Raw genomic sequence first — 57,671 nt, 5'->3', positions numbered from 1 at the left:
GGTTGGTGTTTCAATTTCCTGAGCGGCATTTTTGCGGCTCCACCGTGCTCGAAGAGTTGCGGCTGGGCCACCCGGAAATTAGTTCAGAGCAAATTCACGAGGCTCTGGCCGCTGTGGGGTTGGAACAGTTAGCCCTGAATATTTCGCCCTACACCCTCAGCGGTGGCCAGCAACGGCGCTTGGCTCTGGCAGTGCAACTGATTCGCCAACCCAGCATTTTGCTGTTGGACGAACCCACCGCCGGGTTGGATTGGTCCATGCGGCAACAGTTAGCCGGTTTGCTGTCGCGATTGAAGGCTCACTGGACTTTGTTGGTGGTCACCCATGATCCCAGTGATCTTTTGGATGTGGCCGATCGCTGTTGGCAGCTTCAGCAAGGGCAACTCACGCCCACCCCTGCGGCGTAGCCTCTGCCGATCGCCCCAAAGCTCAGACCCACTCAGACATCCTCTCCGGTTCTCGATCGAGCCTTTCGCCCGGCCTTCAACAGGGCAAAGTGAGCGTGAATGTGCTGCCTTCGCCCACTTGGGATTGCAAATCGATCGTCCCGCCATGGGTTTCCACCACAATTTGATGGGCAATGGCCAACCCTAAGCCGGTTCCTTTGCCCACTTCTTTGGTGGTGAACATATAGTCAAAAATTCGCCGCTGCACCTCAGGGGGCATCCCCGGCCCATCATCCGCAATCGTAATTTGAATTCCCGACTCGATCGCCCTTGTGCTGATCGTAATTTGGTGCGGCGATTGGGCTAGTTCTTGAAAACTTTTGCCTTCGCTCAATTCATCGATCGCGTCGATCGCGTTGGCCAAAATATTCATGAAAACCTGGTTGAGTTGCCCCGGAAAACAGTTAATTTCCGGCAGTTGGTCATAGTGGGTCACCACTTCAATTTTCGGTCGTTGCTCATTGGCTTTGAGCCGATGTCGCAAGATCAAAACCGTACTATCAAGCCCATCACACACATTAAAGAGTTGCTTTTCAGCCCCATCTGTTCGCGAAAATGTTCTCAGACTCTGGCTAATGGCGGCAATTCGATCGCCTGAATCCTTAATGGCTTGCATCACATCCGGCACATCTTGCCGCAAATAGTCCAGGTCGATCGCATCTAATTGCTGTTCAATGGTGATGCCCGGCTCAGGGAAATTCGCTTGATAGAGATCCAAGGTTTCCATCAAGTCGATGACGTAATTCTGCATAACGCTAACATTGCCCACAATGCACCCGATCGGGTTATTAATTTCGTGGGCTACCCCTGCCACCAAGTTTCCCAAAACCGACATTTTTTCAATTTGCACCAGTTGCAATTGTGTCTTTTGCAGTTGCAAGAGTGCCTGTTCCAGTTCTGCAGATTTTTGGCGAATGGCCGCCTCCACGGCCTTTCGATCGCTAATATCCCGAACGATCGCCTGCAAAATTGCCTGATCATCTATTTCCATTCGGCAGAGCTGCACTTCGGCAATAAATTCCGAGCCATCCCAGCGGCAATGTTGCCACTCAAAACGGTCATAGCCCCGGGTGAGTGCCGTCACAATATGATCAGTCGCAGCCTCGCTCGATAAGCGCCCGTTGGGTTGATATTCCGGAGAAATTTGCGAAGGATGCTTACCACAAAATTCTGATTTTGCTGGGCACTTAAAGATAGCCAATGTTGCCGAATTACAATCCACAAAGCACTTTTCGCTCAGGAGCATAATCGCATCATTATTAGACTCATACACGGCACGCAAACGAGATTCATTGCGTTGCACGGTTTGGTAAAGCCTTGCATGATCTAGGGCGATCGCGGCTTGGTTCGCCAAGCAATCCAAAACCATGAGCCGATCGTCCGTAAAGAGTCCCTGAGCCGATCGATGTTCCAGATATAAAATGCCCAACAGAGTCTCTTGGTTCAGCAATGGCAAGCAAAGCAAACTTTGAGGGCGATGAATTTTTAAATAATTGCCAATTACAGGCAAATCAGTGCAAAGGTTTTCAATGGCAATTGGTTTTAGGTGCGTTTCTGCGTATTGAATGAGCTTACTGGGCACATCTTGGCTATATGCAAGAGGCAGCGTTGTTAGCTGCACCCCTCGAGAATCTGCCAAGGCTCGCAGTTCCCACTCGCCGTCTTGCAATAGAAGCAGGGCGCATTTTTCTGCTCCTGAATATTCCAGAACATGGCTGGATAACACTTGTAGCAGCTCGTTGATTTCAATGGTACGAGCGATCGCCTGGGAAACTCGAAAAAGCGTTGACAGATGAATCATGGTTAGGGGCTTGATTCTGTCGGTAGGGGCTTAAACAATCAACGTCCGTAGCCAATTCACTTCAACAGGCAGCAAAAATTTGTCAGTCAATATCCAAAACGAGAAGAGATGCAGATCACAAACTGCACATAGAAACATACTCAATATACAAGAATACACGGACAATGTATAAAAATCGACCTTCTTGCACAAAAAGCGAAGCAATAAAAATCTACAAGAAAATTTTTAAAATATTTATCTCGAATTAAACCTAGGCTAATCATTTTGGCAATCATTAGAGGATATTTGAAAAGTATCTTTTGACCCGTACCAAACACCAATAGTTGTGGGGGCAAGGGGCTTAAGCCCCTTGTTTCCATCGATCACTGGAGCGTACGGAGTAGCAATTTTGGCTTTTCAGACATTCTCTTAGAATTGCTGTTGTTAATGATTTGAATTCTGGGTTCAAATTATTTTTTGGCAACGATAACTTGAGTGATCATTCAGCAGCCAGCCAGGGCTGTGATCGAAAGCTACCTTGGGTTTCTTGGTTGTTCATCAGCTAGCATGAGAATTCAGGATGATCCGTGGCGATTGATCCGTGAGTTGCTGATCTGTGAATGGTTGATCAGTCAATTTTGGGCTGATCTGGTCAAGAGGATAAGCGCGATCGGGCAGTTGAAAAGGCTGATTAGTGAACGGTCAAGTCATTGTCAGTGCAGATGTTTTTGAGTGCCGATTAAAACTTCAACATAGAGTTTTAATGAGGTCTGAGAAGTATAGGGAATTGCGACCGCTTGGGATATTGATCGAGATCACTAGGAATTGTGACCTTATCGATTGGGATTTAACCCCTTCCTGAGGAGCAAACCAACTGAATCCGAAATGTGGATTGAATGATCGCCCGATCGGGATGAGACCAGCGGGTGATGGGGCTGGGGCGGCCCGATCGCACCAAATCTGCGACAAAATAGGGAAATCCTGACCGTTGTGGCCCTGCCTTTGGATCGGTGGATCCAGTGGATTAACGTGGATTAACCTTGATGACCCTCGCTTTTGACGAACAGACGAATCAGCGTCTGGCTGAAACCATTGACCTGGCCCAACACATTGACCATGCGCTGTTGCACCCGGCGGCGGGGCCGCAGCATGTGGAGCAGTGGTGCGCAGAGGCCGATCGCTTCGGTTTTGCGGGCGTTTGTGTGATGCCCACCCACGTGCGCCAGGCGGTGTCGTTGTTGCACAATCGGCGACCGGTGGTGATTTGCCCGATCGGGTTTCCATCCGGAGCCACCACCACCCGAACCAAATGCACAGAGGCGGAAGAAGCCCTGGAGCAGGGGGCGCGGGAGTTGGAGGTGATGCTGAATTTGGGTTGGCTGAAGGCCGGTGCGGCCGACGCGGTGCATCGGGAAATTGCGGAAATTGTGGAGATGGCCAGCGCCAGCGCGTTGGTGAAGGTAATTTTGGAGTGGTCGCTGCTGGAGTCGGCAGAGCGACAATTGGCGGTGGAAATTGCCATGGATGCGGGGGCGGCATTCCTGAAAACCCACACGGGCTGGAATGGGGGCGTGTCGATCGAGGATGTGCGGTTGCTGAAGGATTGGACCCGGGGCCGGATTGGGATCAAGGCGGCCGGCGGCATCCACACCACGGATCAGGCGATCGCCCTGATTGAAGCCGGGGCCACTCGTTTGGGCACATCACGCGGGGTGGAGTTCTTGCGACGCGATCGCTCGGCCGGTTGGGCTGCTGAAACGGAGGAGCCGCCCACCGCATGAACCATTCCCGCACCTACCAGGCGACGGGCATTAACCTCAAGGGCGTGCCTTTGGGGGAGTCGGATCTGTTGCTCACAATTTTGACCTTGGAATTTGGGTTAATTCGGGCGGTGGCCCCCGGCGCACGCAAGCCAAAATCGAAAATTGGGGGCCGCAGTAATTTGTTTGTGGTGAATGAGCTGTTGGTGGGCCGAGGGCGCAATCTCGATCGCATTACCCAGGCCCAATCGATCACGGCCTATGCGGGCCTAACAAGGGATTTGGGGAAGCTGATGACGGCTCAATATTGGGCCGAGTTGGCCTTGGCTCAGGCATTGGATGGCCATCCCCAACCGGATCTGTTCACCACCCTGAATGAGGATCTTCATGCATTGGAGGCGCTGCCTTTACCGAGCGATCGGGTGGTGGCCTTGGGTCAGTTGTTGCCAATCCTCTGCGCCGGGATTGGTCGCCTGTTGGCGGTGGCGGGGGTGGCTCCGCAGTTGGGTCAATGCAATCTAACGGAACGCCCGATCGCCCCCGATTGGACAGATCCCCATTGGCGGGTGGGATTCAGTGCCGCTGCGGGCGGGGCGATCGACCTGGCAGCCCTGGACAATCCCGAGGCGATGGCCTGGTTGGCGGCGCGGCAACCCACACGAGTGCTGCCCAGTTCGGGAGTCTCGGTCAAGTTTTCGCCCTTGCGCTTAACGGCCACCGAGTGGCAAAGCCTGAATGATTTATTTGCAGCGTCACCACCGGGCGATCGGGTAACCTTGGCCGATCCCCTGCGCCATTGGCAGCGGCTGGAGCGTCTGTTACGGCACTATGCCCAATATCATTTTGGACAGGGGATTCGATCGGCCAAATCCCTGGAAACCTACCTGAACACGGCCCTGGCCCCGCCTGCTTTGGTGTAACTCTCCACAAACCACCGGTTTAGGGCCCGTTGCCGACTCGATTCCATCGCTTGCCATCTTTTCCCCGATCGCCCATGTCCCCCACTTCGTCCCAACCCGACACGCCCCCAGCGGAACTGCACAAGAGCCAGCCGGCCCCCCAACCGTTGCCCCTGAAAAAACGGCTTACGGAAGAGGTGGACGAGTTGGCTGAACTGGTGCTGCATGGGGCGGGCCATGACCAGGCAGCGATCGAGGCAGCTCGCCTGGCCAAGGAAAAAGGACTCGAACCCGCCCCCGCCGATCCCGAAGAAACGGGATTCTTGCCGGTGCTGAAAAACCGCAACTTCCTGGCCCTGTGGAGTGGGCAGGTGTTTTCGCAACTGGCGGATAAGGTTTATCTGATCATGGCGATCGCGATCGTGGCTGCCCGGTTCCAAGAACCCGGCCAAACCATCAGCGGCTGGGTTTCCGCCATCACGATCGCCTTCACCATTCCGGCGGTGTTGTTCGGTTCCCTGGCGGGAATTTATGTCGATCGATGGCAAAAACAAACCGTGCTGGTGGTCACCAATGTGGTGCGCGGGCTGTTGGTGTTGGCCTTGCCGGTGGTGTTGGCCCTGACGGCTGACGGCCCGGAGGTGATGGGCATCCCGATCGGCTTTGGGGCCCTGTTGGCCATGACCTTTTGCGTTTCCACCCTCACCCAATACTTTGCCCCCGCCGAGCAAGCCACCATTCCCCTGATCGTGCCGCCGCAACACCTGCTGTCGGCCAACTCCCTCTACACCACCACCATGATGGCCTCCACGATCGTCGGGTTTGCCGTGGGGGAACCGCTGCTGGCTCTGGCCAATCATCTGGTTGCCCGTTGGGGGCTGGGGGAAAACCTAGGCCAAGAACTGTTGATCGGTGGCAGCTACGCGATCGCGGGCGCTCTGCTGCTGTGGATGAAAACCGGCGAAGCTCCCGAAGACCACACGATCGAACGTCCCCACGTCCTGGAAGATTTGCGCGACGGGTTTCGCTATCTGCTCGATCGCCCCGTGATCCGCAACGCCCTGATTCAACTCACGATCCTGTTTTCGATCTTCGCGGCCCTGGCGGTTTTGGCCGTGCGGATGGCGGAAGTGATCCCCAACATCAAAGCCTCCCAATTTGGGTTGCTGTTGGCGGCTGGGAGTGCGGGCTTGGGGGTGGGAGCCTTGCTGCTGGGTCAATTTGGCAGCCGCTGGCCCTACACCCGATCGGCCCTCTTTGGTTCCTTTGGCATGGGAGCGGCCCTCGTGGCCCTCGCCAGCACCACCACCCACCTCTGGGGCGCAGTGACCGCGATCGTCTGTTTGGGAGCCGCCGCCGCCTTCGTGGGCATCCCCATGCAAACCACCATCCAGCACGAAACCCCCGAAGAAATGCGCGGCAAAGTCTTTGGCTTACAAAACAACGCCGTGAACGTGGCCCTCAGTTTGCCCCTAGCCCTCTCCAGCGTGGCCGAAGCCTATTGGGGGTTGCCTGCGGTGCTGCTGTTGTTGGCCGTTTTGGCAATCGCAGGCGGCGTAGCAACCTGGTATATTTCCGTTACGAGTTTGCCGCGATCGACCTAAGCATTCTCCCGGTATGCATCTTGTTTTTGAATTTGTGTTGCTGAGTTTGTGTTGCTGAGTTTGTGTTGCTGAGTTTGTGTTGCTGAGTTTGTGTTGCTGAGTTTGCGTTGTTAAATTTCCGTTGCTGAATTTCTGCTGCCGAGTTTGTGTTGTTGAACTTGTGTTACTGAATTCTTGTTGTTGAATTCTTGTTTTTAAATCTCTGCTGTTAAATTTCCGTTGTTGAGTTCCTCTTGATTGGGTGAATTCACCAATTCATTAGCCCAATCATTCTCGCTAATTCAGGTTTTCGGATTCCATGCACGTCGCTTGGTTGGGTAAACGATCTCCATTTTGCGGCAACGTCACCTACAGCCGAGAGATCACGAACGCATTACGCGATCGGGGCCATGAGGTGAGCTTTTTACACTTTGCCCAAGAAGAAGAAACCGAAGACGAAGCGCAGCGGGATGTGAAAGAAGTCCCGCTTCCCTATCTCTATAAATCCCAAATTTATACGTTGCCCACCTTTGGGGCCAGCAAAGTTTTGACGCAATCTCTCAGCCGGTTGCGTCCCCATTTGCTCCATGCATCCTTGACCCTTTCGCCGTTGGATTTTGTGTTGCCAGAAATTTGCGACGAATTACAGTTGCCGCTAATTTCCACCTTTCATCCTGCTTTCGATCAAAAACTGCGTAATTTCACCTCCGGCACTCAGCAATTAACCTATCAACTCTATGCACCCTTTTTAGCCAGTTATGACTGCACGATCGTTTTCTCCCAAATTCAGCGCGACATGCTGATTAAGCTGGGGGTTGAGGGCGATCGAGTGGCGGTGATTCCCAACGGGGTTGATGTGCTCAAATATGCCCCCGGACCCTCGCCTGTGAAACGGGAATTGGGGTGCGATCGCCTGTTTGTTTATGTGGGCCGTCTGGCGCAAGAGAAAAACGTTGAACCCCTGCTGAAGGCTTGGAAAAAAGCGAAAATGCCCAGCCATTGCAAACTGGCGATCGTTGGCAGCGGCCCCCTGAAAGCCTCCCTCCAAACGTTCTACGGCCCCGAGCATGGGGTGGAATGGATGGGCTATGTGGCTAACGAAAGTCGCCGGATCGACATCTTGCGGGCCGCCGATGTGTTTGTGCTGCCCTCGTTAGTGGAAGGGTTGTCCCTCTCGTTGTTGGAGGCGATGGCCTGCGGGGTTGCTTGCCTGGCCACGGAGGTGGGGGCCGATGGCGAGGCGATCGAACAGGGAGCCGGAATTCGCCTCAATCCGCAAAAAGTCTATGGACAATTGCGAACCTTGCTGCCCATGCTGGCAGAACATGAGGAAATCACCGCCTTGCTGGGCCAGCGGGCCCGGGAGCGTGTTTTGGAACGCTACACCCTCGATCGCAACCTCAACCAACTCGAAGCCCTCTATGGGGAAATTTTGAAACGGAAGCGATCGCCTTTGGTGCGTTAGTTAACAAGCGAAGAACACAAGGTAAAAAGTAAAAAGCAAAGGGTAAAAGGTAAAAAGCAAAAGGCAAGCAGTTGGCAGAAACGAAAAGTTAGAAGTTCAATTCAGTTCAATTCAACAGTCCACACACTGGGAACCTTGCCCATGTTCCAGTTACCCCGAAAATCCCTGAACGATCGCCAATGGGCCCTGCTCACGCCCTATCTATTCCTGCTGCCGGCCTTGGTCGTCTTGACCATCACCACCTTCTACCCGGCCCTGCAAGCCTTTTACCTCAGCTTCACGCGCTATGACTACGACCTGACCGAAGCGCCGCGCTGGGTGGGCGGGGCCAACTTCCTGCGCCTGTGGGGCGATCGGCTGTTTTGGAAAACCCTGGGCCAAACGATCGTTTACCTATTAACCGTCGTCCCCATCCTGACGATCGCCCCCTTGGGTTTGGCGATTTTGGTGAACCAAAAACTAGCGGGGATCCGTTGGTTTCGCGCCGCCTATTATGTGCCCGTGATTGTGTCGAGCGTGGTGGCCGGCATTGCCTGGAATTGGATGTATGCGGAAAATGGCCTGCTGAACCAACTGCTCACCGGACTTGGCCTTGTTTCTCGTCCCATTCCCTGGCTGACCAGTCCCCAATGGGCCCTTTGGAGCGTGATGGCCGTCACGGTCTGGAAAGGCCTCGGCTATTACATGGTGGTTTATTTAGCCGGACTGCAAGCCATTCCCGCCGACCTTTACGAAGCTGCCGCCCTCGATGGCTCCGATGGTTGGCGCAAACATTGGGATATTACGGTTCCGTTGATGCGCCCTTACTGGCTGTTGGTGGCCACCATTTCCGCCATTTCCGCCACCAAGGTCTTTGAAGAAGTGTTCATCATGACCCAAGGCGGCCCCCGCAGCAGCTCCAAAACCGTGGTCTATTACCTCTATGAACAGGCCTTTGAAAACCTAGAAATGAGCTATGCCTGCGCGATCGGGCTAGTGTTATTCCTGCTGGTTTTGGGCTTTTCAACCCTGCGGCTGTTGATTCCGAACCAAGCACCCACCAACCCCTGAGCCAGTCCCCCTCACTCTGGGATTAACCATGATTGCCTGGCTGACCGACCATCCCTTCATTCGCAAATATGGGCGCGGCATGATCGCGCTTATCCTGCTCAGTGTGCTGCTGGGGGGGTTGCAGTTCAGCTATTTCACGCTGGCCGGGGAAACCATCCCGATCGCCGTGGTGGCCAAAGAACGCTTACTGAAGCGGTATCGCACCTCGAAGCAGGAAACCGTTGAAGAAAACGGCAAAACCGTGAAGCGATCGCGCCGGGTGACTGAATACCGATATCGATATCGGGTGACGATCGAGACGGGCGAAAAGCTTTGGGTTGAGGGGCCCAAGCGTGGGGATTGGCTACCGCTCGAAACCCCGTTCGATCGGCTGAAGGTGGGCAATCGCTATCGGGTGTTGGTGGCTCCCAAGTGGCGCTGGTTCAGGCGATCGATCCACCGCATCGAAGCAGAACTACCCACAACCCAGAAACCCACGGGTTCGCCGTCTCCATCCCCCAAGTTGGATAAAAATTTGCGCACCGGCTCTTAGGTTCCTTGTTCTCGCGATCGTGTCAGGGTGGAATCAGGATTTCAAACTATCCGACGATCGGTTCTAGTCCGGTAATTGGTATTGCTCCACAATTTTTTGGGCATAGGCGGGCACATGCTCCGCTAGCTTTTCAGGGTAGTGGCGCTTGACATAGAGATAGTTGCGCGTGAAGTGGGAGTCGATCGAGAAACGAGCATATTCCAGACCCTTGGGCCCCACCCGCTCGATCACCAAACCCATCAACTTAGCCGCCCACATGGGAATCGTGACCCCTTTGTCGTAGGCGGGAATGCTGTTTTGGACGGCGGCTCGACGCTCCCCTTGGGACATCACCGGTTGGGTTTCGATTTGGTCGCGCACCATTTCCAACAGTTCGCGGCCCGTTTCATTGCGCACCACCAGCCACTGCCAACCAAAGGGCGCACCCATATAGCCCACCACCAAATCCGCGAGGGAGTTGACGTAATCAAAACAGGTCATGCAGGAGGGGGCAAACACGTCCTTTAATTGATCGGTTTTCAGGCCAAAAAAGGGCACTGTTTCCGTGGAACCGTCTTCGTGCTTGAAATGCACCCGGAAATCCTGCATGAACTCGTAATAGACCACGGTGTCGGGCGATCGGCTGGTGGTGTCGAGGAATTTTTGCAGGCCGGCCCGGGTCACGTTGTCCACGCAGGGCGTGCCGAGCACATAGAGCTTTTCGAGGCCTAGCTTGTCTTGGACAGCTCGCAGGGCTTGGATTTGGCAGCCCACCCCAATCACCAACAACCGCTTCATGCCCGATTGTTCAATCTGTTCCAAAACAGACAGGTTGGGCGAAAGGGTGGGTTTGTTCACCCGGGCAGCCAAGATTTCTTCGGGGGTGGTGGCAATCACCGGTTGGGGTTGGAAGCGGTCTTCCGGGGTGTTTTGCACACAGACGACCCCTTCCACTTTGCCGCTGGTGAGCATGGCGATCGCGATCGAGCTAACGATGCCGGTCCATTGGGCCCCCTCGATCGGCTCGGTTTTGCGCGCGGCCATCATTTCCTGATGCACGCCGAAGTAGATGTCATCTTCGACTTCCAGATTGCGGCTGCGGCCGTGGGCCTGGGTTTCCAGCTCGGCAATCTGTTGATTAATGAAGGCGCAGGCCTCTTTGACGTAATGCACATAGTAGGTGTCGCACAGACCGCATTCACTGCACAAATCCTTGGCGGGGCGACGGCTACCGGGCTTGAGGGCGCGAGCTTTTTTGTGGCCGAGGGGTGCTTGACCGGATTCGGAGGGTGATGAGGCGAGGGTCATGGCAACAGGCGGGCGTTGAGCATTGACGTGCGGTTTTTATTGTTTCATGGGCGATCGCTCCCGGTAACGGAAAATCAACAACCCGCAATGTTCGGCAACGAAGCAGCAAGGGAGTCGTGATCCCATCGCTGATTGATCGCTAGTCCAAACAAAATCCAGGCAAGGACGATCACGGCGAAATCACGGCGAAATCACGGCGAAATCACGGCAGCATCGGGCATTAGGGCCACGGCTTCCGCTCGGTGTTTTTTCAGGGTGGCGGCAGGCAAGGGCCCATGGAGATGTTCCCAGGGCAGCACTTCCCCTAAATCCCAGTTGCGAAACACATAATGATCCAGCGGGGGCACTCGATCGCGCAGTTCCTTGAAGGCTCGCCGGTAACTGCCCAGGGATACCCGATCGGGGTTGTCCGTGTCGCCCGCCCCATAGGCTCGCACCAGTTCCAACAGGGGGGTTAACCGGCGATCGCCCCGGGAAATCAGCGTCTGAATAATTGACCAGTTATAGCTCTCGGGGCGGAAGTCAATGCCATTGGAACGCAGGCGCTTTTGCAGCAATTTCAATCGCTTTTCCGCATCCCGATTCACCCCAAACCACTGAAAGGGAGTGTGGGCTTTGGGCACAAAGGTACTGCAACCAAGGGTTAATTTCAGGCCCGGGGCAGCTTTTTTGAGCCGCAGCATCATGGCCGCGGTGGCTTCGATGTCGTCGGGGGTTTCTCCGGGAATGCCGGCCATGCCATAAAGCTTGAGGGCGCTGAGGCCGCCCGCTTTGGCGTTCACGGCGGCCTGTTCGATCGCTTCGGTGGCCAACTTTTTGTTGATGATTTGTCGCACCGTTTCCGAACCGCTTTCCACGGCCACGGTGATCGATTTGCAATCGCGGCTGGCCAAAACGCGGGCCAGCTTTTCCGTGACCGTGTTGGTGCGCACCGAAGCCACACTGAGCCGCACCTGTTCGTAGGCGGTTCCGGCCAGGCGATCGAGCAGACTGTCAAATTCAGGATGTTGGGTCACCGAAGCGCCGAGCAGGCCGATTCGGTTAGTGGCTTGCAGTCCCCGATCGATGGCCGGCAGCAAGGAGCCTTCCAAGTCCGCCGTCCGAAAGGGCAGGGTGAGATAGCTGGCTAAGCAAAACCGGCACAGTTCCGGGCAACTGCGCACCGTTTCCACCATGAAGATGTTTTCCCAGGCGGCGCGCGGAGTCACCACCGTGGACACCGAAAGGGCGTTGCCACGATAGGTTTGCTTGCTGACGGTGGCGGGAATCCGATCGCTCAGGGGGCGAATGGCGGCGATCGGGCCCGTGGGGTCGTGATACTCCACGGCGTACAGTTGCGGCACATACAGACCCGGCACTTGGGCCAGGGCTTCCAATCGATCGGCCCGGGGGCGATCGCGCTGTTCTAGCAGCTTATTCACCAGGGCATCGATCAAAATTTCCCCATCACCCAACAGCACCACGTCAAAATAGGCCGCGAAGGGTTCGGGATTCGCCGTCAGCACCGGCCCGCCCCCAAACACGATCGGGTGCTCGTCGGTGCGATCGACCGCATGGAGCGGCAAGTCCAAATCCTCCAGCAACGCCATCACATTGACGTAATCCAGTTCCCAGGACATGGAAAACCCCACCAGGGCGGGCGATCGGGGCAATGGCTCCCGTGCATCCGTAAACAACCGTGCCACGGCCAACTCCGGCCGCGCCGCCAACATCGCCCAGACCACCTGATAGCCCAAGCTGGTGATGCCGACGGAATAGGTGTTCGGAAAGGCAAACACCGTGGGCAGGGCCTGGGGCAACGGTTCAGCGGGTTCAAACAGCAGGGTTTCGTCAGCAAAAGGAGCCATGCAACAACTGGCAAAGACCAGAGAAAAACCAGAAAACAACTGGAAAGCAACCGGAAAATAACCAAAAACTAGCGGCAGTTAAGGAGCAGCTAGGAATAGCTCAAGATCGCACTGAAGTTTCCGCCGGGGCAAAGCGTTCCTTAAACAGCTTGATGTAAAGGTGCTTGAAGGTAGAACGAATCACCCGAGGCAACCCAAAATCGATCGGCATCAGGAAGCTGGATAAGCGCCAATCTTCGATCGCCAAGTCCGCCGGCCGCTGCAAAGGATAGGTCACCTGTTCCGGGGCCGGACAAACGCCCAAGGCTCCCGCCGCCGCCAAGGTGGGCACAGTTGCCGGATCCACCTGCAAGATGTCCGCCAAGGATCGATCAAGCGCAAACACATTAGCTGATGCACCCAACACCCCCAACAGGCGCGGTTCACCGTTGCTGGGGCCGTCGCCCTCATGGCCAATAATTCCATCCACGATCGTCAAGTCGGGGTCGATCGTCCGCGCCGTTTCCACCAACATGCGCCCAAACCGAGCCACGTCTTTTCCCGCGTCCAAATGCCACCAGGCCTTCAGCTTGCCCGGCACGCAGCCAAACAGATTCTTCACCCCCAGCGTAATCGTCAATTGGCAGTGGGATTTCACCTTGGGCAAATTAATCACCACATCTGCATCCATCGCTTCCTTGCTCAAGCGCAAGTGACCAAATTCGCCGCTGAGGCTGTCGTAGCGCTGGCCCCGAAATTCCACGATCGGGATGTTCAAGCGTTGGGCGATCGGGGCCAGGCCATTGGCCTTGGCCACGCCGGCCGCGCTGCCAAAGGCGGGACTGTCGCCCAAAAAGGGTTGCCCACCGGCCGCCAACACCAACTCCGCCACCACCTGCACCAGCTCGGGGCGGGTCGTGCATTCCTTGGCGGGTCGCGATCCGGTCAGGAGGTTGGGTTTCAACAGCACCCGATCGCCCGGCTGTACAAAGGCCGCCATTCCGCCCAAGGGTTCCAACAGGGCCACAACTTTTTCGCGCAACAGATCCAAATCATAGCTAGTGGCACTGAGCAAGCTAACGGGAACCATCGGCGTTTCTCCTGGTGTTTTGGGGGGCAATGGTCGAAAGGAGGGATCGAAATGATCGAAATTAAGGGTCGAAATGGGGTTAGAAAATAATCGAGGGCGGAGCAATCGCCTGATTTAAATCATAGGTTGGTTGATTTGAATCCTGGGTTGATTGACTGAAATCATGGGGCTTGGGTAAAGATTGCCCCGGAAAACGCCCTAGGATGGCTGACCAAGCTGCCACCACATCCTCCGTTTGATTAGCCAAAGAATAGGTGTTGCGAATATAGGCCGATGCTTGTTTGACCTTGGCGATCGTGGCTTCGGGACGGTTAACCCAATCATCGATCGCCTGTTCAACCGCCTGGACAAATCCTAAAATATCGCCCCGCTCGATCGGGTAAGAAAACTCCGGCTTGAAAAATTCCCGCCCGCCGCGGCCGTGATAACCCACCGTGAGACAGCCCGCCGCCATCGCTTCCGCCGCCGGTAAGCCAAACCCTTCTGGATCACCAAAACTCATAAAAATTGCCGAATTTCGCATCATTTCTGCTAATTTCGCCTGCGGCAAATCCAACACTCGCACCAATTGAAATCCCTGGAGCCGATCGCGATGGCGCAAGATTTGGCAAACTTGCTGAACATCCATGAAATTTTTGCGCGCCAGGAAGCAAATTTGATTGGTCTTTCGCTCAGGAAAATAAAACAGCTCCGGATCAACGCTACACCGAACCCGGTGAACCTTAACTTGCGGGAAGGCCGTTTGAATATAGTTTTTGCTGTCTTCAGAAACAACAATCACGCCTAATAAATTCGGATCAGCATAGGGCAAATATTCTTCTTCAAAATTCACTGAGAATTTATCAAATGTGTAATAGACATTTTGATTAAAAATCACAAAGGGAATATCTTTGGGCAGCTTGGCATATTCCGCCTGTTCATAGACCTCGGGCACAACCACAATGCTGCGATCGGGGTTAATGGTCAAAATTCCCCCGAGGATGCGTGTTTTGTTGGGAAACCACTGACAACGAAATTCCGCTTCTCTGTGCAAAACTGCTGCGGAAAATCCCGACTGATTCAACAAATCCACCTGGCGATAGATCATCTGTACGCCGCCGGTTGGTTTTGTAAATTGTCGGCAGGGAAAATAAATCTCGATCGCCTTTGGATCCACGGTTAATCTACCTAATTTTAGAAACTAGAAGTATGACTCAAGACCTACATTGATCACCGAGGTTGATCACCGGAATCACCAGAATTTGTCAATCAGGGCCGAGGTAACTTAGCCTTAGTAATCATCCAGGATAATCATCTAAACGGCTCGATCGCACCGTTAGCAACTTCGCTCAAAACTGGGCTGCCAACTGCACCACCCAAAGCACAATTAGCACAATTCGGGCGATCGAGCCGTTCAAACCCTAGGCCGTTGGATTCGGCATTTGGCTCATGGTTTCCAAATCCAATACTTCTGCCAACTGGGCCTCATCCATCAGCCCTTTTTCCAAAACCAATTGGCGCAGAAATTTACCCGTTTCTAGGGATTCTTTGGCGATCGCAGCGGCATTCAAATAGCCAATGTGCGTATTCAGCGCCGTCACCAGGGCCAAGCTCCCCTCGGCATAGTGCAAACAGCGATCGGGATTGGCTTCAATGCCCACCAAACAGCGATCGCTCAAGGCGGCGATCGTGTTGCCCAAAATCTCAATACTTTGAATCAGATTGTAGGCAATCAACGGCATCATCACATTCAATTCCAGTTGCCCCGCCTGGGCTGCCAGGGCGATCGCCTGGTCATAGCCCATCACTTGGAAACAAACCATTGAAGTCATCTCCGCCATCACCGGATTATATTTACCCGGCATGATTGACGATCCTGGCTGCACAGGCGGCAATTGAATTTCCTTAAATCCGGTTTTGGGCCCCGAATCCATCAAGCGCAAATCATGGGAAATCTTGGCCAAATCCTGAGCCAAATTCCGAATCGAACCGGACACATTCACAAAAGGAGCCATACTTTGCATGGCCGCCATCAAATGGGGAGCCGATCGCAAGGGTTGCCCAATCAATTCTGAGAGTAATTCAGTGACTCGGAAGCGATATTGCGGATGGGTGTTCATCCCGGTTCCCGCAGCGCTGCCGCCCAATCCCAAGACACGCAAATCTTCCGCCGCTGTGGTAATTCGCCGCTCATGATCGCGCAAAATATAAGCCCAAGCCCGGAAGCTTTCGCCCAATCGCACGGGCACTGCGTCCTGCAAGTGAGTGCGACCAGATTTAACAATTTCTTGGAAAGCGATCGCCTTGGCTTCCATGGCAGCGATCGCCTTTTTGAGGGCTGGAAACAAGGTGCGATCGAGCGCCAACAGCCCCCCAATCCGAATGGCTGTTGGAATCACATCATTGGTTGACTGTCCATAATTCACGTGATCATTAGGACTGACGCGGCCATAGTTGCCCTTGCGATCGCCCAACAGTTCCAAGGCTCGATTAGCCAAAACTTCATTCACATTCATGTGATGGGAAGTGCCGGCCCCCGCTTGGTAAACATCCACCACAAATTGATCGCGCAATTGACCTTGCAAAATTTCATCGGCCGCTTGCACGATCGCTTGGCCTAATTCTTCCGAAATACAGCCCAACTCTGCATTGGCGATCGCGGTGGCTTTTTTGATCAGCAAACAGGCATCAACATAGGTGGGTAACGGTTTAAGGCCGCTAATGGGGAAATTCTCGATCGCCCGGCAAGTTTGAATCCCGTAATAGACCGTATCGGGGATTTGCCATTCCCCCATCGAATCCTTCTCAATCCGAAAGTTGTCAGCGTTGCTCATGGTTTTGGGTTGTTGATTGTCAGTGTTAATTTTACTGAGATTGATGACTAGAGTGAATGATTGATTGAAATGGATACTTTTCAGCAATTTCTCAGAATTGCTGTTCTCAACCGTTCCTCTTAATCACTCTTCTTGATCACTCTTTTTGATTATTTGGATTTTTTATTTTGCTCATCATTCATCGCTTGCATTCCACTGGCCAACATCCAAAGCCCACCCAAAACAATTCCACCGGCCAAAGCACCCAACAGCCAATCCAAATTCATGCCACTTTCCATAAAAATCTTCTCAATGAGATCAGTGTTTTTGTCCGTCTAATCGATGCATCAGTTTCTTAACTGGAAGGGCGATCAATTCGGTCATAGAGCCACAGGGAAATCACCATGCCCATAAAGTTGGCAGAAATTCCCGCCAAATTAGCTACCACCACAAACACATCCAAGGGCCGGACAATTTTAGTGGGGTCGGTAATGGCTACCCCGGCCGGCTGGGATACTGCCTTCGAGACCAAAACATAGACTGCCACACCGGAGCCAATCAGGGTTAAAACCACCCCGATCATGCCCGCATAAATGCCCATTCTCAACAATTGAACGGTTTCGGTTTTGCGGGGTTGCGGTTCGTTGGTTTTATGAATTAATCCCTTGGCAATTCGGGTATATCGAAAGGATAAAACCGTGTTGAATGCCGCCACAATTACGCCGCAGGTGGCCCAAAAAATGCCGATGCTGACCCCTTGGGCCGCCCCTTGGCCCGCCAGCCCCGGCACGGCAATCAGCAACAACAAAATGGCGGCTAACCCGAGGGCTAATTGCACCCAAAACCCAATCCAACCGCCCAGTTGCAGGGTGGCGGCAATGCGCTGGAGGGATGGCCGCGGCCCCCCATTTTTCTTTTTAAATGGTGGGGGTGGGGGCGTGGGGTTGGAATCGGGACGGCTCAACATGGCAACAAGGGCAGGGTTGTGAAGATGCGGAGTTTGATAAAACGATCGGCAAGGCGGGCAATGGCACAAAAACAGCAAGGCCCAGCATCGAGGTCACGGGTTGGGCTTGCCCCTAAAGCGTGGCATATTGCCGAGCCTCTCGCGCCGTTGAGGATGGATCACAGAGGGATGAATTTTGCGATCGATTCCCCCCTTTTTTGACATAGATCGGGGACATCTATCGAGCGTGAGAACACGAGCGATCGCCCCTGGCGCACACCATCCTAATATTGGGAGGAATCTGCTCAACGCCACAGCAGCCCCCACAGTAACCCACCCGCAGCCATTCAAAATAACAGCCATCCACCGCAACGGGCCATTCCAAAATCAATGAGTTTCAAAGAAATGAGTTTCAAAGAAATGGGTTTAGAAACCGTGAAAGCAATTACTCTTCTGGGTTCCACCGGCTCGATTGGAACCCAAACCCTGGATATTGTGTCCCAATATCCCGATCGATTCCGGGTGGTGGGTCTGGCGGCGGGCAGCAATGTGACCCTATTGGCGGAACAGGTGCGACAGTTTCGGCCCGAAATTGTGGCGTTGCGGGATGGGAGCAAGTTGGCGGAACTGCAAGGGGCGATCGCGGATTTAGATCCCCAACCCCAACTGGTGACCGGAGAAGCGGGCATCGTGGAGGTGGCAGGCTACGGGGATTCGGAGGTGGTGGTCACGGGGATTGTGGGCTGTGCCGGGCTGTTGCCCACGATCGCGGCGATCGAAGCGGGGAAAGATATCGCCTTGGCGAATAAGGAAACCCTGATTGCGGGTGGCCCGGTGGTGTTGCCCCTGGTGCAAAAGCACGGGGTGAAGTTGTTGCCGGCCGATTCTGAGCATTCCGCCATTTTCCAATGCCTGCAAGGCGTACCTCAGGGGGGCCTCCGTCGCATTTTGCTGACGGCTTCGGGTGGGGCCTTCCGGGATTGGCCGGTGGAGCGGCTGGCGCAAGTGACGGTGGCCGATGCGCTGAAGCATCCCAACTGGTCGATGGGCCGCAAGATCACGGTGGATTCAGCCACCCTGATGAACAAGGGCTTGGAGGTGATTGAGGCCCATTTCCTGTTTGGGATGGACTATGACGGCATTGATATCGTGATTCATCCCCAAAGCATTATTCACTCGCTGATTGAGCTGCAAGATACATCGGTGTTGGCTCAGTTGGGTTGGCCAGATATGCGGCTGCCGTTGCTCTATGCCTTGTCCTACCCGGAGCGGATTTATACGAATTGGGAAACGTTGGATTTGGTGAAGGCGGGCGATTTAACGTTCCGTGCGCCCGATCGCGCGAAATATCCCTGCATGGATTTGGCCTATGCGGCGGGTCGAGCCGGGGGATCCATGCCAGCGGTGTTGAATGCGGCCAATGAGCAGGCGGTGGCCCTGTTCCTGGAGGAAAAGGTGCATTTCCTGGATATTCCGAAGCTGATTGAAAAGGCTTGCGATCGCCACCGGGCGGACAATCGAACCCAGCCGACCTTGGAAGACATCCTGGAGGCCGATCGCTGGGCCCGCCAAACGGTGTTGGATTTGCAAACGGCGGCGATCGCCTAACCCGCTTTTTTCGGTAATGACTTTCGGTAATGACTTGGGGCGTAATTGGGACGTAACCGGAGGGCGCAAGGCGGTGCGCCCACACCCGGATTGCGATTTGGCATGGAGGATGCACGATTGTGCGCCCAGGATGCCGTGCGTCTAGGGGCGATAGAGCCAGAGGGGAACACCGTTCGTGGCCAGCTCAAAGTCCAGGGTGCTGAGGGCCCGATCGACCTGAGGCCCCGTCCAAGGGCCGATCGGCCCCTGGGCCCGGCCATCGGAATTCAGCAACCGGGCTAAGGGGGGTTTGCGCTCCTCGATCGTTTGCACCGCCACCTTCTCCGGATCCAGCTTGGTCAAGTCTGCCAACCAGCGGCGGGCATCCTCTTCCGTGCCCAGGCGATCAATTAAGCCCAATTCCTTCGCCTGCTCTCCGGTAAAAATTCGCCCATCGGCAAAGCTGCGCACCGTTTCCGGCGGCAAATTTCGCGATTGGGCCACGGTCTGCACAAACTGGTGATAGCTGCTGTCAATCAGGGATTGCAGGATTTGGCGTTCTTCGTCGCTCATGGGGCGATCGAACGCCAGGATGTCCTTATAGGGCCCGGACTTAATCACCTTGAAGGAAACCCCCACCTTATCCAGCAAGGATTCAATGTTGTTGCCTCGGATAATTACGCCGATGCTGCCGGTGATAGTGCCGGGGTTCGCCACAATCTGGTGCGCCCCCATGCCGATGTAGACCCCACCGGACGCGGAAATATTGCCAAAACTGGCCACAATCTTGGTGGTTTCGCCCAATTCTTTCAGAGCGCTGTAGATTTCCTGAGAATCTCCCACCGTACCGCCAGGGCTATCGATTCGCAGCAGCAAACCGGGATATTTGCGCTCTTTCACCACCTTCAGAGCCTTCAGCACCCGTTGACGAGTGCCCCCGGCGATCGCCCCGGAGATTTCAATGCGCGCGAGTTGTTTACGAGTATTGGGCTTGAAAGGCCACATGGGAATTGCCGTCTCGACACCAAAGGAGTGGATACAATTCTAGGGTTTAGTTAATATTTCTTAAAGTTATTGATCAAGTGATTGATCCCAGCCATGACCGCCCAACCCGTCAATCCCCAATCATCGCTGCAATCCTGGTGGGGGTGGCTGCTGCTGATTTCGCCCTTTTTCTTTTGGGGCACAGCCATGGTGGCCATGAAAGGCACCCTTGACCACACCACACCCTTCTTCCTGGCGGGGTTGCGGCTGGTACCAGCGGGGTTGTTGATTTTGGGGGTGGCGGCCCTGACCGATCGCCTCAAGCCGATCAGTTGGGTCGGGTGGGCCTGGGTGACGGCCTTTGCCCTGGTGGATGGGGCCCTGTTCCAAGGCTTTTTGGCCCAAGGGCTGGCCCGCACGGGAGCTGGGCTAGGCTCCGTGACCATTGACTCACAGCCCCTGGCGGTGGCCCTAATGGCCCGCTGGCTCTATCGGGAGCAGATCGGGCCCCTCGGTTGGTTGGGACTGCTGTTGGGGGTGGTGGGCATTGCCGGTGTGGGGCTGCCCGATGAATGGATTTTGCAGTTGTTGAACGGCACGGCCTGGCAAGCGCTCTGGCAAAACGGGGCGATCGGCTGGGATTCCGGGGCGATCGGGCAGGGGCTAGCGGCCTTGCTGAATAACCTCTGGGGCAGTGGCTTTTGGTGGATGCTGTTGGCGGCCCTGTCCATGGCGATCGGGACGGTGATGGTGCGGCCGATGAGCCAGTATGTGGATCCGGTGGTGGCCACGGGTTGGCACATGGTCTTTGGCGGAATGCCCCTGTTTGGGCTGTCGGCAGCATTTGAGGTGAACCAATGGCAAGGCTTGACCCTGGCCGATTGGGGGTCGATCAGCTATTCCACCCTCTTTGGCAGCGCGGTTTCCTATGGGGTCTTTTTCTTTTTTGCCTCCAAGGGCAACCTCACCAGCCTCAGCGCTTTGACCTTTCTCACGCCGGTGTTTGCCCTCCTGTTTGGCAATTGGTTTTTGGGGGAAGTGCTCAGCACGGTGCAAACGGCGAGTGTTTTGCTGACGCTGGTTAGCATTTACCTGGTGAATCAGCGGGCGGTGATTGCCCAGAAGTTGCGATCGATTCATCCCAAGTTGGCTCCCATCCCGATCGAGGTGTCGTCCAAAGAGTCCCCTTGATCGCCTCGATCCTCCAACAAGAATCAAAAAGAGAATCAACAACACGAATGAGTAGGGAATAGCAAGCCACCGGAACCGCCGACCGTTCCTTGAAGTCGGTTGCTATGGTGGAAACGGGTTTCAGAGTCGTGCCCATCCCCGCCGTTGAGATCGAAATCTCGCGCCCTGACTTCAAATCATTCCAATCAAAATTTCACACCAGGAAAAACACCATGGCTCGATCGCGCTGGCAAGGACGTGCGCTGGGATTGTTGATGGCGATCGCGCCGATCACCGCTCCCGCCGCCTGGGCAAACACCCCCACCGCCCCAGAGAGCACCGGCTCCGCTCGCTCGGAAATGACGCTGCAAACACAAATTGCCCCACCGCAAATCACCCTGCTAGAAACGGGTCAGGGCGATCGGCAGTCCTTGCGGTTGCGCCTTCAACAGGGCGATCAGCAGCGATCGTTATTGGTGATGAAAAGCCAAATGCAACTGACCCTGGCGGGCCAACAGCCGATGCCGATGCCCGTGCCGGAAATGCGCCTGCTGACGGAAATCACCATCAATCAGGCGGCCAGCGATGGCCAAGTGAGCTACACCCTGCGCTATCCCAAGATCGAAATGATTGCACCGCCGGAAATGTCCTTCGTGCAGCCGGCCATGGATAGCACCGCCCGAGAACTGGAGCGAATTCAAATTCAGGTGGAGGGGGACGATCGGGGGAAACTGTCGAAGGTGAATGTGCTGGCGGACGGTGAGCTTTCGGCCCCTTTGCAGGCCAGCCTTGGCCAAATGACCGAATCGATTCGCAACAGCAACATCGAATTTCCCGCCGAACCGATCGGGGTGGGAGGGCGCTGGCAAAGTGTCACGGAAATTGAATCCGGGGGGCTGCGAATTCAGCAGCGAGCGGTTTATCAGGTGGTGGAAATCACGCCCGATCGGGTGGTGTTGAACGTGACCGCTGAGCAGACGGCTCCACCCCAAAAACTCACCATTCCCGGCCTGGCCCCGGAGCAAGCCCCTTCCCTACGGTCGTATCAGGCCAATGGTTCGGGTCAAATTCAGATGAACTTCAACCGTGTGGTTCCCACCCAATCGAATCTGTCCCTGAAGGTGCGATCGGAAATGGAAGGGTTACCCGGCGTGGGCACGGCCCTGATGACCGGTAACTTAGAAATGACCCTGGAGCCGCAACCCTAGCGCACTTGCCTATAATTGGGGGCCCTCTCTGGTCGCGATCGGGCGATGCGCAGTCATGGAGTTGAAAGTTGCCCTGTCGGCGCGGCGGGTGCTGGGTTGGTTGTTGGTCGCGGTGGTGCTGTTGACCCTGGCGGGAACGGCGGTGCAGGTGGCGAAATATGCCTTTGGCTATCGCGAAGGCTGGACAAGGCTGTTTAACCTCGATCGGGAATACAACCTGCCCTCGTTGTTTTCCACGGGTTTGTTAGGGGGCTGTGCCCTGTTGCTCCGGGCGATCGGCCAGCGAGCGGCCGCCTTGGGCGATCGCTGGGCCCCCTCCTGGCGGCTGTTGGGTGGCATTTTCACCTTTTTGGCCCTGGATGAGTGGTTCAGCATCCATGAAATTTTGATCTTGCCCGATTTGGCGAAATGGGCAGGGTTACCGGGCTTTTTGAAGCAAATTTGGGTGATTCCGGCGGCGATTGCCGTGGGTTGGGGGGCTTGGCGATTTTGGCCCTTTTGGCGACAGCTCCCCCCCAAGTTACGCGGTCGATCGCTGTTGGCGGGCTGTTTGTATGTTTCGGGGGCGTTGCTGATGGAGATGGTGGGCGGAGCCTATTCCGCCGATCAGGGGCAACAAAACCTGACCTATGCCCTACTGACGGTGGTGGAAGAGGTGGCGGAAATGCTGGGAACCACCCTGTTTTTGTGGGCGTTGTTGGTGCATTTGGGATCCTGGTCGGGGAAATTTTCCTTGGTGCTCGATTTGGGCGATCGAACTCTGGGCGATCAAAACTTGGGCGATCGAAACTTGAGCGATCGACGGGATCCCCAGGATCCTCAGCAGCCATGATTGGCAAATGGCGCGGCCCGCAAGGCTCCTCAACCAGGCTCGGGGCGATCGGGCAGGTTGCTTTTTGGCGATCAGGTTGGGCCGTCCTGGGATGGACATTGCTGGGGGCCCTGGTGCGGTTTTGGAATTTGGGGGGCAAACCGCCATCCAGCATTGAAGTGGCCTCGATCGGGTTCGGGCTGGGCAACGGGTTTGATCATTTGCCGCTCGATCGGCTGGTCAGCTTGGCGGAACTCTTGGAACCATTACGAGTGCAGCCCACCGTGGGGCTGGATGAAACGATCGCCCGTTTAGCGGCCCAAAGCACCCATCCGCCCCTCTTTTTTGGGTTGATGCATGGCTGGCTGAGGGCGCTCACCCCGGCAGGTGGGTTGGTGGACTTGGCCACGGCGCGATCGCTCAGTGCCCTGTTGGGTTGTTTGGCAATTCCCGCCGGATTCTGGCTTGCCCAATGGCTGGCAGGTCACCTGGCTCCCCCCCAAGATGGCGCAGCAACCCCAAAGCCCACCGATCGGCCTGTGTCGGCCCTTTGGATGGCCCACGGGGTGGCGGCCCTGTTGGCCCTGTCGCCCTATGGAGTGGCCATGGCCCAAGAAGCCCGGCACTACACCCTAGCGATTCTGTGGGCGATCGGCACTTGGGCCGCCACCTTCGGAGCCGTTCATCGGTTGCAGCAGGGGCGATCGCCCGGTTGGGGCTTGGGAATTGCCTGGGTGCTGGGGAATGGCCTCAGCCTGGCCACTCACTATTTTTGTCTGTTGGGGATTGCGGCCCAGGGGCTGGCGATCGGCTGGTTAGCTTGGAGCCAAGGGCGATCACAGGGGTGGTCAATCCTTCAGGGGCGGCCCTGGCGGGTGATGGGGGTGATTGCGCTGGCCCAAATCGCCCTGGCGGCCGCTTGGTTGCCGGCCATGGCGGGAGCCTCCGAAAGTGAACTCACCGCTTGGATTCGGGAGGATCTGAGTCCGGCGGAATGGTTCTTGCCGCCCCTGCGGTTGCTGGCTTGGTTGGCAACCATGGTGGTATTACTGCCAGTGGAACAGCAGCCCCTGCCGGTAATCCTGGGCAGCGCGATCGCCCTGTTGGCCGTTTTGGGATTGCTGCTGCGGATGATTGGGCCCGTTTGGCGATCGGGTTTGGCCCGTCCTGCGCCGCTGTGGTGGGCGATCAGCATTGGAATCGTGGGGCCGTTGGTGCTCATGCTGCTGTCGATTTACAGCGATCGGGGTGACCTCAGCGTTGCTCCCCGATACCAGTTTGTGCATTTCCCGCTGGTGGTTTTGGGGGTGGGGTTGGCCCTGGGTCAGCGATCGGCCGATCGCGCTCCCCTTTCGATCGGGCGGTGGCAGGGGTCGGGGCGATCGGCCATGGTCGCGATTCTGGTCGTCAGTCTGTTGGGGAGCTTGGCGGTGGCCAACAATTGGGGCTTTTTGAAGTCGCGGCAGGTCGACCGCCTGTGGGATCAAATCGAAGGGCGATCGACCGATACCCCCTTGCTCGTCAGTCACATTGAAACCTATGCCGAAATTCGCGGCACGGTGGCGATCGCCTACGAGTGGCAACGGCGACAAGCGACACCAACCCATCAGCGCCCGGCCCAGTCCCCAAATTCGCCCCAATTCGCACCGCAATTTTTAATGCTGCAAGAGGCGAGCGATCGGGCCGATGCCCAGGCTCCCTTAGCCCAAGTGATTCGGCAGCAAGCCCGCCCCTTTGACCTGTGGACAGTTGACCTGTCGCCCGCCTTGGACTTGGAAGCCTATGGGTGCAAGCGAGCGAAGGAACGCCGCCGACCCACAGGCTATCGTTTACGCCACTACCAATGCACCAAAGCGGCTTCTTGATTTACCCTTTAGCCCCAATCATGCCGATCGGGTGAACGGGGTCGATCGACCCGGCCAGCATTTGGCGATCAGGCTGGATGGGGGTTTTTAAGCAGCAACCTAGGCGCGATCGGGCTTGGCGAAGGCACGGAAGTAGAGCGATTTTGCCAACTCTTTGATTGGAAAGAGCAGATAGGTCAAGGGATTGATCGTCACGATGATGTTGCGCACATCCCGTTCCGCCAAGGCCACGATCGCCCGTGCAACCCACCCCGCCGACATAATCCCGATCGGATTGAGATCGCTCTTGAACGGGCCAAGAATCAGCTTCCGCACCACACAGGGCGCATCCAAGCGCCGCAGGGTGATCAAATCCCCGATCGCCCGTTTCGATAGCTCATATAGGGGGCTAAACGCCGGGTTCACTTCCGCTTCGGAGGTGTTGACCCAAACTTCCTTCAGGGCCCGGTGTTCCGACTTGGTGACCGTCTCAAAAAATAGTTCCATCAACCGCCAAGCGGACAGGGTGTTCACCTCCAGTGCTTGGGCCACGGCCGCCGCCGAGCGATCGCCCTGATTCACCCCATGGTTGATGATCAAAATATCCACATTGGCCAGGGTTTCGCGCAGGGCCGCCTCTTCGCCCGATCGCCAAGTGACCACCCGCACATTGCCCTCAAAGGTGGTTCCTTCGCGCGTTGTCAGGGCCACCAACCTCGCCCCTCGGCTTTGCAACACGGCAATCAGGGCCCGACCCATGCTGCCCGATGCCCCGGTAATGGCGATTGTTTTGCCCTTCAGGGACAGGGCTGTGCCCAGCAGCTTATCCACAAACGTCAAAGACCCACAGTAATAGGCATTGCCCGAATCAAAATGGTGTCGCCAATGGTAGGTGCGATTCACCGTCCAGACGGAGGGGTTGCTATCCAGGTCGCCCGCCTTGTGGGTTAGGTCGGTTTCCATCAGGTAGCCGCGCGATCGGGCGATCGCCGTGGCCAAAAAACCCAGGGAATAGATGCAACCCAGCCACATTCCCCACTGACCCGACACCGCCGCCGTCAGTCCCACCACCGAAGCCATGGTGGCCGCTTCGGGCGCATCGTTGGCCAATTGAGCTTTGTAATAGGCATCAAGGCTGCTGATGGTTAGGTCACGGCGATAGACCTTGTGGTGCATGTTGTGGGCCCGTTGGAGCGGCTCCCAATAGTGGCCGGCCACATGATAAAAATCGCGCACGATTTCGGCCAGGACGATCGAGCCGATCGCCCAACTCAGTTGTACGAATCCCTCTGCGTTCATGATTTGTTTCTACTTAGCCCAGCTACAGATGCTCAAAACGGTTCAAAGTTGAATTGCCATGGGATCAGGTTCAACCTGGCGATCGATTGCCCAGAATTGGGAAGGACTCGATCGCCCAGTTCGCGGGGCTAGGACGCAGTTTGTTGAATTGAGTTGAATTGAGCTGCATTGAATTGAACTGAATTGCACCAATCGTCAATCAGCCCAAGCGTCAATCAGCTAAAGACAATGGCTATAGAATAGCGACTTCCCGGAGCGGCTGATGCAGCAAACAACGGAGATGGCACTCAAACAGGTCGGGCGTTTGGACTCCAATGCTGGCGATCGCGGGGGCCGCCGGGAAAGGCAACAGCCGATCGAAATAGACGGGATTTGGATCTTTGTCCGGGCGATCGAACCCGAATTGCATCAAATACAAACCGGGCGGAAGCCGGAGCCAATTCATTAGCTCAAAGCCCAGCCGATAGGCCGCCTGTCGATCGCGATCGGACAGGTGATGGGGCTGAAGGAACTGACCCGTTGAGCCAGATTCCGCTGAGCCAGATTCCGCATGGAGGGCGATCGCTTCACCATACAGAGGCCCCTTGGCGGTCACAATCAGGGGGAGCCACAACTGACCCTCGCCGTTGGGCCAATCTAATTCCGCCGTCACCCGCGATCGCAAGCTCTCGGCCGCCGCGCAGGTCACCCAGGTGGAACGGTGAACCCAGTCCGTCGGAAAGCGATCGTCCTCCAGGATTCGTAACGTTAGGGGACAGTCGATCGCCCCCGGGCCGCCGGGCAAAGGAGTTTCATCACCCACCACAACGATCTGCGGGTCAAGCCGCAGGTCAACCGCCACGGACTTCAATCGATCGAGCGCCACCGACAACCAATCCCCAGCGGCCAGCGAATCCGCCCGATCGATCCAAACTCTTAGACAGGTCATGGAGTTTCGCCAGCAAATTCGGGGAGGTCAAGACTGCCGGGGCGACGACTGCTGACCGCGAGTCGATAGCTGACGCTTTGCAATTCTGCCTGTAGGTTGCGGTTTTCCTGTTGCAGTTGGCTCACGCGCTCTTTGATGGCGCTCAGACGGTCTTCAAACTTGGAGCGATAGACGTTGGGCAATTCCTGAATCGTTTGCTCCAGCATCCGGCTACGATCGCCCAGTTCTTGCACTGACTGGCGTAATTGGTAGATTTCCGCGTCTCGATCGGCCAATTGATCTTGATAAAAACCCACCTGTTCTTCCACTTCCCGCACCCGATCGCGCAGGGCCTGCAATTCCGCCTGATGGCGCTCTGGCTGGTCGGAGGTGGGCACCAGGCCCGCATTGCCCTTCACCAAGCGGAACAGTTCCTGCGAAAGCTGCTGTACCAAGCGATCGCGCATTTGCAGTTCATCACGCAAGCGGGCAATTTCCGCTGGGGCTGCTTGACCGTTCAATCCGTCGGCTTGCATCACGGCAATGGGATGGGGTTAATAATCGTATGGACAACGCTACCGTATTTTTTAACCCAAGATTGGCTTGAACAGCTAGGGCTAATCAACAGGCGGTCTTGGCTGCGCTGGTTTTGATTCGCTGTTTTTGCTGTTTTGGCCGCATCCGCTGACTCCAACGCTGACTTCAAAAAGACCGTGCTACCTCGCGAAACCCTGCTGAAACGTGCAACCCACCGAGAAACGATCGCCCGGGCGATCGACCTGGCAGACCAGAGCCTAAAAACCTGGGAACCGGCCGTGAGCGATTTTCTGTCGCCGCCGGAAATTGCCGATATCCAAACCGTCTTCAGTGGCTTGGCGGAAGTGGTGTTCATGCCTTGGGGGGGCTATCCCCAAGCGGAACGGCAGCGGGTGGCCTTTGCCCGATCGGAACTGCCGCTGATCACAGACGCGATCGAGGTGGCGGCCTTGGAAATTGCTGGGAATTTTTTGTTTGACCCGGCCACCCATCGGGACTTTTTGGGGGCCCTGTTGGGGACGGGGCTGGTGCGCGACAAGGTGGGCGATTTGTTGGTGCAGGGGGAACGCGGGGCCCAAGCCCTGGTTGCGCCGGAGGTGGTGGAATTTTTGGAGCTGAACCTCACCCAAGTGCGATCAGTACCGGTGAAAACCCGCGCCATTCCCCTCAGTGAACTGAAGGTTCGTGAACCCAAGAAAAAGGAAATGACGACGGTGGAGGCTTCTTTGCGCCTAGACGCGATCGCCTCCGCCGGGTTTGGCATCTCCCGCAGCAAAATGGCGGAAGCAATTTCCGGGGGCGATGTGCGGGTGAACTGGAAAGACATCACCAGCCCCAGCCATTTGCTGAAATCGGGGGATTTGGTGGTGTTGGCGGGCAAGGGCCGCCTCTCGATCGGGGAAATTGCCACCACCAAGAAAGATCGCTATCGGGTGCAGCTCACGCGATTTGTTTAGGGGGGTATCGCGATCGCTGCCTTCCCGATTGCATATTTTTAGGGCATCTTCCAAACATCCGTTAGCGGGCGGGAGCGCGTTTTTTCCATTGGGCGATCGCCTGTTGGGCGCTGGCATAGGCCGCCGTGTTGGGCGGCACTAGGCTGGCCGTTTGGATGGCAGCGGCCAGTTGGTTGGCATTGGCGCGACCTTGGGCAATTTTGAGAATTTCTTGGCTCCAAAGATTGATTTGGTCGCGGGCGGCGGGATATCCCGGTTGGTTCACGGGCACGCTGCGGGCCAGGTCGATCGCCCGGTTATAGCTGGAGGCTTGATTAAGCTGAATTTGGCCGGCGGCTTTTTGCAAAATTGCGCGGTTGTTGGCCTGTTGCTGCTGGAGGGTTTGCCATTGGGCGATCGAGCTACGCGCCTCTTGGTACACCTCACCCCGATCGGGCGCAACAATTTTGGCCGCCGCGATCGCCCCGCCAAAGTCGCCATTGAGGGCCCGCCCCTTGGCCAAATCCAAAATTACCCGGCTCCAGCGGTCGATCGCCTGCTGGGCTTGACCGTAGCCCGGATCTCCCGGTTTGATTTCTCGGGCCCGCAAAATTGCTTTGCCAAATTCCGAAGCCTGATTCGTCCCGATCGGGATCCGTGCCAAGTTCAATTGGTTCACCCTGGCGGGGCTGGCGGCCGGCGGCGCGGAACTGGGGCTAGGACTGACTGGGGGGCTGGGTTTTGGGCTAGGCAACCCCGACTGAACAACGGGAGTGGGCTGGGGACTCGCCAGAGGGCTAGGTTCCGGCGGCGGCAACGTCCGGGAGCCGGTGGGGGGCGATGCCCCATTGGCCGGCGCGGGCAGCGGGGTAGCGGGGGGTATATTCGCTCCAAAAGGGGCGGCCGGGCTGGGCGTTGGGGCCGTGATGCTGGCTCCAAACAGGGCTGCATAGTTGCGGGCCACCACGGCCGCCAACAGCACAATTCCCAAAATTCCCAACCAAGTCACCAACTGGCGCGCAAAGGCCAAATCACTGGCGCTGAGACCAGCCGTGAGCGGGCCCACCAGGGCCAAATCTCGCTGGGACTCGGGAATCGGTTCTGGCGGCAGGGCGTTGGGCGGCGGGGAACTGTTGGAATGCGTTGTCTCGATCGGGAGCACGGGCGCGATCGCACTTGGGGGCCGCAAGTTGGCCGACTCCGCCGGGCGATCGCCGTTGGGCAGAGCCGATGTGAAGGGATTCGGCGTGGCCAGTCCCGGTTGTGCCTCTTCCGTTGGAACCCAATCATTGGCAAACAGCGCCTCAAAGGCACTGGGTTCCGTGGCCCAAGCATCGGGCAAATTGGCGGCGGACGCGAATCGATCGAGCGCCTCATCATCCAAAGCCGGACTTTGCACCTGATCTGACCCAAACACGCCCAGTTCTGGCGGTTGGTCGGGTTGTGAATTAGGTTGTGAATTGGGTTGCGAATTGGGCTGTGAGTTGGGTTGATTGGCTGGGTAATCGGGCTGGGGATCAAGCGGTGGATCACTGGGCAACCCATTTCCCAAGGGGGCGATCGGGGGTTCCACAGCCAAGGCCGGCGCACTAGCCGGAAACACCACAAAGGACTCGATCGGGAGCGGCGGCTCTGGCACCATCCGCCCCACCACCGTTTCATAGAGCCGCTCATGGGGATGGGCAAACACCTGCACCTGGGGCGCAACCTGGCCCTGCTCCTGGGCTAAGGCGCGGGTCGTTTCCCGCAAAAACCGCGAGAGGGCATAGAGATTCATTCCCTGGGATTGGCCCAGGGCCGCCGCCAAGGCCGGAGCCAACAGGCCGCTGCTTTGGCGACCCGCCCCCGGCTCTGCCAACAAAATCGACAACCCCATTTCTTGGGCCAAGAGGGGAATTTCACCGCCCACCGGAGCCAGGTTTTCGGTGGGTGGCCGGCTCAAGTCCAAAACCAGCAGCACTTGCCCACCCGGGCCAACCCGATCGCTGGCCAATTTCAAATATTCACAAACTCGCCGCAGGGGAATCCCCGCCGTTGCCGTCCGATCAAGGCTGGCTTCGATGGGTAGCAAATAATCCCGATCGCGATGGCTCACCCCATAGCCACTGAAAAAACACCAAAGGGTATCACCGGGGTTCACCAATTCCGTGGCGGCAAAATCCAGCCAATATTCCAGATTTTCGCGATTGGGATAGGTGGGGCGATCGAGCAGGGGCAAGGAGCGATCGCTCAAGATCACGGTTCGATATTGGGTTCCCGCCGAGCCGCTCGTTTGGCTCTGCCAAGCCTGGGCCACGGTGACCACACGGGTCTCCGCTTCGGGCAGCGGCGGCAACAGAGGATATTGACCAATCCCGATCGCGATCGCCCAGTGGGTTTTGCCCTGGGTTGCACTGGAACTCGTCACCATCAAAACCCCTTCGTGCAATGCGTTTGTCTACTGTGCTTGGGTTGGGCTGGTTGTTGTGGCCCTGCTCGATCGTCTTGAATTGTCTTCAATTTTGCCGCCCCGAATTCCGTCGCCCCGGATGTTGAGCACATTTTGAGAGCATCTTGCTCGAGGTCAGAACCCAAGCCAAGCGATCGAACCCATCGAAAAAGTTGCCCAAACCATATCACGGCCGTCCGGCGCTCTGGAAAACGATCGAAATCGCTACGGGATGGCTATCGATTCAGGGGCTGGGATCATCATGAAATTAACGCTTTTCATGTTTATGCGAGATGATGGATTCATTAACTGATTTCAAAATCGATTTCAAGGGTAACGTTTGGGGTGGCCTGTGGCGAAATCTTGGGTGAGCCAATCAATCGAAGCCCTGTCGGATTTGGTTTGGCAGCGATCCTGTGAGCTATGCGATCGCCCGGCCAAGCATCAAGGCCTCTGCCTCGCCTGCGATCGTCGCCTGCTCGCCAGTCAACTGCCCCTTGAGCAACGGTGGGGCCGCTTGCCCTCTGCCCTTGTTTCGTCGGCTCCCCTGTTCTTGGCTTGGGGGCTTTATGACGGTTCCCTAAAACGGGCGATCGCGGCCCTGAAATACGAAGGTCATCCCAAGCTGGCCGCAACCTTGGGCCGGGATTTGGGTCGTCTGTGGTTGGAACCAGGAACCGATCGGGCAATGGCAACCCCTTGGCAACAGCTCGATCGAGCGGCCCCTTGGGTGATCCCGATTCCGCTCCATGAAGCTCGACTGCAAAAACGCGGCTTTAATCAGGCGGAATTGTTGGCCAAGCACTTTTGTGATGTAACCGGCCATCGTCTGATCCCCAATGGCCTGCAACGGATTCGGGATACCCAAGCGCAATTTGGCTTAGGCCAGGGCGATCGGGCAGCCAATGTGCAGGGGGCCTTTGCCTTGGGGCCGGGTTTGGGGCAACAACGCCCCCGATCGGTGATTTTGCTGGATGATATCTACACCTCCGGGGCCACGGTTCAAGCGGCCAGCAACAGCCTGCGGGCGGGCGGCTGGACGGTGGCAGCGGTGGTGGTGGTGGCCCGATCGGCCCAGCGTCCCGCTCCCGGAACCCACCCACCGACCCGATCGGCCCCAACGCGCCCGAAACGTAGAGATTCTTAATTGATCGCAACGACCGGAAAACTCGTCCGCTAAAATTCGGTTGCACGGCCGCCGCGCGATCGCCATGGCCGCCGTCCTTTCCCCCTTGCCTACTTCTTCAAAGGAGCCAGATTCATGGCGCTGCCCCTCTCCAAATCCCTGACTGATAAACCCCTTTGGCTGCTGGGTGCGGGGGTTGCCGGGGTGTGGTTGGCGCTGGAGGTGCTGAACCAAGCGCTCCATGGGCTGGGCAGTTGGCTGCCGGCCGGAGCCGTGGCCGTGGGCGCGGGCCTGTGGTTAACGCGACGACGATCGCTCCCGGTGGCCCCGGTGACAGAGCCGAGCACCCTCGATCGAGCTGCTGCGGAACGGGCGATCACGCGGGCCCAAGGCCTACTGAATTTGGTGGCGGCAGAACTACCCACTTTTGCGGCTCAAGATTGGCAAACCCAACTCGATCGCCTGACCCAAGATTTAGATCGATCGCGCCTGGCCCTGGCGATTTTGGGGGCCCCCGCCGTTGGTAAATCAGCGTTGGTCAACAGCTTGGGCACGGCGGCCCTGGCAATCGACTACCAAGAACTGCCCAGCCTGTTTGTGGGGGGCGAAACCCAAGATCCGATCACGCTGGACTTGGCCCTCCAGGCCGATCGGGCCCTGTTTGTGACAGCGGGCGACATTACCGAAACGGAATACGAAACTTTGGAATGGCTGTTGGCTCACGAGCAGGCCCCAATCGTGGTCTTCAACAAGGCCGATCGCTACCTGCCCGCCGATCGCGACACCGTGTTAACCACGATTCAACATCGGCTCCATGGGCAACTAGCCCCCACCGCCATCATCCCCACCGCCGCCGCGCCAGCCGCGATCAAAGTCCGGAAACATGCGGCCGATGGCACGGTGCGAGAATTCTTGGAGCAGCCGGAGCCGGACTTGGGAGCCTTGGTCACCGGCTTGCAAAACACGCTCATGGCAGAGGGAGATCGCTGGCGGTGGCGCACCACCCTGCGGCGAACTCAGCAAATGACGCAGCAGTGGCAAACCACCCTCAAAGCCGATCGACGCGATCGCGCCATCGGAGCGATCGAGCAAAGTCAATGGATTGCCGCTGCCACGGCCTTTGCCAATCCGTTGCCCGGCCTGGACTTGCTGGCTACGGCGGCGATTAATGGTCAATTGGTGATGGACTTGGGCCAGATCTATCAGCAACGGTTTTCCCTCGATCGGGCCCAGGCGATCGCCCAAACCCTCGGGGAAGTCATGCTCAAGCTCGGGTTGGTGGAACTGGGCAGCCAGGCGATCGCCACCGCCCTCAAAACCAGCGCCCTCACCTACCTGGCCGGCGGCGCAATTCAGGGTCTCAGTGCGGCCTACCTAACCCGAGTGGCGGGTCTGAGCCTGGTGGAACTGTTCCAAGCCCATGTGGAAGCGGAATGGGCCGGCCAACCGGAGGGCGAAAACTGGCTCAGTCCCGATCGCCTGAGCACCATTCTGCGGCGCGTCTTCGAGCAAACCCGCCAAAGCACCATCATCCAAACCCTGATCGACCAAGGGCGCGATCGACTGTTTCCCAATGCTGCAACCAGCGCTGCTCCCAACTAACACCTACGCTGATGGCCTTTGCTTAGAGTCTTTTTGAGCGCACGACCCGGAAACTGAGCAGACCAGAAACCAGCACTCAGAAACCAGCATTCAGAAATCAGCATTCAAAGACACCGGCTGAAACCCGCCCGGCCCACTAGGCCCCCATTTGCTGACCAATTGAGGGACCCAAAAAATGAGGCCCAAAAAATGGGAACGACTGGTTAGCAGTCGTTCCCATTTCGTTATTCAGCTTGATACTCAGCTTGATTGGGCTGGATTCAATTACCGGAATCGAACCCCATTGCTAGTAGCGCGACATCCTTAAAATATTGGGTCAAAGTTGCGGAGCCAGTCGTGATAACAAGGGGCTTAAGCCCCTTGCTGCTTAACGATCAGGTGACGGTAACAGCCATGTCATTTAACCCAGTGAATTAAGGCAGCCATGCTACTAGGGCTAGCTGTGGACAGAAAAACCGGGAAAATTCCCAGAAAATTCCCTCCTCGCCCTGCTACTTATCCGCGTCCTTCTTATCCGAGTGATTGCGAATTTGCTCCGCTTCCGGGCATTCTTCCGCTACGGGCAGATCTAAGACACTGCGCCGAGACACCGAAGCAAGCTTGCGCGTCACCGAACCGATACTTTCGAGGCGCACCATTTCTTCCCAAGCACAGGTTTCGTCGTCCTCTTCGGTTTCGTAGCGCAGGGTCACGAGGTCGCCTTCAATGTCAAGGATTTGTGCGCGCTCGATCCAGCGCTGCTGATCGCGCAGGAATATGCACACTTCCTGTCCGTCACAGCAGAGCTGATAAATCTTGCGGTGTAGCATAGCTTGCCTCTTCTAAGGTGGTGAACTGGCCCCTGCAATTGAGTGGAGTTGCAGTTTCAAAGTTTGATTGGGGGGCAGTGGCTTCACTGGCGCTGCCAAGCAACCATTCAGCGCTAATGACAACCACAGGATCGGGGGAATTTGGCCCAGTCGATCCCCAATCCAACTTCCATGCTGGCCATGATGGCAATTTGCTTGAGTTGTCGGCTGACGATCGAGCAAGCGGGTCAAGATTGCTCGACTGCTTCCCCCATTCTAGGCTACGGGGTTAGCTTTCAGCGCTCCGGGTGGCCAAGCATCCCTACGCCATATCCTAGCGCTTGGCTGTTCGTTAGGACGAGAGACAGGCCAGGATCGTTTCATAGACCGATCGCGCCAGACTGTTGAGATCGTAGCCACCCTCCAACCCCAGCACCATTCGGCGGCTAATGCCCAGGAGCGATCGCGTCAGCCATCCATAATCCTCCGGTTGGAGATGAATTTGTGCCAACGGATCGTCTCGATTGGCATCGTACCCCGCGCTAATGATCAACAAATCGGGATCAAAGTTCCGCAAGAACGGCAACAATTGCGCCTCAACCAAGGCCTGATAGGTGCTGCCGTCGGCTCCCGGAGGCACGGGCAAATTCAACAGTTGATGATCTTGATCGGCAGCTCCGGGGCGACCCGTGCCCGGATAGGCCGGTGATTGGTGAATGGAACAGTAGGCAATTTGGGGATGATCCCGCACGATCGCCTCAGTGCCGTTGCCGTGATGCACATCCCAATCCACGATCGCCACTCGCTGTGCCTGGCCCGCCTCCAGGGCCGTCAAGGCCGCGATCGCCGCATTCGCAAACAAGCAAAACCCCATCCCCCGATGGCGCAGGGCATGGTGGCCCGGTGGTCGCGCCGCCACAAACACGGGCTGTCCCGTTGCGATCGCCTCGTCCATGCCGTCCAACCAAGCCTGCACAGCCAAGCGAGCCACCTCGTAGCTCCGGGCAGAAATGGGCGTGTCAACCTCCAGTTGCCCACCCCCCCGATTGGCCAGCAATCGCACGTGATTGATATAGTCCGGTTCGTGGGCCCGGCGCAGGGCTTGGGTGAGCGGGTCGATCGGAGCATCGCTGGCGGGCACTAACTGGGGACTGTGCCAACGGAGCCGATCGGCAAAGGGAGCCGTTTGCAAGGCCGCCACAATTGCCCTCAGGCGATCAGGCCGTTCCGGGTGGCCCCAGCCCGTGTCATGCAGCAAAAACTCATCGCTGTACACGATCGTGACCGTCCCATTGTCGATCGGCCCTGCTGTCACCGGTTGTGCCTCCGCGCCTGCTTCTGTGCGCCCCTCGGCCCGAACCTCAGTATTTGGGGTTTGCTCATTCAGCATTCACCATCTCCCCATAACCCAGTAATTTCACGGCAACCTTTTGGTTTTCCATGCCTATTTTTCTCACAGCCTAGCCAACGCAATTGGTCGCGGCTCAAACACCATTCACTCGCTACGTTAACTTGACTTGAAAATACCCAAAACAAGGTCAGGCCGATCAGATTTTCAATACCCTATTTCACCATCAACTAATTTCACAGCTCTATTTCTCATATCAAAGTTTCAACATCTCAGCCGCACAGCTCGCTCCAGCAGGTTGATACTCAATATTTATTTTCTATTTATTTTCTAATGGCCTCGATCAGACAATCATTTTGACGTTACCCAGTCAAGGCTACTGAGTTTTCAAGATGATTGATCCATAGAAACTTTCAAAATTTATCAAAAACTCAACAAATTCAGAGATTTTTAGGACAATTCAATCCAAATCACGAATTAGTGATCAATTTTCGATTGATTACGAGGTCTTAAGCCGATTAACTCCCTTGGCAAGTCAAATTGCCCCCCCATTTAGCTCTTTCTTTAATCAATCTTTGTTTTGATAGCGAGTCTCAAGACATCAATCAGCTTAAGCATCAATCAAAATGAATTTTGACTAATCTTAAGATCATGTTTAGCTCACTAATTATTTTTCAGAAAACAACTTCTAATCATATTTATATCTAAAATAATTGAGATTTTACAGATTGCGATTAGCTCCAAAACATCAACGTAGAGAATTGGTGATTTTGATATTCATCCTCATTTTTTCATGTTGACATCTAGCGCCCTTGCATTTATCCATCACTACCACTGAACCATTAATCAGTCTTTCAACCAATGCTTCATTTCAAATTCAGTTCTCTGATTCGGGTGCGTTTTACCACCAAACAGGTCTCAAAAAATACGGAGATTCAAAGCAAGCTCTTGAAGGCTGAGGATTTCAATCAACTTAAGGCCTGATTCTGGCAACTTAAGGCCTGATTTTGGAGCTTTGTTTAAACTTTGATTGTCAGTAAATCATCTATTAGCGTTAAACTAAGGAGTAGTTAAATTATTTTATGAACTGTTGGATAAACCTTTTTGGTTACCATAGTCACAATTTTTTAGCCACTTTTAATTTTTAATCACCATTAAAGGGACATCACAAGACTCACATTAGTTCATAAACTATTCTTCATTCAGGGCATTAAAAATCGCCTTTTATTCACTTTTGTCAGTTTTTGCAATGGCGAAAACTTTCAGTGTCTACGGAATTTTTGTGATCCATGTCTCAGTCCTCCCGGTTTGCATTTAAATTGCCCCGCACTTTGGGTTCCATTGAAACTTGGAGTTTTGGTTTCAGCGGTTTGTTGCTTTGGCTGGGAACCGCACCGGCAATGAATGCGGCTTTGGGTCTTGGCTCCCTGTGGGTTTGGATTCCGGGAGCCGTGATTGGCACTTTGCTGAATTTGCAGGTCAGACAGCTTGGGATCCATGACCAAGATCGATCGGGCGGAACGCCAAACTATGCCACTCAGTTACTCCATAAGTTCCCATTTTTAGCCCGCTACAGCGCGATCGGCTATTGGTTGGGTTGGGTCTCGGTTCCGCCCATGAATGCCATCATTTTGACTGACCTAATTCAGGTCAGCTTGGAACCGCTGGGGGTGGATTGTCCAGTCACCGCTTTTCGCATTTTATTCACCCTGCTGCCTTATATTGTCACCTTCAGCAACTCCCGAACCGTCGGAATTTTACATGCCTTTTTTGTCATTCCTGCTATTAGCTGCTTATTAGTTTTTTGCCTTCAAGGCTTTAGTTGGTTGAGCTTTTCGCCTCAAAGTCCAGGGCTGTTTGCACCGATTCCTTTCAACTTGGATTTCACGGATTGGGCCAAGTGGTTTTTTGTGGCCATTTATGCGGTCTATGGCTGTGAAACGGCTTCCTCTTTTGTGGCTGACAGTCGCAAACCGCGCCGCACTCTGGATTGCTTGGTGGCCGCTGCGATCGCGCTACCCATTGTTTATGTCCTGGGGTCGTGGTTGTTGGCGCGGTTGGCTATTTCTCCCCGGCTAGGTGACAGCGCCTATTTGCACCTAATGGCGGCGGCGGGGCCGTTTTGGGGCAGCCTCACGCCCGGGCTGGTGACGTTTTTGATTGCTTCCGGTTGCCTGCTCAGTTCCGCCACGGCCGTTTCCAACTGCCCCCGGGTGCTTTACCAGTTAGCCCAAGACCGCCATCTCCCGGCCCTGTTTTCGGTGGTTTCGCCGCGCGGAGTTTTGGAGCCGGGCCTGTTGTTCACCTTGGGGGTGAGTTTGCTCTGTTTGGCTTGGGGCAATGTGTCGCGGGTGGTGATGGTTACCGGGACGGGTTACCTCAGCGCCATGATGGGCATCCATTTGGGGCTGTGGCTGCAACGGAAACGCCCGGAAGTGCTCTGGCCCCGATGGTCGCTGCTGTTTTTGGTCATGGAGGCGATCGTGTTTGTGGTGGGTGGCTTGGCTTGGGGCTGGCAAGATTGGCTGATTGGCTTGCTGTTGCCCATGGCGGTCGGCGTGGCGGCCCAGGGGGTGGGAAATTGCCCGATCGCCCTCTGCCAGCCGGCCTGGTGGAGTCACCGCTACCGCCCAAGGCCCATCAACATCCAACGCGATTGGGTGGTGTTTCAGGTCACGGTGCTGATTCTGCTGCTTTGTGGCGCGGTCAGCATTGGTTGGTTCGCGCGGGCTGGGTTGGATCGATTTTCCTTCGGCAGCCACGGAGCCGTGTTCAGCATTGTGTTAATTACGGTGGCGTTTTTGGGGGTGGCGATCGCCTGTTGGACGAGCCTGTCCCAAATGGCCGCCATGACAGAAGCCCGCGATCGACTGGAACGCACTCTGAGTGAATTACAAAGAACCCAATTGCAACTGGTGCAGTCCGAAAAAATGTCCAGTTTGGGTCAATTAGTGGCGGGGATTGCCCATGAAATTAATAACCCGGTGAACTTTATCTACGGCAACCTGGAGCATGTACGTACCTACGCTCAGGATTTGTTGAGACTATTGCAGTTATACGCGAAGTACTATCCCGAGCCAGTCGCAGAAATTCAGGAGGAACAAGAGGCGATCGAACTGGATTTTTTAGAGGAAGATTTGACGAAAATTTTGGCTTCCATGAAGGTAGGGAGCGATCGCATTCGAGAGATTGTGTTATCACTGCGCAATTTTTCACGGTTGGATGAGGCGGAATTAAAGGCCGTAGATTTGCACGAAGGCATTGACAGCACAATCACAATCCTTAAGCACCGTTTAAAAGCCAAGGCCAATCGCCCCGCGATCGATATCCTTCGCGAATATGGCAACCTGCCCCCGATCGAGTGCTATCCCGGCCAATTCAATCAAGTGATCATGAACATTCTGAGCAATGCCATTGATGCCCTTGAAGAAGCCACCGCTAACCGCGATTATCAAGACTTGCAAGTCCATCGTCAGTGGATTCGGATTCGGACTCGAATTCAAGAAATAGAACTGCCCTCTACCAATTCCACCGGATCTTCGCTGAGTGATGGCAAATCCAGCACCCGATCTAAATGGCTAGTGGTAGGCATTGCTGATAATGGCCCCGGCATTCCCCTAGACATCCAAAGGCGCATTTTTGACCCCTTTTTCACCACCAAGCCGATCGGGAAAGGAACCGGGATGGGCATGTCCATCAGTTACCAAATTGTTGTGGAAAAACACCAGGGCAGACTGGAATGCTTTTCGCAGGTGGGTGAAGGAACTGAGTTTTTGATTCAAATTCCCCTCAACCTAGGAGCCAAATGTAAATCCTAGGGGCGAATTCCAACCCAAAACCAGATGATTTCAAGGCCACTGAACCCAGCAGGGGTTGATTTGGGAGATGAATTGGGAGATTAATACTGACGAGCCTGGGGTTCAAACAGGCCTAAGGTCACCGGCATATATTGCAAGTCAATGCCCGAGGGCGACCAATAGGCCAGCGTATGTTTGAGATAGTCCTGATCATTGCGATCGGGGTAGTCCTCACGGCAGTGGGCCCCGCGACTTTCTTGGCGACGTTCAGCAGCGGTCAAAATAGTTTGCCCCACCGTAAAGAGCGATCGCAGCTCCAGCGCCTCAATCAGTTCCGTATTCCAACAGGTTCCCCGATCGTCCAGCCTCGTATTTTCGATGCGCTGGGCAATTTCCCGCAGCTTTTCCAGCCCCGTTTGCATCAAGTCCGCTGTCCGAAACACCCCGCAATATTGGGTCATGGTGTCTTGGAAATCTTGGCGCACTTGGGCGATCCGCTCTGGCCCTGAATGCCCCAACAGAGCCTGGAGTTGGGCCCGGGCCTCCGCCAGGTAGCGCGATCCGTCCAAGGATGGCAACTTGCGCCCGCTGTCTAAATATTGGGCGATCGCCCGGCCCGTGCGCCGGCCAAACACAATGCATTCCAATAGGGAATTACTGCCCAGGCGATTGGCCCCATGCACCGACACACAGGCCGCCTCGCCCGCCGCAAAACAAGCTTCCACAAACCCGATGCTACTGCTGCGAACCCGCCCATTCAGATCGGTGGGAATGCCGCCCATGGAGTAATGAATCGTTGGGCGCACCGGAATCGGTTCCTCCACCGCATTCACCCCCAGCAGGCGATGGGCCTCTTCCCAACAAAAGGGAACGCGGCTCATGATCGTTGCTTCGCCCAAATGTCGCAAGTCCAGATGCACAAAGGGGCCGCCCGCGCTGCCATCAAGATGAATGCCTCGCCCCGCTAGCAGTTCCTTGACGATCGCCCGGGAAGTGATATCCCGAGGAGCCAACTCCATGCGGCTGGGGGCATAGTCCGCCATGAATCGATCGCCCGCCGCATTGCGCAGGTAAGCCCCCTCACCCCGCACCGCCTCCGACACCAACACCCCCACCGGATAAAGCCCCGTGGGGTGAAACTGCACAAACTCCATATCCTCCAGGGGAATGCCCGCCCGGGCCGCCATGGCCAGCCCGTCTCCTGTGGAGGCGTAATCGTTAGAGGTGGTGTTAAAAGCGCGGCCATAGCCCCCCGTGGCCAACATCACAGCCCGGGCCCGGGCCAGCACTGGCTGGGAATCCCGCAGATTAAACATCACCAGGCCCTTGGCCTCGCCCTCTTCCACGATCAGGCGCATCACATACCACTCTTCGTAGAGCGTGACCCCCATTCGCTTCAGATTCATCACCAGCTCATGCAAGATGGCATGGCCCGTTTTGTCGGCGGCGTAGCAAGTGCGCCGATGGGAATGGCCCCCGAAGGCCCGCTGGGCAACGCGCCCATCTTCCAGGCGCGAGAACAACACCCCCAAACGTTCCAAGTCCACCACCACTTCCGGGGCTTCTTGGGTGAGGATGGCCACCGCGTCTTGATCCGCGAGGTAGTCGGATCCCTTTACCGTATCGAAGGCGTGGGCTTGCCAGGTGTCTTCGGGATCCACGTTGTTCAACACGGCGGCCATTCCCCCTTGGGCGGCCACCGAGTGCGATCGAATCGGGTGGGTTTTGGCCACCAATCCGATGCTGAGTTTGGGATTTTGGCGGGCAATTTCCAGGGCTGCCCGACAGCCGGCCAGCCCGCCCCCCACGATCAGAACATCGTGAATTAACTCGTTTAGCGGCTCATTCATGGGCAGGCCCCCAAATTGTCCTAAAGAGCCTGGGCCGGTTGGGTGGGTTCGTAGCCGCCACCAGTGGCCAAGTCCGCCGCCGCGTCCACCGCCACAAATTCAATGTGGTTCAGCAGGGTGGTGACAAAGGCGAACAACAGGAAAGGCAAGGATAGCACCAAAATCAACCCAACCATGGACAGGGCATACAGGGGCTTGCTGGCTCCCAACAGGGCGAGCGCGCTGGCCAGGCTCAGGAAAATCACGATCAACCAAGCCATGATTTGGCCGTAGATGTCCCCAAAGGTCAGGGTGCAGCGAAACTGATAGCGTTGTGGGTTCATGGTTCGATTCGATGGCCTGCGGATTGCCAGATTGAACACTATCTCCCCAGCCTAAGGGGGGCTAAATCGGAGCGTCCATAGTTGTCGATGTTTCTCAACAATTTTTCTCGAATTCGTTTCAAATCCTTGCGTTTCTCAAGTTCTCTTGACAAGATTTCGGCAACTCTAAAAAACCTTGAATTTCTCGAAAAGCTGAAAATTCCGAATGTTCTGAAAACTCTGGAAGTTTTTGAGAGTTTCCGAAATGTTTGGGATCTGGCGTTTGGGATCTGGCGTTTGGGATCGGGTGTTAGGACGTTGGTGCTGGGAATGATCTCGATCGACCCGAGGATGGGTGAACAGTGGCCGGCGATCGCTACGCGCTTTCCTAGGATCGTGTTGAAATAATGATGGCCATTCTGTCGTTTTGATCCCGATCGCCCTATGGGCCCAAATCCTACGCCGCCTCCGCCTCAACCCGCCAAAACCATCCTGGGCCGCCTGCGCCAAACGGTGACCCAGCTTTCGCGGGTGCAATTGGCCCGGCTGAAATTGGCGGCTAATGCCAACCCGCCCCGCATCGTGATCTATGAGGCGGGCAGCGCACCCCGAGACTATCCCCTGTTGGGGGACTATTACCTTTTGGGGCGATCGAGCAAGGCCAACGACATCCCCCTCAACAGCCCCGTGGTCAGCACCACCCACGCGGGCTTGCGGCGGGTTCCCAGTTTTTTGGGCAGCACCTTTGCCATTGAAGACCGCGATTCCACCAACGGCACATTCAGCGGCAAGAAACGGATCAATGGGCAAATTTTGCGCCACCGGGAAATGGTCGTGTTGGGGCCGCCGGAGTTGGCGGACTCGGTGCGGCTGCAATATGTGGATCCGCCAACGCCCTTGGTGCAAGTCCTGCGCTATGGCCTGTCGGGGTTAGCCGGGGCGATCGGGCTGGTGAGTTTGGCGGTGATTTGGCAATGGCAGGACATTCAGATTTTGCCCCTGCCCCAGGCCCAGCGCGGCCCGGTGATTGTGGTGGCGGGGGATGGGCAACCGCTCCAGGCGATCGAGCGGCGGGCCCACCAGGAAGCCAAGAACCTGGGAGAATTTTCGCCCTACCTCAAAAAAGCATTGCTGGCTTCGGAGGATGCACGCTACTACTGGCACTTTGGCGTTGACCCGATCGGGATTTTGCGGGCCTTGGTGGTGAACGCGCGGGAAGGGGAATTGCAACAGGGAGCCAGCACCCTTTCCCAGCAACTGGCCCGCACCCTTTACCGGGATTATGTGGGGTCAGACAATTCCGCCGGTCGCAAAATCAAAGAGGCGATTGTGGCCCTGAAGCTGGAAAGTTTCTATGGCAAAGATCGGTTGCTGCTGGCCTACATGAACCAAGTGTTCTTGGGTGGCAACTTGGCCGGCTTTGAGGATGCCGCTCGATTTTATTTTGAAAAATCCGCACGGGATCTAGACCTGGGCGAAGCGGCGATGCTGGTGGGCATTTTGCCGGCCCCCAATCGCTGGAACCCGGCCCGCAATTACAAAACAGCGGTGCAACGGCGAGATCTGGTCTTGCAGCGGATGTTGGATCAGGGCGCTGTCACCCTGGAGGAGTTCAAGCGGGCCCGGCGATCGCGCGTGGAGGTGAGTCCCCGAGCACGGGAAATTTTGCGATCGACCCGTGCGCCCTACTTCTTCAACTACGTTTTTGAGGAATTGGAGCAGCTTTTTGGTTCCGGCGTGGCCCGCGAAGGCAATTTCTTAATTGAAACCCGCTTGAACTTAGCAGCCCAGACCGAAGCTGATCGGGCCCTGCAACAGTTCATTGATGCCCAGGGCGGCCGGGCCGGAGTCAGTCAAGGGGCGATCGTGGCGATCGACCCCACCGATGGGGCCATTCTGGCCATGAGTGGCGGCCGCAGCTTTGAAGACAGCCAATTTAACCGCGCCGCCAACGGCCTGCGCCAGCCCGGCTCCACCTTCAAGCTATTTGCCTATGCGGCCGCCCTGGAAAAAGGCATCAGCCCCAACACCGCCTACAGTTGCGCCCCCGTGAATTGGATGGGGCAACGGTTTCGAGGCTGTCGATCGGGCAGTGGTTCCCTGAACATGGTCAGCGGCGTGGCCCTGTCCGAAAACCCGATCGCCCTGCGGGTGGCCGAAGCGGTGGGGCTGGATGAGGTGATTGGCTTGGCCCAGCGCTTGGGAGTCACCAGCCCCCTGCGCAAAACTCCCGGCCTCGTGCTGGGGGAAAGCGAAGCCACCTTGCTGCAAATGACCGGAGCCTTTGCGGCCGTGGCCAACAATGGCCGTTTTAACCACGCTAAGGCGATCACTCGCGTTCTGGACACCAGCGATTGCACCGACCCGCAAAACCTGCAAACCTGCCGCGTCATGTACGATGCCCAGGCAGATCAGCCCGGTGCTAACCAACCGGTGCTCTCGCCCCAAGTGGCCCAGACCATGACGGATCTGCTGCGGGGGGTTGTGGTGCAAGGAACGGGGCGATCGGCCGCCAATGTGCCCGGAGCCGTGGGCAAAACCGGCACAACGGATGACAGTGCCGACCTTTGGTTTATTGGCTATGTGCCTGGCCGCAACCTAACGGCTGGGGTTTGGTTGGGCAACGACACCCGCAAACCCACCGATGGCAACAGCGGCCAAGCGGCAGCGGTCTGGGGCAATTTCGTCAGCCGTCTGCTGCCATAACTGAATGAACCTCAAGACTTGAGAGGGGATCTGCCAAGGGGTTTGAAGCCTCCACCCATTACTAGCTCGTCGCGGGGGCAAGGGGCTGAAGCCCCTTGTCTGCGCTGATCGATTCTGCGCTGATCGATGCTGATCGATCGCCCATTGGTAATGGATGTCAGTCGAACTGGCTCAACACTCGTCCTATGGCTCTCCGTAGGCATCTTCGCCATGCTCAGGGACATCCAAGCCCTGATCTTCCACCTCTGGAGACACCCGCAAATCCATCACCAAAGACAGGCCCTTCAGAATCAAAAATGTCCCGATCGCAGCCGTGGCATAGGCCGCCAGCACTCCCACCACGCCAGCCGTGAAGGTTTTCGTTCCGCCATACAGCAGCCCGCTGTCAATGGCTGAGTTCACGGACTTTGAGGCAAGCACCCCCGTCAGAATTGCTCCAACCGTGCCACCCACACCATGCACCGGGAAGGTGTCCAAAGCATCATCAAATCCCAGCCGCACCTTCAGGGTGACGGCTCCTAAACAGCACAGGGCCGTAATCACCCCGATCGCCATGGCAGACAGGGGATCAACAAAACCCGCAGCCGGCGTAATACCCACCAAACCTGCCACAAAGCCACTGGCAATCCCGATCGCCGTTGGCTTGCGACCCAACAGCCACTCCACCACCGTCCAGGTCAACCCCGCCGCCGCCGTGGAAACCATGGTGGCCGTGAATGCCGTCGCCGCGAGACCGTTAGCAGCAATGGCGCTGCCGGCATTAAACCCAAACCAACCAAACCACAGCAACCCTGTTCCCAACAGCACAAAAGGCACATTATGGGGCACGATCGCCTTAACTTGCCAATCCTTACGCGGGCCCAGCATCCAAGCCGCCACCAGAGCGGAAACACCGGAGCTGATGTGAACCACCGTTCCCCCAGCGAAGTCCAGGGCCCCCATGTTGCCCAGCCAACCTTTGCCCCAAACCCAGTGCGCCAAAGGGCAATAGATTAACGTTGACCACAACACCACAAACCAGAAATAGGCCTTGAAGCTCAAGCGCTCCGCGATCGAACCAGAGACCAGCGCCACCGTAATGATGGCGAACATCATTTGATAGAGGGCAAACACCTGGTGAGGAATCGTTGCCCCGTAGCCCACCGGATCCGGATCGAGACCCACTCCTTGGAAGCCAAACCATTTCAAGCTGCCAATCAAAGCATTGGCTTCAAAGGCAGGTGTCCCGCCGGGGTTAATCACCGTGGGTGCAAAACTCAGGCTATATCCCCACAATACCCAGGTCACGCCCACCACGGCCATCGCAATCAGGCTCATCATCATGGTGTTGAGCACATTGCGCGATCGCACCAAGCCCCCATAGAAAAACGCTAGCCCCGGAGTCATCAACAGCACCAAGGCCGTGGAAACCAGCATCCAAGCCGTGTCGCCCGTGTCGATTTTGGGTGCTTCGGCGGCTCCTTGGGCCGCGGCCGGGTCGGCAAACCAGCCCACCAACAAGCCAGCCCCGATCGACATCAACACAGGAATTCCAAAGGCCACCAACAACTTCAGCCTTGCCCGTTGCACATGGGGGCGCGGCGGGGGCGAAAGCCGTCCAATCTTGGCTAACCAGGCGTGGGAATGGGGGGATTTGTCTGCGTCCGATCGAGGTGAGTACAAGTCAGCCATAGGTATAGCAAGGTATTCAGAATTGTTCGTTATTGTTCGTTGCCGTCGCCTTATGCACAACAAACCCATAAACGGAGCTGCGGATTCGAGAAAAAATGGCCTCGAATCCGTTTTTTGGATGGGAAGTTATTTAAGGTTCAAACCATATTGCGCGACCAACCCCTAGAAACTGTATAGAAAGTCACTAATTGCCCAATCTCGCAACGATATTTGATGATTTTCACGAAACACCACTAATATTCACGGGTTGCAACCAAAGCCATGGGCAGTGGACTCCAAGGCAGCCAAACAACCGGGTTTGCAACGGTTTTTTGTAGCAGGCGGCAATAATCGGACTGGAAAAATTGGGCTGATCCCAATCCTAGGAAGCTGTGCCATTTCCCAAACTGTCCTTGAGTATTTGCCTGCGGGGGCTAGCCGCTCGCCGTCCCATGGCCCGTGAATAAAGGAATTCTGGGTGATTTGCCCGATCGCGCGGGGGAGATTGGTTGAGGGCGATCGGGGCGCTTCAGAAAGCGGTTGGTGGGGGTTTGAGCCGGGGAGCAGGGACAGGATAGGTTGAACCCAGAGTCAGTGAATTTGCTGAAGGTGGCTTGCCCGCCGCTGGTGCAATGGCTGACCTCTGTTTTTCAACCGCTGTTGATCGCCCGTGACTGCCATGGCCACCCCCCTGTCTGCCCGTCCTTACCTCTCCGGTTTCGAGGCCCTGTCGGCCCAAGAACGCGCTCAATTGCACCCGGATGCGGTTCCTTTTCAGCTAACGGCTGCGTTAACCACGGCCAAGGAAACGACCAAGGGCCGATCGCGCGGGGTGGTGATTTGTCTCCATGGGTTCACTGCCATGCCCTACGGGGTGGGGCCTGTGGCCCGGGCGATCGCGCAGCAGGGGTTGGATGTGGTTGCGCCTTTGCTGCCGGGCCATGGCTGGCGCGATCGCCCCGTTCAGGAACGGGAAATTGCAAAAATCACGCCCGATCGACTGTTGGCGGCGGCCCGAGACGAAGTGCGCCGGGCCCGGGAGCAATATGACTTTGTGGCCATGTACGGTGATTCCATGGGTGGCGCGATCGCCCTGATTCTGGCGGCGGAAGGTTTGCTCGATGCCTGTGCGGTAACGGCTCCGGCGCTGCAACTGCCCTTCCGAGGAGCCGTCTTGGCGCGATATTTGGGCTGGCTCAATTTTTCAATTCCCAAGCGTCTGAATCGCCGGTTCTATGCCCCCTGCTATGAGTTTGAAAATGCGCGGGCGGGGCGGGTGCTCTGGCGCTTGTCGCGACGGGCCAAGGCGGGACTGGAGCGGATCACCTGTCCGGTGTTTGTGGCCCATTCCCACGCCGATCGCACCATTGCCTACCAGGCGGCGGAGTGGGTGCGCGATCGGGTGGCGGGCCCGGTGGAGTTGCAATGGTTTGATCGATCGGGCCATGTGTTGCCCTTGGATGTGGAGGGGCCGGCGGTGGCAACGGCCATTTCTCAATTCTTTCAGCAGCAATTTTCTCAGCAGCAGTTTTTTCGCCCCCTCGAAAGCCCAACCCCCCAATCCTTAATAACCGCCAAGCCCAAACAGATTGAGTCGAAATCCCGATTGGGCGATCGGCCTTGGTCTGGCGGGCCGGAGACCACCGCCATTGATTTTGCTTTTAGCTAGCTGCAATCAATTCGTGCTTTGGGCAATGGTTTGCCAACCTATTGCATGGATTGCAAATTGATCCGTGGATCCACAAATTTCAGCAACAAATCCGCCAACAAATTTCCCAAAATCAACATCACTGCACCCATCATCAAACTCGCCATCGTTAAGTACAAGTCTTGGACTTGAACCGCCTGCAAAATCAGCCGACCCAAGCCCGGCCAGTTGAAGAAATATTCCGTGATGAACGCACCGCCCAGCAGGCTGGAAAATTCAAAGCCCAAGAGCGTAATCAACGGGTTCACCGCATTGCGCAGCGCATGGACATAGATCACGCGGTCTTCGGGCAATCCCTTGGCCCGGGCAGTGCGGATATAGTCTTGGCGCAACACATCCAGGAGCTGACCGCGCATCAACCGCTGCAAACCGGCAAAGCCAGTGATGCTGAGGGCAATGGTGGGCAAGATGGAATGCCAACCAATGTCTAAGAGTTGCTCGATTGGGGACAGTTCACTGAAATTCAGGCTGGTCATGCCCCCCACGGGCAACAGGGGCGAGAGATTTTGGGCCACAAACAGCAACAGCAGGGCCGTGATAAAGCTGGGGAAGCCTTGCCCCAAGTAGCTAATCACCTGCAAGGCGCGATCGACCCAGCGGTTGTGGTGAATGGCGGCCACAATCCCAAGCGGCAGGGCGATCGCCCAGGTGGCCAGCAGCGACAGCACCGCCATGTAGAGAGTGGCGGGAATCCGTTCCGCCAGTAGGGATGTGACCGATCGTTGATAGACAAAACTCGTGCCGAAGTTCCCTTGGGACACCACCTGACCCAACCAGCGCAAATATTGCTCAAGGGCGGGGCGATCCAAACCAAATTGCTTGGTGTAGAGGGCGAGGGTGTCGCGGCTGATTTGCGGATTTTGGGCGATCGTGTCCAAATAGCTGCCGGGAGCCAGATCCACAATCACAAAGCACAGGGCCGAAGCCAACAGCAAAGTTAAGAGGGCTTGCAACGTGCGCTTGAGAATGTAGGTGCTGGTGTCTCCTGTGGCGATCGCCCAAAGCCGCTGAAGCAACTGTGCGAGGTAATCGTCTGGTTGTGAAACCCGCTTTGAAACCGGCATGGCATTTGTGGTGGATTAGCCCCGTGGCGTGGCCCCAATGACGGCTCGACAGGGGCGGGCCCTGGGGCCCACCCCGATCGCTGTCAATCGATGGTCTGGACAACAGGATACCCAAGAATCAATGATCCGTCCTCCGCTGGGGTCTGGGAGTTCGTGGGCTAATCAACGGCATCTTCCAAAAACCCAACCCCAGCGCAATCGGAGCTTTCGGCAGACCAGCGCAAAACAATTTGCAAATCGCGGCATTGCTGCTAATATTAACTTCGCTTACCTGGAGAGGTGGCAGAGCGGTTGAATGCGCTTGACTCGAAATCAAGTTTGGCGGCAACGTCAACGGGGGTTCGAATCCCCCCCTCTCCGTCGGAGACAGGAAACGATCGCAAATTAAGACCGAGCGATCGTTTTTTTGTCGTTTTCCAATGCTTCCCAATGCTGAAACTTGACTCTGGGCAAAAGCCAAGGGTTAACCAACGGCCATGTCGAGCGCTAGTGGGCCACCACTTGGTTGTGTTGATGGCGCTTGAGGGCGGCGAGCACCTTGTCAGGAGTGACCGGCTTGCTGACAAAGCTGCTTGCGCCCGAAAGTTTGGCCCTTGCCCGATCGAACAACCCATCCGCACTCGTCAGCATCACGATCGACGTGTGGCTAAGCTGTTGCACGCGCCGCAACTGAGCACAAAGCTCATGCCCATTAATCACCGGCATCACCACATCCAAAAACACCACATCGGGCTTGGCTTCAATCACCTTGGGCAGCGCCGCCAAGGGTTCAAAACAGCCTAAAAACTGGTGACCATTGCCAATCACTATTTTTTCGATCTTTTCGCAGATTTTGGGATCATCATCCACACAAGCCACCTTTAGGGAAAAACTAGCCTGCGGCGCTTGGTGGCTCATTTCCAAGTCCGGTAACTCAATCACGGCTAACTGTTTGCGTTGCCAAAGGAGCTGAAACACCTTGAGCACGCCCCCCAAGTTGGCATAGTTAGGATCCAGCTTGGCCACAATGTCCCAGAAGGTGCGCTTACCATCCAACAGGGGAGCCAGGGTCATGGTGGTGGAGGTGTCGGCGGCGGTTTCATTGCCCGGGAGATAGATCCAGCCCCGATCGGCCCACAGCGGATTGAAGGGCAATCGTTGCCAATGGCGCTGCAGATTGTAGGCGCGAGAGAGGGCTTCGCCCATCAAGGCAGAGGAGAGGGGCAGGTTAGGGTGAATGGGATCGATCGGCTGGGCAATCCACTGAAAACGCGCGGAGGGTTGGTCAACCACAAAAAACACCTCGATCGCCGCTTGCATCACGATCGCTTGGGCCCGCTCGATCGCCAACAACTCCTCCACCAGCGCCTGCTCCAGGCAGCGCACCTCCCAAAGGGGATCACTCAAATTCTGCTTTGTGGCTGCCACCAGCCTATTCCATCCCTCACGCGCCTGCGACTCCGTGCGCAGCTTGATTGCCCGCTGCAACCGTCGCAACCGATGGCGATTGCCCGTACACCAGGCCAGCCGCCCACGATAGAGCCAAATTTGCCAACGATGGTGATCCAGCTCCACGTTCAGGTAACCCGTTGCCTGTTGTCGATAGGCCAGCAGTAGAAATGAACGCAATTGCGAGTCATGGAAGTTTTCTGGCATGGCCTTGAGGAAGTTTTCTGGCATGGCCCTGAGGGATCAATCTCCAACTTGGTGAATACGGAAACCCCGCCAGCAAGCTTTTTAGTGAGTACTCTTATAAAAACACTGAAGTTATCAAACGAAAATGATCAAATCATGATCATTTCACAACATTCGAGAATTTTCTAGCCTGCTCTAGGGGTAAGTCTGAACAGCCTTGAATTAGCTCCGCGAATTAGCCCCATCTTGGCTGATCCTCTTCTTTCAATTGGCACAATCTGGCTCACGGCGATGGGCAATCTTACACAACTCATCCATTAATTTCGTTATGACTCAGATCTTGATTTTGGTCATACCCATAATGAGTTGTCGATCATGGTTGACAACATCTCCAGTGATCGCCGCTACAATAGTCTGTAAATGGCAAAGCAGAAGACTAAGTTAGTCATGAAAGCCATCAACAACACTGTTCCAATCCCAAGTTTCAGTCCTCAACCTCAGCCAGATCATTTCAGCCAGTTCTGGATCATGCTGGCTCATCTAGGCTGAATGATTGCGTTACTCATGGTTTTTATCAACCCAACAACAATGCTCCATTGGGCAACTGGCTTGTGGGTAACCAATGACTAATCAATCTTTGCACTCCCTGATGTCTTGCGCCGAATCCGTTACCCGTTCCCTATCAACCTTGGAGATTGTCTCTCAAAACTTCCAGCCCTTGAGGTCAATTGTCTGGTGGCTGGTTGGCTTCAGGGGAAAAAGCACAGCCCAGGAAAATTCCTCGCGGTCACTGAGTATTTTGGAGAATGATCTCATGAGCGATCGGTGCGTTGGTACGACTCACCCCATCCTAGAGCAAAATGCTAAACGGCTGTCATTCAAACCGTGATTGTGGCGGTTTGGATTTTTCAATTAATTCAGCCCCAAAGTTGCCAAATTCGCTCAATAACGTCCCTAAATTAACACCACATCAAATTAACCTGGTGCTGATGTCATGGGCTGCTATGGAGCAGTGACGGCCTGATTTGCGTGATGATTTGCGTGATTTCACTGAAAAATTTTCCCCTGAAAAATTGTGGGTAACAGAACGATGCAACTGAAACGCTTAGGACATGTGGCGATCTGTGTTCAGGACATTGCCAAGGCCGTGGAATTCTACAAGGACTTGGGAATGGAGGTGGCCTGGCAAGATCGAGATTGGGCCTATCTGAAGGCGGGTGAAGATGGGTTGGCGCTGCTGAGTCCGGAATATGACCAAGCGGGGCCACACTTTGGTTTCATTTTTGACCAACGTGCTGAGATGGAAACGGCTTATGAGGAATTGCAAGCGAAGGGAGTCTATGTGACGCAGGTGCATGAACACCGGGACGGCACGGCTTCATTCTATGGTCGTGATTTGGACGGCAACTGGTTTGAGTATCTCTATGAGCCAGCGCCAGTGCCAGCGGCAGTCTAGTTCGCAGGTTGCGCGATCGTGATGGCGGCGGGGGAGATGGGCATTGTTCTGAATCTGTCCATCTCTCCCGTGTTCCTAGCTGCGCGATCGGGGCAGGGTTCCTCTAACTTAACAGCTCCAAAATTTGGACAGCAGTAAATTTCAGCTACTGCTTGAAAGACCCTTTAAACTTAACGCTGACTGACATTTGAAAGCCGGTGAGGGGATTTGAACCCCTGACCGCTCGATTACGAATCGAGTGCTCTACCACTGAGCTACACCGGCTTGCCCCAAAAGGCGCTTAAAGAGTATAGCAGCATTGGCCCAAATGGCTGCAAATCGCAAGAAGAATTTTTCTGGTTTCCCAGGGCGCTGGCTGCAACGGCTGTGGTGAACCGGGCGATCGCGCGGTGCTAGGGGTTGGGTCGTGGGGGTGAGTTAACCCGATTGCCCGATCGCTCGATGAGACTCCCGATCGCCCGAAATGCGGCATCGGCCCCAATTTATCCGACAATTAAGCACTGCCTTTTCCGTTAACGTTTTGAACTCCCTGTTGCAGCTCAGTGGGGAGGGTTAGGCAATGGGCTGATGGCGATTTTGTTCTGTTAAGTCGGGGGTGATGAGGCGCTCATGGCGGTTTTACATGGTAGCTGGCAACTGGGAGAGCAGGCTTTGTTTCTGTGGGCAGAGGCCTGGAAACCGACGGTTGGGAAGCCGCCGACCCAGTGGCAGGTGCCGGATCACCCCCGATCGCTCTCGGCAAAGGAATTGAAAGCTTGGTTGCCCACGCTGGTGGAAAGCGGTTGCTTGAAGCCGGGGGCGATCGAACGGTTGAAGGATTGGTCTGCCAAGTGGCGGGCGATCGGGCTGCCCACGTTGCGCGGCAATGGGACTCCCCTGCTGGCGGGAGCAACGGTGGAGCCAGAACAGTTTGATCGCCTGGAAATTAATCTTTGGTGGGTGGAAGGGCTTTGGGTTCCGGCGGCGCTGGTGCCTGATTTGTTGCAGGGGTTGCCCTTGGCGGCCGATGAAACGCCGATCGCGGGCGATTTGCGCTTTTGGAGCCATGCGGCCCGCTGGGGACTGGATTTGGTGGCTCGGGCCAAGGCAGTGCCCACCCTTGCACCGACGGCGGAGGGAGTTGCCCGATCGCGCTGGCAACCGCTGTTGGAAGGGGCGGTGGATCGATCGCGCCTGGAGCACTTCACGCAACAGATGCCCAGTAGTTGCCGATTTTTCCAAACCCTGGAGCGACCGGTGGAGCAGCGGGCCACGGCCAGTAATGCCCGATCGCTCCGAGGCTCTAGCGGCCCCGTGCGGATCAGCACGTTTCAGCCCATTTCGATGCAACTACCGGCCGTGCCAGCGGCGCTGCTATCGGACTTTTTGGGCGAAATGGTTGATGCTCGACTGCGGGCCACGGCGGCCACGCTGCCCTTGCCCGGTGAGCGGCGCGTGGGGGGACGGGGAGCGGCCCGAGGCGGCCTGACCACTGCGATCGGGTTACCGCCCGTGGCCCGCGATTGGTTGAGCGCATTGGGCCAAGCCAATGGCACTTGCCAAAGCGCCCTGACGGAGTTGGTGCCCTTGGCGCGGAGTTTGCAAACCTGGTTAACTCCCCTGGCGATCGATCCGGCCACCATTGCCGGGTTCTGTGCGGCTTTTCGGTTGCACCCGCCCCAACCCTCGGCCGATCGCTGGTATTTGGAATATGGCCTCCAGTCGATCGACCAAGCCGGGGTTTGGATTCCAGCCCAGCAAGTGTGGCGATTCCCGGTGGAGCGGCTGCGATCGGGCGATCGGGTGGTGAATCGGCCCCAGGAAACCCTGTTAAGGGGTTTAGGGTTGGCGGCGCGCCTTTTTCCTGCCCTGGAAGCCACCTTGGATTTACCCATGCCCAGTGGCTGCGAGCTATCGGCCGTGGAAGCCTATCAATTCGTGCGGCTCTATGCCCAACGATTCCAAGACAACGGATTGGGGGCCCTGTTGCCCGCCAGCCTACGGAATCAAACCAGTTACCGTTTGGGGGTGCGGTTGCTGGCCGGCGACCCCCTCGCCACCGATCGCCCCAACTTGGGTCTGCGCAATTTGCTGAACTTTCGCTGGGAACTGTCCTTGGGCGATCGGGCCCTCAGTGCCCAGGACTTTGAAACCCTGCTGGCGAAGACAGACCTCGACACCATGCCCCTAGTGGAAATTGGGGGCGAGTGGGTGGAATTGCGACCGCATGAAGTACGTGCTGCCCGGGACTTTTTGGCCAAGCGCCAGGGAAACCTAAACCTCACGCTAGATGAGGCCCTGCGGATCACGACCGGCGAGAACGCCACAATCGACAAGTTGCCCGTGGTGCAATTTGAATCCTCGGGCGCAGTGGCGGAGTTAATGAACGCCTTGGGCGATCGCGCGGCCATCGAACCTGTGATCACGCCCCCGAAATTCCAAGGTCAACTGCGCCCTTACCAAGAGCGCGGCGTAGCTTGGTTGTCCTTTTTGGAGCGTTGGGGTCTGGGGGCCTGTTTGGCGGACGACATGGGCTTGGGTAAAACCCCCAGCACGATCGCCTTTCTGTTGCATTTGCGCGATCGTGCGGCCCTGGTTGGGCCCGTCCTGCTGGTTTGTCCCACCTCCGTTTTGGGGAACTGGCAACGGGAATTGGCAAAATTTGCCCCCGATTTGCGTGTGTTGCTGCACCATGGCGATCGCCGCTTGAAGGGCAAGGCCCTGGCACGGGCCGCCGAAGACCTGGACGTGGTGCTAATCAGCTATTCCCTGGTGTTTCGGGATGAAATGACCCTCCAGGCCGTGCCTTGGTGTGGCATTGTGCTGGACGAAGCCCAAAACATTAAGAATGCGGAATCCAAGCAATCCCAAGCCGTGAAGCGCTTGGCGGCCGTTGCCGACGACGACAGCAGCGAGGAACCGCGTCCCGTACCCTTCCGCATTGCCCTGACCGGAACTCCCGTGGAAAACCGCCTGGCGGAACTGTGGTCAATCATGGACTTCCTGAATCCAGGCTATTTGGGAACCCAGACCTTCTTTCAGCGCCGGTTTGCCACCCCGATCGAGCGGTTTGGGGATGGCGCTTCCCTGCAAACCCTGCGATCGCTCGTTCAGCCCTTTATTTTGCGTCGCCTCAAAACCGACAAAACCATCATTCAAGATCTGCCCGAAAAGCAAGAATTCAACCTATTCTGTGGCCTTTCCGCCAGCCAAGCGGAACGCTACCAAGCCTTGGTGGACGAAGCCCTAGCCGCGATCGAATCCAGCGACGGGATCCAGCGACGGGGGCAAATTTTGGCCCTGTTGGTGAAGCTGAAGCAGGTCTGCGACTACCCCGCCCTGGTGGGAGGCGAAGGGGAACCGGAACCGAGCGATCGGGCCCCGAAGCTGGTTCCCACCGAGTCGCCCAAATTGCAGCGGTTGGGCGAAATGCTCGAAGAAGTGGTGGCCGAGGGCGATCGGGCCTTGATTTTCACCCAATTTGCCCGTTGGGGCCATTGGATGCAAGCCTATCTGCAACAGCATTTGGGACGGGACGTGCTGTTCCTGCATGGTGGCACTCCCCAAAAGCAGCGCGACACCATGGTTGAACGCTTCCAAAACGATCCCCAATCACCGCCCATCTTTATCCTGTCCCTCAAGGCCGGCGGCACGGGCTTGAACCTGACTCGGGCTAACCACGTGTTTCACTTCGATCGCTGGTGGAATCCCGCCGTGGAAAACCAAGCAACCGATCGTGCCTTCCGGATTGGGCAAACCCGCAACGTTCAGGTTCACAAATTCATCTGCACCGGCACACTGGAAGAGAAAATTCACGACCTGCTCGAAAGCAAAAAAGTCCTCGCGGAGCAGATTGTGGGAACCGGCGAAACCTGGCTCGGAGATTTGGACACCGATGCCCTGCGGGATCTGCTGCTACTCGATCGAGCGGCCATCATCGAGGATCGTTAAATTCCAAAATTCCAGTCAAAACAAGAGCGCCACCCATCCGGGCAGCGCTCCTGTTCAAATTGAGGGCGGGATTTATATGAATAATTCCCTGCTTGCCCGAGAGCGAAGTCTATTGGTGAAGGGTCTTTAAACAGTACGAGCTGAACCCCATTGAGCTGGTACCTAACGGGGCAAAATCCCCACAGGTTGAATGAACAAGGGCTTTTATTTGGGTGACCCCTTTTTATCTGGAAACCAGTTTTCCATGAAGTGGGGTCACTGGGGAAGTTCCTCAACTTTTCTTTAAAATTCCCTGAACCGCCCTCGGGGCAACCCCTTCAGCCCAGCGAATTTCCCGAAATTCAGGCAACTGGTATCAACTTTGTCTTCATCTAAATTGCAAAAAGCCTGCCCTGAGGGAAGAGCAGGCCCGGTTCATCCAGTTTTGCTAGGCAGGGGTTGAGATGAGTTGGAAGGCTAGCTGAGGGGAACCAATCCCTAGGCTTCCTCTTCCTCCTCGTCTTCCTCAAAGTCCTCTTCATCGCTGAAGAGAGCCTCGACGATTTCGTTGGCACGCTCGTCAGAAACGCCCAGCGCCGTTTGCAACTCGTTCAAGTAGTCCTCTTCTGATTCGGGGACTTCGCCATCGGCGGCCACGATCAGAATGGCGGTGATTAGGGCAATTTCTGCCAAATCTTCATTTTGGGTGACCACTGTTAAGGCACTGCCCAGGAGGGTCTGCACATCGGAGGCTTCCGAGGCTGCAACCACTTTATCGACTATCTCGACGAGTTCGTCATCGGAATAGTCTTCAAACAGTTCAAATTCCGCTGCAACATCGGCCAGCAATTCGGCCTCGATGTCTTCGACGGACTCATCAACGATCATGGTGATTAACCCGATCGCAATGATTGCCTCTTCAGGTGTTAAATCAATCAGATCGGAATCCGCTTTCGCAGGCAGATGACGAGGCATAAAAACGTCCTAGTCTCTCAAAAGTTTGGAAATACTGAGGCGCAATCGAGCGGCTTTGGCCGGCAACCACAGCCCCAAGCTAATTTTTCTGCTTGGGGATGTCAAGCAAATTGTGAATCATCCCCGAAGGTAAGCACCGTTGGGGTTTGGTCAGTTGCAATGGGGGGCGATCGCCCTAGGCCAATCGGGCAAGGCCTAAAGATCCGAGAACCCCTTCTTTTTCTTGCCGGGCTTTTTCTTTTTCTTGGCCACATTGGGATTGTTATAGCCTCGGAAACCCGGTGCAGGCATTTGCCCCATCGGATTACCCAGACCCATGGGGTTACCGCCACCCATGCCGCCCATGCCACCGCCCATACCGCCAAAGGGATTCATGCCCCCAAAGGGGTTCATGCCGCCCATGCCCGGGAAGCCCATTTGCCCCGACCCCAATTGCTGCATTAGGGTACGCATCTTTTGGAAGTCGGACACCAGGCTGCTCACGTCCTCTTCCTTGAGGCCGGAACCGCGAGCAATCCGGCGGCGGCGGCTGGGGGTGCTGGCCAACAAATCTGGGTTGCGGCGCTCTTCCAAGGTCATGGATTTAATGGCCGATTCGGCCACCTTGAGG

General features: G+C 56.2%; 42 protein-coding genes and 2 tRNA genes (2 of these 44 only partly in view). 21 read left to right on the top strand and 23 right to left on the bottom strand.

Translation table 11 applies throughout. The annotated features are described in order from the left end of the window. Window positions 1-407, top strand: partial view of an ABC transporter ATP-binding protein gene (locus H6G53_RS07425; RefSeq protein ID WP_099535021.1) — the 3' portion only. The gene continues 229 nt to the left of window position 1, outside the view; the window shows 407 of its 636 coding nt (coding positions 230-636); the start codon falls outside the window, past its left edge; its stop codon occupies window positions 405-407. A 76-nt stretch (window positions 408-483) separates the two neighbouring features. On the opposite strand, the gene H6G53_RS07420 is transcribed toward H6G53_RS07425, so the two are convergent. Further along, window positions 484-2,247 (bottom strand): ATP-binding protein, encoded by a 1,764-nt coding sequence (locus H6G53_RS07420; protein WP_190531772.1) that lies wholly within the window; start codon window positions 2,245-2,247, stop codon window positions 484-486. A gap of 1,022 nt (window positions 2,248-3,269) precedes the next feature. Between H6G53_RS07420 and deoC the strand changes: the two genes are divergently transcribed. The 6 genes from deoC to H6G53_RS07390 all read left to right on the top strand — a co-directional run bounded on the left by deoC (window position 3,270) and on the right by H6G53_RS07390 (window position 9,515). After that, window positions 3,270-4,007, top strand: a complete 738-nt coding sequence (deoC, locus tag H6G53_RS07415; protein WP_190531770.1) for a deoxyribose-phosphate aldolase — start codon at window positions 3,270-3,272, stop codon at window positions 4,005-4,007. Beyond that, window positions 4,004-4,906, top strand: coding sequence for a DNA repair protein RecO (gene recO, locus H6G53_RS07410; protein ID WP_190531764.1), 903 nt, complete (start codon window positions 4,004-4,006; stop codon window positions 4,904-4,906). The genes deoC and recO overlap by 4 nt, the downstream gene beginning before the upstream one ends. A gap of 74 nt (window positions 4,907-4,980) precedes the next feature. After that, window positions 4,981-6,489, top strand: a complete 1,509-nt coding sequence (locus H6G53_RS07405; RefSeq protein ID WP_190531761.1) for an MFS transporter — start codon at window positions 4,981-4,983, stop codon at window positions 6,487-6,489. 298 nt (window positions 6,490-6,787) lie between these two features. Beyond that, complete coding sequence (locus H6G53_RS07400; RefSeq protein ID WP_190527767.1) at window positions 6,788-7,933, top strand: glycosyltransferase family 4 protein; 1,146 nt, start codon at window positions 6,788-6,790, stop codon at window positions 7,931-7,933. Between the two features lie 141 nt (window positions 7,934-8,074). Then, window positions 8,075-8,983 (top strand): carbohydrate ABC transporter permease, encoded by a 909-nt coding sequence (locus tag H6G53_RS07395; RefSeq protein WP_190531759.1) that lies wholly within the window; start codon window positions 8,075-8,077, stop codon window positions 8,981-8,983. Window positions 8,984-9,011: 28 nt separating this feature from the next. After that, the gene (locus H6G53_RS07390; protein WP_190531758.1) at window positions 9,012-9,515 is read left to right on the top strand and encodes a hypothetical protein; all 504 of its coding nucleotides are present in this window, start codon (window positions 9,012-9,014) and stop codon (window positions 9,513-9,515) included. Between the two features lie 63 nt (window positions 9,516-9,578). Here the strand turns inward: H6G53_RS07390 and H6G53_RS07385 are convergent, their stop codons facing one another. The 7 genes from H6G53_RS07385 to H6G53_RS07360 all read right to left on the bottom strand — a co-directional run bounded on the left by H6G53_RS07385 (window position 9,579) and on the right by H6G53_RS07360 (window position 17,477). Further along, a complete protein-coding gene (locus tag H6G53_RS07385) occupies window positions 9,579-10,802 on the bottom strand; it encodes a Coenzyme F420 hydrogenase/dehydrogenase, beta subunit C-terminal domain (protein ID WP_099535028.1) in 1,224 nt (407 codons plus the stop codon). A gap of 191 nt (window positions 10,803-10,993) precedes the next feature. Next, window positions 10,994-12,649, bottom strand: coding sequence for a radical SAM protein (locus H6G53_RS07380; RefSeq protein WP_190353740.1), 1,656 nt, complete (start codon window positions 12,647-12,649; stop codon window positions 10,994-10,996). A 100-nt stretch (window positions 12,650-12,749) separates the two neighbouring features. Next, entirely contained in the window at window positions 12,750-13,718 is a 969-nt protein-coding gene (locus H6G53_RS07375; protein WP_190531750.1) for a DUF362 domain-containing protein, read from the bottom strand. A 79-nt stretch (window positions 13,719-13,797) separates the two neighbouring features. Then, complete coding sequence (locus H6G53_RS19210) at window positions 13,798-14,874, bottom strand: glycosyltransferase (RefSeq protein ID WP_190531748.1); 1,077 nt, start codon at window positions 14,872-14,874, stop codon at window positions 13,798-13,800. Window positions 14,875-15,118: 244 nt separating this feature from the next. Beyond that, window positions 15,119-16,531: an aspartate ammonia-lyase gene (locus H6G53_RS07365; protein ID WP_190531746.1), complete on the bottom strand. Its 1,413-nt coding sequence runs from the start codon at window positions 16,529-16,531 to the stop codon at window positions 15,119-15,121. Window positions 16,532-16,680: 149 nt separating this feature from the next. Continuing rightward, window positions 16,681-16,809, bottom strand: coding sequence for a hypothetical protein (locus H6G53_RS18940; protein ID WP_255508890.1), 129 nt, complete (start codon window positions 16,807-16,809; stop codon window positions 16,681-16,683). Between the two features lie 56 nt (window positions 16,810-16,865). Beyond that, window positions 16,866-17,477, bottom strand: a complete 612-nt coding sequence (locus tag H6G53_RS07360; protein ID WP_099535030.1) for a DUF3611 family protein — start codon at window positions 17,475-17,477, stop codon at window positions 16,866-16,868. A 414-nt stretch (window positions 17,478-17,891) separates the two neighbouring features. Between H6G53_RS07360 and dxr the strand changes: the two genes are divergently transcribed. Beyond that, a complete protein-coding gene (dxr, locus tag H6G53_RS07355; RefSeq protein ID WP_099532765.1) occupies window positions 17,892-19,064 on the top strand; it encodes a 1-deoxy-D-xylulose-5-phosphate reductoisomerase in 1,173 nt (390 codons plus the stop codon). Window positions 19,065-19,205: 141 nt separating this feature from the next. On the opposite strand, the gene sppA is transcribed toward dxr, so the two are convergent. Continuing rightward, entirely contained in the window at window positions 19,206-20,048 is an 843-nt protein-coding gene (sppA, locus tag H6G53_RS07350; protein WP_190531745.1) for a signal peptide peptidase SppA, read from the bottom strand. Between the two features lie 93 nt (window positions 20,049-20,141). Between sppA and H6G53_RS07345 the strand changes: the two genes are divergently transcribed. The 4 genes from H6G53_RS07345 (at window position 20,142) to H6G53_RS07330 (ending at window position 25,081) form a co-directional block, all read left to right on the top strand. After that, window positions 20,142-21,218: a DMT family transporter gene (locus H6G53_RS07345; RefSeq protein ID WP_190531743.1), complete on the top strand. Its 1,077-nt coding sequence runs from the start codon at window positions 20,142-20,144 to the stop codon at window positions 21,216-21,218. Between the two features lie 212 nt (window positions 21,219-21,430). Beyond that, window positions 21,431-22,405, top strand: coding sequence for a hypothetical protein (locus tag H6G53_RS07340; protein ID WP_190531741.1), 975 nt, complete (start codon window positions 21,431-21,433; stop codon window positions 22,403-22,405). Between the two features lie 55 nt (window positions 22,406-22,460). Then, window positions 22,461-23,237: a hypothetical protein gene (locus H6G53_RS07335; RefSeq protein ID WP_190531739.1), complete on the top strand. Its 777-nt coding sequence runs from the start codon at window positions 22,461-22,463 to the stop codon at window positions 23,235-23,237. Next, window positions 23,234-25,081: a hypothetical protein gene (locus tag H6G53_RS07330; protein ID WP_190531737.1), complete on the top strand. Its 1,848-nt coding sequence runs from the start codon at window positions 23,234-23,236 to the stop codon at window positions 25,079-25,081. Before H6G53_RS07335 ends, H6G53_RS07330 begins: the two co-directional genes overlap by 4 nt. 99 nt (window positions 25,082-25,180) lie before the next feature. Here the strand turns inward: H6G53_RS07330 and H6G53_RS07325 are convergent, their stop codons facing one another. From H6G53_RS07325 to H6G53_RS07315, 3 genes are all read right to left on the bottom strand, one after another. Continuing rightward, complete coding sequence (locus H6G53_RS07325) at window positions 25,181-26,359, bottom strand: bifunctional sterol desaturase/short chain dehydrogenase (RefSeq protein WP_099532761.1); 1,179 nt, start codon at window positions 26,357-26,359, stop codon at window positions 25,181-25,183. A 232-nt stretch (window positions 26,360-26,591) separates the two neighbouring features. Then, entirely contained in the window at window positions 26,592-27,287 is a 696-nt protein-coding gene (locus H6G53_RS07320; RefSeq protein ID WP_190531736.1) for a hypothetical protein, read from the bottom strand. Continuing rightward, window positions 27,284-27,802: an Npun_F5560 family protein gene (locus tag H6G53_RS07315; protein WP_099532763.1), complete on the bottom strand. Its 519-nt coding sequence runs from the start codon at window positions 27,800-27,802 to the stop codon at window positions 27,284-27,286. Before H6G53_RS07315 ends, H6G53_RS07320 begins: the two co-directional genes overlap by 4 nt. A gap of 177 nt (window positions 27,803-27,979) precedes the next feature. On the opposite strand from H6G53_RS07315, the gene H6G53_RS07310 reads away from it, so the two are divergent. Then, window positions 27,980-28,759, top strand: coding sequence for a photosystem II S4 domain protein (locus H6G53_RS07310; RefSeq protein ID WP_099532766.1), 780 nt, complete (start codon window positions 27,980-27,982; stop codon window positions 28,757-28,759). Window positions 28,760-28,820: 61 nt separating this feature from the next. On the opposite strand, the gene H6G53_RS07305 is transcribed toward H6G53_RS07310, so the two are convergent. Then, the gene (locus tag H6G53_RS07305; RefSeq protein ID WP_190531734.1) at window positions 28,821-31,148 is read right to left on the bottom strand and encodes a hypothetical protein; all 2,328 of its coding nucleotides are present in this window, start codon (window positions 31,146-31,148) and stop codon (window positions 28,821-28,823) included. A gap of 370 nt (window positions 31,149-31,518) precedes the next feature. Here H6G53_RS07305 and H6G53_RS07300 point away from each other — a divergent pair, with 370 nt between their 5' ends. Beyond that, window positions 31,519-32,313 carry a ComF family protein gene (locus H6G53_RS07300; RefSeq protein WP_190531731.1) on the top strand — a complete coding sequence of 265 codons (795 nt, stop codon included), beginning with the start codon at window positions 31,519-31,521 and terminating at the stop codon, window positions 32,311-32,313. Window positions 32,314-32,427: 114 nt separating this feature from the next. Then, window positions 32,428-33,894 (top strand): DUF697 domain-containing protein, encoded by a 1,467-nt coding sequence (locus tag H6G53_RS07295; RefSeq protein WP_190531730.1) that lies wholly within the window; start codon window positions 32,428-32,430, stop codon window positions 33,892-33,894. 491 nt (window positions 33,895-34,385) lie between these two features. On the opposite strand, the gene H6G53_RS07290 is transcribed toward H6G53_RS07295, so the two are convergent. Together H6G53_RS07290 and H6G53_RS07285 are read right to left on the bottom strand one after the other, a co-directional pair. Then, window positions 34,386-34,703, bottom strand: coding sequence for a DUF6679 family protein (locus tag H6G53_RS07290; RefSeq protein ID WP_099532785.1), 318 nt, complete (start codon window positions 34,701-34,703; stop codon window positions 34,386-34,388). 331 nt (window positions 34,704-35,034) lie between these two features. After that, window positions 35,035-36,072: a histone deacetylase gene (locus H6G53_RS07285; protein ID WP_190531728.1), complete on the bottom strand. Its 1,038-nt coding sequence runs from the start codon at window positions 36,070-36,072 to the stop codon at window positions 35,035-35,037. Window positions 36,073-37,319: 1,247 nt separating this feature from the next. Between H6G53_RS07285 and H6G53_RS18570 the strand changes: the two genes are divergently transcribed. After that, the gene (locus H6G53_RS18570; protein ID WP_190531726.1) at window positions 37,320-39,848 is read left to right on the top strand and encodes an amino acid permease; all 2,529 of its coding nucleotides are present in this window, start codon (window positions 37,320-37,322) and stop codon (window positions 39,846-39,848) included. 80 nt (window positions 39,849-39,928) lie between these two features. Here the strand turns inward: H6G53_RS18570 and H6G53_RS07275 are convergent, their stop codons facing one another. Then, a complete protein-coding gene (locus H6G53_RS07275; protein WP_099532789.1) occupies window positions 39,929-41,677 on the bottom strand; it encodes a succinate dehydrogenase/fumarate reductase flavoprotein subunit in 1,749 nt (582 codons plus the stop codon). 20 nt (window positions 41,678-41,697) lie between these two features. After that, window positions 41,698-42,000: a hypothetical protein gene (locus tag H6G53_RS07270; RefSeq protein WP_099532790.1), complete on the bottom strand. Its 303-nt coding sequence runs from the start codon at window positions 41,998-42,000 to the stop codon at window positions 41,698-41,700. Window positions 42,001-42,423: 423 nt separating this feature from the next. Between H6G53_RS07270 and H6G53_RS07265 the strand changes: the two genes are divergently transcribed. Then, a complete protein-coding gene (locus tag H6G53_RS07265) occupies window positions 42,424-44,685 on the top strand; it encodes a transglycosylase domain-containing protein (protein WP_190531724.1) in 2,262 nt (753 codons plus the stop codon). Between the two features lie 183 nt (window positions 44,686-44,868). Here H6G53_RS07265 and H6G53_RS07260 read toward each other — a convergent pair whose 3' ends face one another. Further along, a complete protein-coding gene (locus H6G53_RS07260; RefSeq protein WP_347343120.1) occupies window positions 44,869-46,239 on the bottom strand; it encodes an ammonium transporter in 1,371 nt (456 codons plus the stop codon). A 775-nt stretch (window positions 46,240-47,014) separates the two neighbouring features. Here H6G53_RS07260 and H6G53_RS07255 point away from each other — a divergent pair. Beyond that, complete coding sequence (locus tag H6G53_RS07255) at window positions 47,015-48,004, top strand: carboxylesterase (RefSeq protein WP_242030809.1); 990 nt, start codon at window positions 47,015-47,017, stop codon at window positions 48,002-48,004. 38 nt (window positions 48,005-48,042) lie between these two features. On the opposite strand, the gene H6G53_RS07250 is transcribed toward H6G53_RS07255, so the two are convergent. Continuing rightward, complete coding sequence (locus tag H6G53_RS07250) at window positions 48,043-49,107, bottom strand: ABC transporter permease (RefSeq protein ID WP_099532794.1); 1,065 nt, start codon at window positions 49,105-49,107, stop codon at window positions 48,043-48,045. Window positions 49,108-49,380: 273 nt separating this feature from the next. Here H6G53_RS07250 and H6G53_RS07245 point away from each other — a divergent pair. Next, window positions 49,381-49,467, top strand: a tRNA-Ser gene (locus tag H6G53_RS07245). Window positions 49,468-49,593: 126 nt separating this feature from the next. Here the strand turns inward: H6G53_RS07245 and H6G53_RS07240 are convergent. Further along, window positions 49,594-50,766, bottom strand: coding sequence for a response regulator (locus tag H6G53_RS07240; protein ID WP_190531721.1), 1,173 nt, complete (start codon window positions 50,764-50,766; stop codon window positions 49,594-49,596). A 1,045-nt stretch (window positions 50,767-51,811) separates the two neighbouring features. On the opposite strand from H6G53_RS07240, the gene H6G53_RS07235 reads away from it, so the two are divergent. Continuing rightward, entirely contained in the window at window positions 51,812-52,177 is a 366-nt protein-coding gene (locus H6G53_RS07235) for a VOC family protein (protein WP_099532796.1), read from the top strand. A gap of 192 nt (window positions 52,178-52,369) precedes the next feature. Here H6G53_RS07235 and H6G53_RS07230 read toward each other — a convergent pair. Next, window positions 52,370-52,441: transfer RNA gene (locus tag H6G53_RS07230), tRNA-Thr, on the bottom strand. Window positions 52,442-52,786: 345 nt separating this feature from the next. Between H6G53_RS07230 and H6G53_RS07225 the strand changes: the two genes are divergently transcribed. Beyond that, window positions 52,787-56,107 carry a DEAD/DEAH box helicase gene (locus H6G53_RS07225; protein WP_190531719.1) on the top strand — a complete coding sequence of 1,107 codons (3,321 nt, stop codon included), beginning with the start codon at window positions 52,787-52,789 and terminating at the stop codon, window positions 56,105-56,107. 477 nt (window positions 56,108-56,584) lie between these two features. On the opposite strand, the gene H6G53_RS07220 is transcribed toward H6G53_RS07225, so the two are convergent. After that, window positions 56,585-57,061: a tellurite resistance TerB family protein gene (locus H6G53_RS07220; RefSeq protein WP_099532798.1), complete on the bottom strand. Its 477-nt coding sequence runs from the start codon at window positions 57,059-57,061 to the stop codon at window positions 56,585-56,587. Window positions 57,062-57,256: 195 nt separating this feature from the next. After that, window positions 57,257-57,671, bottom strand: the end of a protein-coding gene (ffh, locus tag H6G53_RS07215) for a signal recognition particle protein (RefSeq protein WP_190531849.1). Its footprint extends 1,109 nt past the window's final position; 415 of the gene's 1,524 nt are visible here — the last part of the coding sequence; its start codon lies off the right edge, out of view; its stop codon occupies window positions 57,257-57,259.

Origin of the sequence: Limnothrix sp. FACHB-406 (genome assembly GCF_014698235.1) — a bacterium.
GTDB lineage: Bacteria > Cyanobacteriota > Cyanobacteriia > CACIAM-69d > CACIAM-69d > CACIAM-69d.
The sequence above is the reverse complement of the archived record's forward strand: the minus strand, read 5'-3'. Positions and strand labels throughout refer to the sequence as shown.

Bases quoted from the DNA above. Each gene is read 5' to 3' on its own strand.
- H6G53_RS07420 (WP_190531772.1), bottom strand. From the start codon at position 2,247: ATGATTCATCTGTCAACGCTTTTTCGAGTTTCCCAGGCGATCGCTCGT.
- deoC (WP_190531770.1), top strand. From the start codon at position 3,270: ATGACCCTCGCTTTTGACGAACAGACGAATCAGCGTCTGGCTGAAACC.
- recO (WP_190531764.1), top strand. From the start codon at position 4,004: ATGAACCATTCCCGCACCTACCAGGCGACGGGCATTAACCTCAAGGGC.
- H6G53_RS07405 (WP_190531761.1), top strand. From the start codon at position 4,981: ATGTCCCCCACTTCGTCCCAACCCGACACGCCCCCAGCGGAACTGCAC.
- H6G53_RS07400 (WP_190527767.1), top strand. From the start codon at position 6,788: ATGCACGTCGCTTGGTTGGGTAAACGATCTCCATTTTGCGGCAACGTC.
- H6G53_RS07395 (WP_190531759.1), top strand. From the start codon at position 8,075: ATGTTCCAGTTACCCCGAAAATCCCTGAACGATCGCCAATGGGCCCTG.
- H6G53_RS07390 (WP_190531758.1), top strand. From the start codon at position 9,012: ATGATTGCCTGGCTGACCGACCATCCCTTCATTCGCAAATATGGGCGC.
- H6G53_RS07385 (WP_099535028.1), bottom strand. From the start codon at position 10,802: ATGACCCTCGCCTCATCACCCTCCGAATCCGGTCAAGCACCCCTCGGC.
- H6G53_RS07380 (WP_190353740.1), bottom strand. From the start codon at position 12,649: ATGGCTCCTTTTGCTGACGAAACCCTGCTGTTTGAACCCGCTGAACCG.
- H6G53_RS07375 (WP_190531750.1), bottom strand. From the start codon at position 13,718: ATGGTTCCCGTTAGCTTGCTCAGTGCCACTAGCTATGATTTGGATCTG.
- H6G53_RS07365 (WP_190531746.1), bottom strand. From the start codon at position 16,531: ATGAGCAACGCTGACAACTTTCGGATTGAGAAGGATTCGATGGGGGAA.
- H6G53_RS18940 (WP_255508890.1), bottom strand. From the start codon at position 16,809: ATGGAAAGTGGCATGAATTTGGATTGGCTGTTGGGTGCTTTGGCCGGT.
- H6G53_RS07360 (WP_099535030.1), bottom strand. From the start codon at position 17,477: ATGTTGAGCCGTCCCGATTCCAACCCCACGCCCCCACCCCCACCATTT.
- sppA (WP_190531745.1), bottom strand. From the start codon at position 20,048: ATGTGGCCTTTCAAGCCCAATACTCGTAAACAACTCGCGCGCATTGAA.
- H6G53_RS07345 (WP_190531743.1), top strand. From the start codon at position 20,142: ATGACCGCCCAACCCGTCAATCCCCAATCATCGCTGCAATCCTGGTGG.
- H6G53_RS07340 (WP_190531741.1), top strand. From the start codon at position 21,431: ATGGCTCGATCGCGCTGGCAAGGACGTGCGCTGGGATTGTTGATGGCG.
- H6G53_RS07335 (WP_190531739.1), top strand. From the start codon at position 22,461: ATGGAGTTGAAAGTTGCCCTGTCGGCGCGGCGGGTGCTGGGTTGGTTG.
- H6G53_RS07330 (WP_190531737.1), top strand. From the start codon at position 23,234: ATGATTGGCAAATGGCGCGGCCCGCAAGGCTCCTCAACCAGGCTCGGG.
- H6G53_RS07325 (WP_099532761.1), bottom strand. From the start codon at position 26,359: ATGAACGCAGAGGGATTCGTACAACTGAGTTGGGCGATCGGCTCGATC.
- H6G53_RS07320 (WP_190531736.1), bottom strand. From the start codon at position 27,287: ATGACCTGTCTAAGAGTTTGGATCGATCGGGCGGATTCGCTGGCCGCT.
- H6G53_RS07315 (WP_099532763.1), bottom strand. From the start codon at position 27,802: ATGCAAGCCGACGGATTGAACGGTCAAGCAGCCCCAGCGGAAATTGCC.
- H6G53_RS07305 (WP_190531734.1), bottom strand. From the start codon at position 31,148: ATGGTGACGAGTTCCAGTGCAACCCAGGGCAAAACCCACTGGGCGATC.
- H6G53_RS07295 (WP_190531730.1), top strand. From the start codon at position 32,428: ATGGCGCTGCCCCTCTCCAAATCCCTGACTGATAAACCCCTTTGGCTG.
- H6G53_RS07290 (WP_099532785.1), bottom strand. From the start codon at position 34,703: ATGCTACACCGCAAGATTTATCAGCTCTGCTGTGACGGACAGGAAGTG.
- H6G53_RS07285 (WP_190531728.1), bottom strand. From the start codon at position 36,072: ATGCTGAATGAGCAAACCCCAAATACTGAGGTTCGGGCCGAGGGGCGC.
- H6G53_RS18570 (WP_190531726.1), top strand. From the start codon at position 37,320: ATGTCTCAGTCCTCCCGGTTTGCATTTAAATTGCCCCGCACTTTGGGT.
- H6G53_RS07275 (WP_099532789.1), bottom strand. From the start codon at position 41,677: ATGAATGAGCCGCTAAACGAGTTAATTCACGATGTTCTGATCGTGGGG.
- H6G53_RS07270 (WP_099532790.1), bottom strand. From the start codon at position 42,000: ATGAACCCACAACGCTATCAGTTTCGCTGCACCCTGACCTTTGGGGAC.
- H6G53_RS07265 (WP_190531724.1), top strand. From the start codon at position 42,424: ATGGGCCCAAATCCTACGCCGCCTCCGCCTCAACCCGCCAAAACCATC.
- H6G53_RS07255 (WP_242030809.1), top strand. From the start codon at position 47,015: ATGGCCACCCCCCTGTCTGCCCGTCCTTACCTCTCCGGTTTCGAGGCC.
- H6G53_RS07250 (WP_099532794.1), bottom strand. From the start codon at position 49,107: ATGCCGGTTTCAAAGCGGGTTTCACAACCAGACGATTACCTCGCACAG.
- H6G53_RS07240 (WP_190531721.1), bottom strand. From the start codon at position 50,766: ATGCCAGAAAACTTCCTCAAGGCCATGCCAGAAAACTTCCATGACTCG.
- H6G53_RS07235 (WP_099532796.1), top strand. From the start codon at position 51,812: ATGCAACTGAAACGCTTAGGACATGTGGCGATCTGTGTTCAGGACATT.
- H6G53_RS07225 (WP_190531719.1), top strand. From the start codon at position 52,787: ATGGCGGTTTTACATGGTAGCTGGCAACTGGGAGAGCAGGCTTTGTTT.
- H6G53_RS07220 (WP_099532798.1), bottom strand. From the start codon at position 57,061: ATGCCTCGTCATCTGCCTGCGAAAGCGGATTCCGATCTGATTGATTTA.